General features: G+C 70.3%; 65 protein-coding genes (2 of these 65 running past the window's edge). 54 read left to right on the top strand and 11 right to left on the bottom strand.

Annotated elements, in window-relative coordinates; genetic code table 11:
- The 27 genes from ABD292_RS46325 to ABD292_RS46195 form a co-directional block, all read left to right on the top strand.
- Positions 1-155 carry the end of a ParB N-terminal domain-containing protein gene (locus tag ABD292_RS46325; RefSeq protein WP_344219370.1) on the top strand. The gene continues 478 nt to the left of window position 1, outside the view, so the window shows 155 of its 633 coding nt (coding positions 479-633); the start codon falls outside the window, past its left edge; the stop codon is at positions 153-155.
- Positions 152-1,243 carry a DNA cytosine methyltransferase gene (locus ABD292_RS46320; RefSeq protein ID WP_344219368.1) on the top strand — a complete coding sequence of 364 codons (1,092 nt, stop codon included), beginning with the start codon at positions 152-154 and terminating at the stop codon, positions 1,241-1,243. Before ABD292_RS46325 ends, ABD292_RS46320 begins: the two co-directional genes overlap by 4 nt.
- Complete coding sequence (locus ABD292_RS46315) at positions 1,243-2,658, top strand: asparagine synthetase B family protein (protein ID WP_344219366.1); 1,416 nt, start codon at positions 1,243-1,245, stop codon at positions 2,656-2,658. The genes ABD292_RS46320 and ABD292_RS46315 overlap by 1 nt, the downstream gene beginning before the upstream one ends.
- Positions 2,655-3,404, top strand: a complete 750-nt coding sequence (locus ABD292_RS46310; protein WP_344219364.1) for a class I SAM-dependent methyltransferase — start codon at positions 2,655-2,657, stop codon at positions 3,402-3,404. The genes ABD292_RS46315 and ABD292_RS46310 overlap by 4 nt, the downstream gene beginning before the upstream one ends.
- Before the next feature lie 17 nt (positions 3,405-3,421).
- Positions 3,422-3,814 (top strand): RusA family crossover junction endodeoxyribonuclease, encoded by a 393-nt coding sequence (locus ABD292_RS46305; RefSeq protein WP_344219362.1) that lies wholly within the window; start codon positions 3,422-3,424, stop codon positions 3,812-3,814.
- Between the two features lie 40 nt (positions 3,815-3,854).
- The gene (locus ABD292_RS46300) at positions 3,855-4,331 is read left to right on the top strand and encodes a hypothetical protein (RefSeq protein WP_344219360.1); all 477 of its coding nucleotides are present in this window, start codon (positions 3,855-3,857) and stop codon (positions 4,329-4,331) included.
- Entirely contained in the window at positions 4,328-5,629 is a 1,302-nt protein-coding gene (locus ABD292_RS46295; RefSeq protein WP_344219358.1) for a PBSX family phage terminase large subunit, read from the top strand. Before ABD292_RS46300 ends, ABD292_RS46295 begins: the two co-directional genes overlap by 4 nt.
- Positions 5,630-5,764: 135 nt before the next feature.
- Positions 5,765-6,316, top strand: coding sequence for a hypothetical protein (locus ABD292_RS46290; RefSeq protein WP_344219356.1), 552 nt, complete (start codon positions 5,765-5,767; stop codon positions 6,314-6,316).
- A gap of 38 nt (positions 6,317-6,354) precedes the next feature.
- Positions 6,355-8,568: a hypothetical protein gene (locus ABD292_RS46285; protein WP_344219354.1), complete on the top strand. Its 2,214-nt coding sequence runs from the start codon at positions 6,355-6,357 to the stop codon at positions 8,566-8,568.
- A gap of 10 nt (positions 8,569-8,578) precedes the next feature.
- Positions 8,579-8,872 carry a hypothetical protein gene (locus ABD292_RS46280; RefSeq protein ID WP_344219352.1) on the top strand — a complete coding sequence of 98 codons (294 nt, stop codon included), beginning with the start codon at positions 8,579-8,581 and terminating at the stop codon, positions 8,870-8,872.
- An 18-nt stretch (positions 8,873-8,890) separates the two neighbouring features.
- The gene (locus tag ABD292_RS46275) at positions 8,891-10,462 is read left to right on the top strand and encodes a phage portal protein (RefSeq protein WP_344219350.1); all 1,572 of its coding nucleotides are present in this window, start codon (positions 8,891-8,893) and stop codon (positions 10,460-10,462) included.
- Positions 10,455-12,386 (top strand): phage minor capsid protein, encoded by a 1,932-nt coding sequence (locus tag ABD292_RS46270; RefSeq protein ID WP_344219348.1) that lies wholly within the window; start codon positions 10,455-10,457, stop codon positions 12,384-12,386. Before ABD292_RS46275 ends, ABD292_RS46270 begins: the two co-directional genes overlap by 8 nt.
- A gap of 12 nt (positions 12,387-12,398) precedes the next feature.
- The gene (locus ABD292_RS46265; protein WP_344219346.1) at positions 12,399-12,734 is read left to right on the top strand and encodes a hypothetical protein; all 336 of its coding nucleotides are present in this window, start codon (positions 12,399-12,401) and stop codon (positions 12,732-12,734) included.
- Between the two features lie 163 nt (positions 12,735-12,897).
- On the top strand, positions 12,898-13,674 hold the full coding sequence (locus ABD292_RS46260; protein WP_344219344.1) for a hypothetical protein: 777 nt from the start codon (positions 12,898-12,900) through the stop codon (positions 13,672-13,674).
- A gap of 9 nt (positions 13,675-13,683) precedes the next feature.
- Positions 13,684-14,631 carry a major capsid protein gene (locus ABD292_RS46255; protein ID WP_344219342.1) on the top strand — a complete coding sequence of 316 codons (948 nt, stop codon included), beginning with the start codon at positions 13,684-13,686 and terminating at the stop codon, positions 14,629-14,631.
- Between the two features lie 84 nt (positions 14,632-14,715).
- The gene (locus ABD292_RS46250) at positions 14,716-15,093 is read left to right on the top strand and encodes a hypothetical protein (RefSeq protein WP_344219340.1); all 378 of its coding nucleotides are present in this window, start codon (positions 14,716-14,718) and stop codon (positions 15,091-15,093) included.
- A gap of 6 nt (positions 15,094-15,099) precedes the next feature.
- On the top strand, positions 15,100-15,387 hold the full coding sequence (locus tag ABD292_RS46245) for a hypothetical protein (RefSeq protein WP_344219338.1): 288 nt from the start codon (positions 15,100-15,102) through the stop codon (positions 15,385-15,387).
- Positions 15,387-15,737, top strand: a complete 351-nt coding sequence (locus tag ABD292_RS46240) for a hypothetical protein (RefSeq protein WP_344219336.1) — start codon at positions 15,387-15,389, stop codon at positions 15,735-15,737. The genes ABD292_RS46245 and ABD292_RS46240 overlap by 1 nt, the downstream gene beginning before the upstream one ends.
- Positions 15,738-15,740: 3 nt before the next feature.
- Entirely contained in the window at positions 15,741-16,121 is a 381-nt protein-coding gene (locus tag ABD292_RS46235; RefSeq protein ID WP_344219334.1) for a hypothetical protein, read from the top strand.
- Positions 16,118-16,432 carry a hypothetical protein gene (locus ABD292_RS46230; RefSeq protein WP_344219332.1) on the top strand — a complete coding sequence of 105 codons (315 nt, stop codon included), beginning with the start codon at positions 16,118-16,120 and terminating at the stop codon, positions 16,430-16,432. Before ABD292_RS46235 ends, ABD292_RS46230 begins: the two co-directional genes overlap by 4 nt.
- On the top strand, positions 16,429-16,791 hold the full coding sequence (locus tag ABD292_RS46225) for a hypothetical protein (protein ID WP_344219330.1): 363 nt from the start codon (positions 16,429-16,431) through the stop codon (positions 16,789-16,791). The genes ABD292_RS46230 and ABD292_RS46225 overlap by 4 nt, the downstream gene beginning before the upstream one ends.
- Positions 16,788-17,246, top strand: a complete 459-nt coding sequence (locus ABD292_RS46220) for a minor capsid protein (protein WP_344219328.1) — start codon at positions 16,788-16,790, stop codon at positions 17,244-17,246. Before ABD292_RS46225 ends, ABD292_RS46220 begins: the two co-directional genes overlap by 4 nt.
- A gap of 72 nt (positions 17,247-17,318) precedes the next feature.
- Complete coding sequence (locus tag ABD292_RS46215) at positions 17,319-17,789, top strand: phage tail tube protein (protein ID WP_344219326.1); 471 nt, start codon at positions 17,319-17,321, stop codon at positions 17,787-17,789.
- 3 nt (positions 17,790-17,792) lie between these two features.
- Complete coding sequence (locus ABD292_RS46210; protein WP_344219324.1) at positions 17,793-18,272, top strand: DUF7426 family protein; 480 nt, start codon at positions 17,793-17,795, stop codon at positions 18,270-18,272.
- A gap of 255 nt (positions 18,273-18,527) precedes the next feature.
- On the top strand, positions 18,528-20,519 hold the full coding sequence (locus ABD292_RS46205; RefSeq protein ID WP_344219322.1) for a phage tail protein: 1,992 nt from the start codon (positions 18,528-18,530) through the stop codon (positions 20,517-20,519).
- 41 nt (positions 20,520-20,560) lie between these two features.
- Entirely contained in the window at positions 20,561-22,759 is a 2,199-nt protein-coding gene (locus ABD292_RS46200) for a phage tail protein (RefSeq protein ID WP_344219320.1), read from the top strand.
- Positions 22,759-23,631: a hypothetical protein gene (locus ABD292_RS46195; RefSeq protein WP_344219318.1), complete on the top strand. Its 873-nt coding sequence runs from the start codon at positions 22,759-22,761 to the stop codon at positions 23,629-23,631. The genes ABD292_RS46200 and ABD292_RS46195 overlap by 1 nt, the downstream gene beginning before the upstream one ends.
- Here the strand turns inward: ABD292_RS46195 and ABD292_RS46190 are convergent.
- On the bottom strand, positions 23,600-23,770 hold the full coding sequence (locus ABD292_RS46190; protein WP_344219316.1) for a hypothetical protein: 171 nt from the start codon (positions 23,768-23,770) through the stop codon (positions 23,600-23,602). The two genes, ABD292_RS46195 and ABD292_RS46190, sit on opposite strands and share 32 nt — an antisense overlap.
- A 31-nt stretch (positions 23,771-23,801) precedes the next feature.
- On the opposite strand from ABD292_RS46190, the gene ABD292_RS46185 reads away from it, so the two are divergent.
- From ABD292_RS46185 to ABD292_RS46145, 9 genes are all read left to right on the top strand, one after another.
- Positions 23,802-26,531, top strand: coding sequence for a fibronectin type III domain-containing protein (locus ABD292_RS46185; RefSeq protein WP_344219314.1), 2,730 nt, complete (start codon positions 23,802-23,804; stop codon positions 26,529-26,531).
- Positions 26,532-26,551: 20 nt separating this feature from the next.
- Complete coding sequence (locus ABD292_RS46180; RefSeq protein ID WP_344219312.1) at positions 26,552-26,920, top strand: hypothetical protein; 369 nt, start codon at positions 26,552-26,554, stop codon at positions 26,918-26,920.
- A complete protein-coding gene (locus tag ABD292_RS46175) occupies positions 26,914-27,426 on the top strand; it encodes a hypothetical protein (protein ID WP_344219310.1) in 513 nt (170 codons plus the stop codon). Before ABD292_RS46180 ends, ABD292_RS46175 begins: the two co-directional genes overlap by 7 nt.
- Positions 27,423-30,206 (top strand): hypothetical protein, encoded by a 2,784-nt coding sequence (locus ABD292_RS46170; RefSeq protein ID WP_344219308.1) that lies wholly within the window; start codon positions 27,423-27,425, stop codon positions 30,204-30,206. The genes ABD292_RS46175 and ABD292_RS46170 overlap by 4 nt, the downstream gene beginning before the upstream one ends.
- Positions 30,207-30,231: 25 nt before the next feature.
- The gene (locus ABD292_RS46165; RefSeq protein ID WP_344219306.1) at positions 30,232-30,906 is read left to right on the top strand and encodes a hypothetical protein; all 675 of its coding nucleotides are present in this window, start codon (positions 30,232-30,234) and stop codon (positions 30,904-30,906) included.
- A complete protein-coding gene (locus ABD292_RS46160) occupies positions 30,906-31,250 on the top strand; it encodes a hypothetical protein (RefSeq protein ID WP_344219304.1) in 345 nt (114 codons plus the stop codon). Before ABD292_RS46165 ends, ABD292_RS46160 begins: the two co-directional genes overlap by 1 nt.
- A 31-nt stretch (positions 31,251-31,281) precedes the next feature.
- Positions 31,282-32,094, top strand: a complete 813-nt coding sequence (locus tag ABD292_RS46155) for a peptidoglycan recognition protein family protein (RefSeq protein ID WP_344219302.1) — start codon at positions 31,282-31,284, stop codon at positions 32,092-32,094.
- Positions 32,095-32,134: 40 nt separating this feature from the next.
- Positions 32,135-32,353: a hypothetical protein gene (locus ABD292_RS46150; protein WP_344219300.1), complete on the top strand. Its 219-nt coding sequence runs from the start codon at positions 32,135-32,137 to the stop codon at positions 32,351-32,353.
- Positions 32,354-32,425: 72 nt separating this feature from the next.
- Positions 32,426-32,683 carry a hypothetical protein gene (locus tag ABD292_RS46145; RefSeq protein ID WP_344219298.1) on the top strand — a complete coding sequence of 86 codons (258 nt, stop codon included), beginning with the start codon at positions 32,426-32,428 and terminating at the stop codon, positions 32,681-32,683.
- A 60-nt stretch (positions 32,684-32,743) separates the two neighbouring features.
- Here the strand turns inward: ABD292_RS46145 and ABD292_RS46140 are convergent, their stop codons facing one another.
- The 8 genes from ABD292_RS46140 to ABD292_RS46105 form a co-directional block, all read right to left on the bottom strand.
- Positions 32,744-32,947: a helix-turn-helix domain-containing protein gene (locus ABD292_RS46140; protein WP_344219296.1), complete on the bottom strand. Its 204-nt coding sequence runs from the start codon at positions 32,945-32,947 to the stop codon at positions 32,744-32,746.
- Positions 32,948-33,081: 134 nt separating this feature from the next.
- On the bottom strand, positions 33,082-34,200 hold the full coding sequence (gene tgmC / locus ABD292_RS46135) for an ATP-grasp peptide maturase system methyltransferase (RefSeq protein ID WP_344219294.1): 1,119 nt from the start codon (positions 34,198-34,200) through the stop codon (positions 33,082-33,084).
- On the bottom strand, positions 34,197-35,171 hold the full coding sequence (gene tgmB / locus ABD292_RS46130; protein ID WP_344219292.1) for an ATP-grasp ribosomal peptide maturase: 975 nt from the start codon (positions 35,169-35,171) through the stop codon (positions 34,197-34,199). Before tgmB ends, tgmC begins: the two co-directional genes overlap by 4 nt.
- A gap of 6 nt (positions 35,172-35,177) precedes the next feature.
- A complete protein-coding gene (gene tgmA / locus ABD292_RS46125) occupies positions 35,178-35,441 on the bottom strand; it encodes a putative ATP-grasp-modified RiPP (protein ID WP_344219290.1) in 264 nt (87 codons plus the stop codon).
- 466 nt (positions 35,442-35,907) lie between these two features.
- Positions 35,908-36,228: a hypothetical protein gene (locus tag ABD292_RS46120; protein WP_344219288.1), complete on the bottom strand. Its 321-nt coding sequence runs from the start codon at positions 36,226-36,228 to the stop codon at positions 35,908-35,910.
- Positions 36,229-36,424: 196 nt separating this feature from the next.
- Positions 36,425-37,570: a methyltransferase gene (locus ABD292_RS46115; RefSeq protein WP_344219286.1), complete on the bottom strand. Its 1,146-nt coding sequence runs from the start codon at positions 37,568-37,570 to the stop codon at positions 36,425-36,427.
- Complete coding sequence (locus ABD292_RS46110) at positions 37,567-38,526, bottom strand: ABC transporter substrate-binding protein (RefSeq protein WP_344219285.1); 960 nt, start codon at positions 38,524-38,526, stop codon at positions 37,567-37,569. The genes ABD292_RS46115 and ABD292_RS46110 overlap by 4 nt, the downstream gene beginning before the upstream one ends.
- Before the next feature lie 122 nt (positions 38,527-38,648).
- On the bottom strand, positions 38,649-39,779 hold the full coding sequence (locus ABD292_RS46105; protein WP_344219283.1) for an SAM-dependent methyltransferase: 1,131 nt from the start codon (positions 39,777-39,779) through the stop codon (positions 38,649-38,651).
- A 63-nt stretch (positions 39,780-39,842) separates the two neighbouring features.
- Between ABD292_RS46105 and ABD292_RS46100 the strand changes: the two genes are divergently transcribed.
- Both ABD292_RS46100 and ABD292_RS46095 read left to right on the top strand, forming a co-directional pair.
- Positions 39,843-40,301, top strand: a complete 459-nt coding sequence (locus ABD292_RS46100; RefSeq protein WP_344219281.1) for a hypothetical protein — start codon at positions 39,843-39,845, stop codon at positions 40,299-40,301.
- Positions 40,302-40,327: 26 nt separating this feature from the next.
- Positions 40,328-41,671, top strand: coding sequence for an NsdA family TPR-like regulatory protein (locus ABD292_RS46095; protein ID WP_344219279.1), 1,344 nt, complete (start codon positions 40,328-40,330; stop codon positions 41,669-41,671).
- 59 nt (positions 41,672-41,730) lie between these two features.
- Here ABD292_RS46095 and ABD292_RS46090 read toward each other — a convergent pair whose 3' ends face one another.
- A complete protein-coding gene (locus ABD292_RS46090) occupies positions 41,731-42,486 on the bottom strand; it encodes a GntR family transcriptional regulator (protein ID WP_344219277.1) in 756 nt (251 codons plus the stop codon).
- A gap of 260 nt (positions 42,487-42,746) precedes the next feature.
- On the opposite strand from ABD292_RS46090, the gene ABD292_RS46085 reads away from it, so the two are divergent.
- The 15 genes from ABD292_RS46085 to ABD292_RS46015 all read left to right on the top strand — a co-directional run bounded on the left by ABD292_RS46085 (position 42,747) and on the right by ABD292_RS46015 (position 54,186).
- Entirely contained in the window at positions 42,747-43,112 is a 366-nt protein-coding gene (locus ABD292_RS46085) for a hypothetical protein (RefSeq protein WP_344219274.1), read from the top strand.
- Complete coding sequence (locus tag ABD292_RS46080) at positions 43,109-44,560, top strand: hypothetical protein (RefSeq protein ID WP_344219272.1); 1,452 nt, start codon at positions 43,109-43,111, stop codon at positions 44,558-44,560. The genes ABD292_RS46085 and ABD292_RS46080 overlap by 4 nt, the downstream gene beginning before the upstream one ends.
- A gap of 180 nt (positions 44,561-44,740) precedes the next feature.
- A complete protein-coding gene (locus ABD292_RS46075; RefSeq protein WP_344219270.1) occupies positions 44,741-45,178 on the top strand; it encodes an SsgA family sporulation/cell division regulator in 438 nt (145 codons plus the stop codon).
- 159 nt (positions 45,179-45,337) lie between these two features.
- Positions 45,338-45,604 carry a hypothetical protein gene (locus ABD292_RS46070; protein ID WP_344219268.1) on the top strand — a complete coding sequence of 89 codons (267 nt, stop codon included), beginning with the start codon at positions 45,338-45,340 and terminating at the stop codon, positions 45,602-45,604.
- Positions 45,594-46,046, top strand: coding sequence for a hypothetical protein (locus tag ABD292_RS46065; protein ID WP_344219266.1), 453 nt, complete (start codon positions 45,594-45,596; stop codon positions 46,044-46,046). The genes ABD292_RS46070 and ABD292_RS46065 overlap by 11 nt, the downstream gene beginning before the upstream one ends.
- A gap of 15 nt (positions 46,047-46,061) precedes the next feature.
- Positions 46,062-46,490, top strand: a complete 429-nt coding sequence (locus ABD292_RS46060; RefSeq protein WP_344219264.1) for a hypothetical protein — start codon at positions 46,062-46,064, stop codon at positions 46,488-46,490.
- Positions 46,487-47,275, top strand: a complete 789-nt coding sequence (locus ABD292_RS46055) for a hypothetical protein (protein WP_344219262.1) — start codon at positions 46,487-46,489, stop codon at positions 47,273-47,275. Before ABD292_RS46060 ends, ABD292_RS46055 begins: the two co-directional genes overlap by 4 nt.
- Before the next feature lie 92 nt (positions 47,276-47,367).
- Positions 47,368-49,278 (top strand): hypothetical protein, encoded by a 1,911-nt coding sequence (locus ABD292_RS46050; RefSeq protein ID WP_344219260.1) that lies wholly within the window; start codon positions 47,368-47,370, stop codon positions 49,276-49,278.
- A complete protein-coding gene (locus ABD292_RS46045) occupies positions 49,275-49,613 on the top strand; it encodes a hypothetical protein (RefSeq protein ID WP_344219258.1) in 339 nt (112 codons plus the stop codon). The genes ABD292_RS46050 and ABD292_RS46045 overlap by 4 nt, the downstream gene beginning before the upstream one ends.
- A gap of 175 nt (positions 49,614-49,788) precedes the next feature.
- Positions 49,789-50,055, top strand: a complete 267-nt coding sequence (locus ABD292_RS46040; protein ID WP_344219256.1) for a hypothetical protein — start codon at positions 49,789-49,791, stop codon at positions 50,053-50,055.
- Complete coding sequence (locus ABD292_RS46035; protein WP_344219254.1) at positions 50,052-50,528, top strand: transcriptional regulator; 477 nt, start codon at positions 50,052-50,054, stop codon at positions 50,526-50,528. The genes ABD292_RS46040 and ABD292_RS46035 overlap by 4 nt, the downstream gene beginning before the upstream one ends.
- 499 nt (positions 50,529-51,027) lie before the next feature.
- A complete protein-coding gene (locus tag ABD292_RS46030; protein ID WP_344219390.1) occupies positions 51,028-51,735 on the top strand; it encodes a cytochrome d ubiquinol oxidase subunit II in 708 nt (235 codons plus the stop codon).
- A 78-nt stretch (positions 51,736-51,813) separates the two neighbouring features.
- Entirely contained in the window at positions 51,814-52,650 is an 837-nt protein-coding gene (locus ABD292_RS46025) for a hypothetical protein (RefSeq protein WP_344219252.1), read from the top strand.
- Positions 52,651-52,743: 93 nt separating this feature from the next.
- On the top strand, positions 52,744-53,637 hold the full coding sequence (locus ABD292_RS46020; RefSeq protein WP_344219250.1) for an ABC transporter permease: 894 nt from the start codon (positions 52,744-52,746) through the stop codon (positions 53,635-53,637).
- A 78-nt stretch (positions 53,638-53,715) separates the two neighbouring features.
- Positions 53,716-54,186: a VOC family protein gene (locus ABD292_RS46015; RefSeq protein ID WP_344219248.1), complete on the top strand. Its 471-nt coding sequence runs from the start codon at positions 53,716-53,718 to the stop codon at positions 54,184-54,186.
- 10 nt (positions 54,187-54,196) lie between these two features.
- On the opposite strand, the gene ABD292_RS46010 is transcribed toward ABD292_RS46015, so the two are convergent.
- Positions 54,197-54,778: a helix-turn-helix domain-containing protein gene (locus ABD292_RS46010; protein WP_329576275.1), complete on the bottom strand. Its 582-nt coding sequence runs from the start codon at positions 54,776-54,778 to the stop codon at positions 54,197-54,199.
- Positions 54,779-54,870: 92 nt separating this feature from the next.
- Here ABD292_RS46010 and ABD292_RS46005 point away from each other — a divergent pair, with 92 nt between their 5' ends.
- Positions 54,871-55,154: the 5' portion of an FAD-dependent oxidoreductase gene (locus ABD292_RS46005; protein WP_344219244.1), read on the top strand. 1,375 nt of this gene lie beyond the right edge of the window; only the first 284 of its 1,659 coding nucleotides appear in the window; its start codon is at positions 54,871-54,873; its stop codon lies off the right edge, out of view.

Genomic DNA, 55,154 nt, shown 5'->3' with positions numbered 1-55,154 from the left:
AGGTGACCGACGACGAACGGTACGGCCTCGGCGCAGGCGACGCCGGCGACGGTGAGGGCCCGTCACCGCAGGACTTCCAGGAGTTCGGCGACGACATCGCCACCGACTACCAGTGCCCGCGCTGCGCGTACGAATGGAGCGGCAAGCCCCGATGACGATGCCGCCGTACCGAGTGCCGACCATGGCCGAGGTCCGGGCGGTGCCATGGAACGGCTTCAACGCCATCAGCACCTTCTCCGGCTGCGGCGGTTCGTCGCTCGGCTACCGCATGGCCGGCCTCCGCGTGCTGTGGGCCAGCGAGTTCATCCCGGCCGCCGCCGACACGTACCGGGCCAACGCCGCGCCGTACACCCACCTCGACACCCGCGACATCCGCCAGGTCACCGCGCAGGACATCCTCGACCGGATCGGCCTCAAGGTGGGCGAGCTCGACCTGATGGACGGGTCGCCGCCGTGCGCGGCGTTCTCCAGCTCCGGCAAGCGGGAAGCCGGGTGGGACACCGTCAAGACCTACTCCGACACCCGGCAGAGGGTGGACGACCTGTTCTTCGAGTTCACCCGGCTCCTGGGCGACCTCCGGCCGCGCATGTTCGTCGCGGAGAACGTCGCCGGGCTGGTGCAGGGCACCGCGAAGGGCTACTTCAAGGAGATCCTGGCCGCGCTGCGCAAGCCCGGCTACCGCGTCAAGGCGCGGCTGCTCGACGCGCAGTGGCTCGGCGTGCCGCAGCGCCGACAGCGGCTCATCTTCGTCGGCGTCCGCGACGATCTTGGCGTCGAGCCTGTCCACCCGAAGCCGCTGCCGTACCGGTACACGATCCGCGACGCCCTCGCCGACCTGCCCGGCGCGCACGACGACGTGGAGAACGACCCGGAGACGGGGCAGCCGCTCACCCTGCGCGGCTACTCGGTGGAAAAGTACTGGCACGAGCTGCGCCCCGGCCAGGGCCACCCGGTGCGGACCAGCCTCAAGCGGCTGAGCTGGGACGAGCCGTGCCCGACCATCGTGGCCAGGGCAGGCACGTCGGGCACCGCCGCCATCACCCACCCCGACCACCCGCGCTACCCATCGCTCGCCGAGCTGCGCCGCCTGGGCGGCTTCCCGGACGACTTCGTCCTCACCGGCAACTACTACCGCAGGTGGGAGCGCATCGGCCGCGCGGTGCCGCCCGTGATGATGGCGCGGATCGCCGCCGCCGTCCGCGACGAGGTGCTCGTCCCGCTGCGCGACTCGGGGAGGATCTGATGTGCGGTGTCGTCGCCGGCCTCGGCAAGCTCGACCTCGGCCCGGCCGTGGCCGCGCTCGCCCACCGAGGCCCGGACGCAGCGAACATGGTCACGGTGGCCGGCGTGCACCTCGGGCACACCCGGCTCGCGGTTCAGGACCTCGACCCGCGCTCTGACCAGCCGTTCCGATCCGGGCCGGTCACGGTCGCGTACAACGGCGAGATCTACAACGCCGCCGAGCTGCGCCAAGCCGTCGAGGAGCGCGACCCGGGCCGGGCCTGGGCGACGACCGGCGACACCGAGGTCCTGGCCGCCGCGCTCGCGGTGCTCGGCCCCGACCGTGCGCTGCCCTGCATCAACGGCATGTTCGCCGTGGCGTGGGCCGACGACCGGCGGCCGGGCGTGCTGCACGTCGCCCGCGACCGGCACGGCGAGATCCCGCTGCACCTGCACCTGGCGCAGCCCGTCATGGCCGCGTCGGAGCTGAAGGCGTTCGCCGCGGCGGGCCGCCCCATGGCGTCGCACCTGATCGCGGACGTCCCCGCTGGCCAGTGGGGTGCGCTCCACGGCCGCCGCGCGGAGTGGCACCGGTTCCACACCCAGCGGTGCACGCCGGCGGGCTACTCGCTGGCGCAGGCGTCGACCCGGCTGAAGGACGCGCTCGCCCGCGCGGTGCAGCGGCGGCTCATCGCCGACGTGCCGGTGTGCTCGCTGCTGTCCGGCGGGATCGACTCGGCCGCGATCACGTACGAGCTGGCACAGCACGTGCCCGACCTGGTCGCGTACACCGCCCGCATGGACCCCCGCTCGCGTGACCTTCGGTGCGCGCGCGAGGTCGCCGAACACCTCGGGATCGAGCTGGTCGAGGTTGATATCCCGGCGCCGACCGCGGACGACCTGGCCCGCGTGGTCCAGGTGGTCGAGATGCCGCACAAGGCGCAGGTCGAGATCGGCTGGGCGTGCCTGCTGCTCGCGCAGCGGATCCGCGCGGACGGCTTCAAGGTCACCTACTCCGGCGAAGGCAGCGACGAGCTGTGGGCCAGCTACGGCTTCGCCTTCCACGCCCTGCAGAAGACCGACTGGCACATCTACCGGCGCGACCTGATGGCCGCGCAGAGCAGGAAGAACTTCCCGAGGGTGAACAAGACGTTCATGGCGCACTCGGTGGAGGGGCGGCTGCCGTTCTGCGACCCGGACGTGGTCGACCTCGCCCTGTCGCTGCAGCAGCACGCCGTGGCGGACGGCAAAGCCCACCCGAAGGCCGTGCTGCAGCGGGCGTACGCGGGGCTGCTGCCCGAGTCGGTGGTGCGCCGGCCGAAGGTGGCGTTCCAGGACGGCCTTGGGCTCAAGGACGCGATCACAGCCGTGCTGCCGAACCCGGCCCGCTTCTACAAGGCCGAATACCAGCGCCTCGTCAGAAACAGCAGAGCATGAGCGAAGACACCGACATCGCCGAACGGTTCGACACCGGCGGCTGGCAGTTCACGCCCGACGTCGCCGAGGTGTTCGACGACCACGTACGAGCCAGCGTGCCGCACTACGACGTGATCCAGGACCTCGTGGCCGAGACGACCGACTGGCTCGTCCCGGCCGGCGGCCTGGTCGCCGACCTCGGCGCGTCCACCGGCGCGTCGGCGCGGCGGATCCTGGAGCGGCACCCGGCCCGGGGCATCCGGTTTGCGCTGTACGACGAGCAGCCCGCGATGCTCGACCAGGCCGCCGCCGAGCTGCGCAAGCTCGCCGCCAAGGTGGGCGGCGAGTACGACGCCACGCTGAACGCGACCCGCATCCAGGACGGGCCACTCGTGCATGAGGACGCCGACCTGACGCTGTGCCTGTTCACGTTGCAGTTTCTGCCGCGCCAGGAGCGTGTGAAGGCGCTACGGCTCGCACGCATCAGCGCGGCCGAGAGCGGCGCGCTGATCGTCGCGGAGAAGATTCGCGCCATTGACAGCAGGTGGGCCGAGATCGGCAGCGACGTGGCGCACGACTACAAGGCGGATCGCGGCATCTCCGACGCCGCGATCCGGGCCAAGGCCCGCGCGTTGCGCGGCGTCCTCCGGCCGTACCCGCAGCAGACGACGATGCAGGCCATGGCCGACGCCGGGTGGCACGCGCCGGAGGTCCTGTTCCGGTGGCATTCGTGGGCGGTGATCGGCGCGTTCGCCTCCGCCCAGTAACGAGGGGGTGTCCTTTGATGTGGTTCGACGAGCGCCCGCCCCCGGACTGGTCGATTGAGCTGACTCCCGGCCTGGAGCTGCTGAACTCCAACCAGCGGCTCCACCCCATGGTCAAGGCCCGGATCACGAAGCTGCTGCGCCGCGCCGGTCACACCGCCTCCAAGGCGGCCGGTCTGCCGCGGCTTGAGCGGGTGTACGTCGTCGGCGAGCTCCGGCCCACCGACCGGCGCAAGCGCGACCCCGGCAACTGGTATCCGTCCGCGAAGGCGGCGGTGGACGGTGCGATGACCGACGCCGGCGTGCTGGTCGACGACGACGCCGACCACCTCGTCGGGCCGGACATGCGGCTCGGGCCGGTGGTGAAGGGCGGCCAGCTCGTGCTTCACGTCTGGCGCGGCACCGACACCTGATCTGCCCTCCCTCACCCATACCTCGAACGGGGGTCCCCTCATGGTTTCCAGCAGAAAGCGAGCGCGGGCCACCGTCGTCGCTGAGCGGCGCGCCAAGGCCGTGCAGATGCGGATCGCGGGTATCAGCCCGACGATCATCGCGGAGAACCTCGGCTACTCCAGCTCGGCGGCCGTCACCAAGGACATCACTCGCAGCCTGCAGAAGGCGGCGAAGGCTGAGCAGGTCGCGTCCGAGCACCTGCTGCAGATCGAGATCGACCGGCTGGACCGGCTCATGGCCGCCGTCTGGGCTAAGGCGCTGTCCGGCGACGTTAAGGCCGTCGAGCAGGCTGAGAAGCTGATCGCCCGCCGGTGCGCGCTGCTGGGCCTGGACCTGATCAACCGCAACGGGTCGGAGAACAGCGACATCGCCTCCCTGCTGGGCAGCCTGTTCGCGAACCTTCAGGCCCGGCACGGCCAGGACCAGGTGACGGTCGAGGTCGTGGACGCTCTCGAAGCCGGCGAGGACAGCCTGTGAGCCTGGCGGTTGTCACGCTGTCGCCGATGCAGGAACGCAGCATCGCGGAGTCCACGGCGCGGATCAACCTCTGGACGGGCAGCGTACGGTCAGGGAAGACCATCGCTTCGCTGCTGCGGTTCCTGATCTACGTGGCGCAGGCGCCGCGCGGCGGCCACTTGGTGGTCGTGGGCAAGACGAGCGACACGATCGCGCGGAATGTGTTCGAGCCGTTGATGGACCCGAGCTTGACGGGGCCGGTGGCGCGTCGGATCTTCTACACGCGTGGCGCGGTCACGGCGAACATTCTCGGCCGCCGCGTCGAGATCATCAGCGCGAACGACGTCCGGTCGGAGTCGCGGCTGCGGGGTCTCACCTGCGCCGGGGCGTACGTGGACGAGGCGACGCTGATTCCCGAAGCGTTCTGGGACCAGCTGCTCGCCCGCTGCTCCGTGCCCGGCGCGATGATCTTCGCGACGACGAACCCGGACGCGCCGAACCATTGGCTTCGGAAGAGGTTCCTGCTCCGCTCCCACGAGCTGGACCTGCGCTGGTGGCACTTCACGCTGGACGACAACCCCAGCCTGGACCCGGTGTACGTCGCCAACCTCAAGGCCGAGTACACCGGCCTCTGGTACAGGAGATATGTCCTCGGTGAGTGGTGCATGGCCGAAGGCGCGATCTTCGACATGTGGGACCCGGACCGGCACATCGTGGACGAACTGCCGCTCATGGAGCGGTGGCTCGGCGTGGGCGTGGACTACGGCACGGTCAACCCCTTCGCGGCTCTGCTCGCTGGGGTGTCCGTGCCGGACGCGGACGGGCAGCGGCGCGTCTACCTGGCGTCGGAGTGGCGGTGGGACTCCCGTCTCGAACGGCGTCAGCTGACCGACGCGGAGTACTCGGCGAAGCTCGCCGAGTGGTTGGACACCATGCCGAACACGTACGGGCCCGGCACGATGGGGCTGCGGCCCGACTGGGTCATCGTTGACCCGTCCGCGGCCTCGTTCGTCACGCAGCTCCACCACGACGGGCTGTTGCCGCAGCTCGGCGACAACGCCGTCTTGGACGGCATCCGCACCGTCAGCAACCTGATCGCCGGCGACCTGCTGCGGGTGCACCGCTCCTGCGCGGGCTGGCTCGGCGAGGTCGGCTCCTACTCCTGGGACGACCGGAAAGCGGAGAAAGGCGACGATGCCCCGGTGAAGGTCGATGACCACTCGATCGACGCCAGCCGGTACATCCTGCACACCACGCAGGCCGCCTGGACGCCGCTGATGGAGCGCGTACCCACCGACCACCACTGGCGCAAGCGATAAGGCTGGCGCGTAAAGCCGGTGCGCCCCCGGCCCCCGCCGTTGAGGGGCGGCGCGGGGCCGGGGCCGCACCCCAAACCACGAACGTCAGGGCCATCCGACCGGGTGGCCCTTCTGCATGTCCAGGAGGGGCACACGATGCAGGACAACGCGCGACTGACCGAGGGGAGCCACCTGGCGGCCGGCATGGGCGGCCACGACGCCGCCCAGTGGCGGTGCACGTGGAAGGTGGAGAAGTACCGGGGCGACGACACCGGCCCGCACGCCACACCGTTCGAGACGATCGAGCGCGTGGGCAACGCCCTCATGTACGGCGGCGCGGCTGCGCTGTGGCACCGCCTGACCGGCGGCACCTCCGTCACGGCGTTCGATGCGACCAACGCGCGGATCGGCGTCGGCGACGGCACCGCCGCCGCAGACCCCCTGCAGACCGACCTGCAGGGCACGAACAAGATCCGCAAGGGCATGGACGCCACCTACCCGCAGCACACGGACGGCACCGGTGCCGGAGCCACCACGGTCACGTTCCGGACGACGTTCTCCACCTCGGAAGCCAACTTCGTGTGGGCCGAGTGGGGCATTTTCAACGCCGCCGCCGCCGGCCGGATGCTCAACCGCAAGGTCGAGGCCCTGGGCGAGAAGACGTCCGCGGCCTCCTGGGTGTTCACGGTGCAGCTCTCCCTGGTCTGAGCCACCACGCGACTGCCTGACGAGGAGGAGGGCGCGGCGTGGCGACCATCCTGGAGGACTTCGAGGACGCGACCCTCAACCTCACCATCACCGGAGACTGGGCGCGGACTTCCGGCAGTTCAGCTTTCGGCACCTGGTCGCTGAAAAGCAAGACGATCGGCGCGAACGGCACGACGAGCGCGGAGGTCACCGTCCCGGCCGGGGCGACATCCCTGACCTTCTACTACCGGGTGTCCTCCGAATTGGACTGGGACAAGTTCCTCGTCCTGGTGGACGGCGCGACCGTGCTCACGCAGTCGGGAGAGGTCGCCTGGACCTCGACCACCCTCAACGTGACCGGCAAGTCGAAAGTAATCTTCCGGTACACCAAGGACGATTCGTTCAACCAGGGCGGCGATGCCGCGTGGGTGGACCAGCTCACGTTCACCGTCCCCGACGTCGGCACGCCCAAGGCGGCCACCGACAGCGGCGGGCTGGTCGAGACGACCTCCGTCGCCCAGGTCCCCGAGATTCCCAAGAACGCCGAGGACGCCGGGCACCTGGTTGAGTCGCGCTGGCAGGGCACGCCGCAGGGCGGCACCACGCCGCCGTCGATCCGTTCGTACACCGCCGTGGCGGGAGTGTCGGCGTCCTACACGGTCACCGCGCCTGCCGGGCTCGTGGCCAATGACGTGCTGGTCGCCATCCAGGCGGCCGACCGTGGCGACACGACGAACATGACCGCCCCGACCGGGGGCACCACCTGGGAGCTGCTGGACTCCCTGGACGGGATCGGCCAGGTGGGTATCACTCAGGCCGTCCGGGTGTGGTGGAAGCGCGCGGGCTCCGGCGAACCTGGCTCGTACACGTTCAAGCAGGCGTCCTCCTCGGACGGCGTCTGCGTGATCGTCGCCGTCAAGGACGCGTCGCTGACGGCCGCGCCGATCCTCGCGCGTTCCACGGACGGCGACGGCGAAACCATCACGACGCCGGGCATCACGCCGGCGGGGGACAGCAACCTGGAGCTGCGGCTGATCGCGGCGTACTCGCTCGGCGTCGCCATGACGTTCACCGCCCCGGCGGGCCTGAACCTCTTGGGCAGGGCCCAGTCGCGGGTCTACACCGCCGCGGCGGCGGCGTCTCGCCTGCTGCAGTCCAGCGCAGCCACGGCCCCCGCGGACTTCGTCGCGTCCGTGGAAGATGTGGAATGGCGGTCCGGCTACACGCTGGCTCTCGCTCCGGCCGTCTCCGGCCCTCCGGAAACGCCGAAGGCAGCGTCGGACTCGGTCACGCTGGTCGAGTCGGCCTCGGTGGTCGTCGTTCCGGACGGGATCCCGCACTCCTCGGACGACTCTGCCGCCCTGACGGAACTCGCTATGGCCGAGGCCGACATCGCCAGCTCGGACGCGGCCACCTTGGACGAGGCCCCGGCCATCGACGCGGAGCCGAGCAGCGCCGACACCGGCACGCTGACCGAAGCGGCGTCGCTGGAGCTCGGGTGGAGCGGCACCGATCAGGCGCACCTCACCGACGCCGGCCACGTGGACGTGCAGGCCGTAAGCGCCGACACCGGCATGCTGCTGGAGCTGACCGACGTCGCGAAGACGATCGGCCCGGTCTCCAACGACGCGGCGATGCTGACCGAGACCGCAGGCGTGGAAGCGGTGGCGGCGGCGGCCGACGCGGGCTTGCTGGTGGAGGCGTGGGCGCTGGAGTTCGGCCAGGAGGGCGCCGATCAGGCGCTCTTGGCCGACAACGCTCAGGTGGAGGCCCGGCCCGCCGGCGTCGATGGCGGCGCGCTGGCCGAGGCGGTGGACCTGGCCAAGACGATCGGCCCGGTCTCCAGCGATGGGGGTGTGCTGGCCGAGGCCGCCGCCGTGGATGTACAGGTCGCGACCGTTGACGCGGGCGCGCTGGTCGAAGCGGCTGCGGCGGCAGTCGTCAAGGAAGCCGCCGACGCGGCCGCCCTCGCGGAGACCGTCTCGATCGGGCTGGACGTGTCCGACCAGGTGGCGCTCATCGAGCAGGCGGCCGTCGATGCCGCCATGGGGGCGTCCGACAGCGCGGCCCTGGCCGACGCCGGGTCGCTGGCGATCCCCAAGGCCGCTGCCGACACCGCGGTGCTCGTCGAGCACGCCGAGGTGATCGACATCGGGCGGGCCATCGTCGGCGTCGAGCTCATCCGTCGTGGCTGGTCCGCTCATTCGCCGCGCCGCCGCTGGGCGGCCGGTCGGCCGCGCCGGGCTTGGCGGGCCGAATCACCCCACACGTAGGGAGGTGCCAGTGGAACCGATGTCCTCCCTGTCCAGGGAGTTCCTGTACGTCTTCGTCGAGGGCGCGACCGGCAACGAGGACGTCGAGATGGCGTTCACCGCTCCAGGCGTCAAGCCGGGTGTCGGCGACTGGCGGCCAGCCGAGTGGGAGCCGCCGAAGGCTGACGGCGCTGACGCGAAGATCCTCGTCGGCCCCGGTGAGGGCGCTGTCGCGCTGCCGGAAGGCACCCATCTGGCGTGGGTGCGGGTCACCGCTGTCGATGAGCAGCCCGTGTTGCCTGCCGGGCTGGTCCCCATCACATGAACAACGAGAGGTGGTGTGATGCCGCTCCCCACTCATGACCAGGAGTGGCCGCCCCCGCACATGCGCGCTGAGATGCGCCTCTACCAGCAGCACGGGGCCTGGTACGCCGGCGATCCTGACCGGCTCGCCCAGGTGTACGGCAACGGGGCCGTGACGCCGGGCCTGGGCCTGGACCTGAAGGGCTGGGATAGGCCGCTGCAGTGGGCTGGCGGCGCGGTCGGCCGTGTCGCGCGGTGGTTCTGGGGCTCGCCGATCCCTGCCGGCCAGTCCCGCTCGACGAAGCTGCACGTGCCGTTGGCGGCGGACATCGCGGCGAAGTCCGCGGACCTGCTGTTCAGCGAACCGCCCACCCTGCGCGCGGCCGGGAAGAAGACGCAGAAGCGTCTCGACCAGATCCTCAACGAGGGCTCGGTGTACGCCGGGCTGCTGGAGGCCGGCGAGCTGGACAGCGCATACGGCGGCGTCTACCTGCGGGTCGGCTGGGACACGGAGATGGCCGACTACCCGGTGGTCGACTCGGTCCCGGCCGACTCGGCCGTGCCGGAGTTCCACAGCGGCAGGCTGGCGGCGGTCACGTTCTGGCGGGTCGTCGGCGAGGACCAGAAAGTCGTGTGGCGGCACCTGGAGCGCCATGAGCGGGGCCGCGTCTACCACGGCCTCTACCAGGGCGATGACTCCCGGCTGGGCCACCCGGTGCCGCTGGAGGACCACCCCGCCACCGCCGGTTTCGCAGCCATCGTGGACGCGGACGGCGGGTTCGATTCCGGCTATCCAAAGGGCTTGCTTGTTCACTACGTGCCCAACATGCGGCCGCACAGGACGCTGCGGGGTACGGCGCTGGGCCGCTCCGACTACGCCGGGGTGGAGCCCCTGATGGACGCCTTGGACGAGACGTGGACGTCGTGGATGCGGGACCTGCGGCTCGGTAAGGCCAGGATCATCGTGCCCGAGGTCTACTTGCAGAACACGGGCCGGGGCCGGGGCTCGTTCTGGGACCCCGACCGGGAGATCTACAGCGGGCTCGGGATGCTGCCGCCGGCGAACGGCGGCGGCAACATGATCACCGTCAGCCAGTTCGACATCCGCGTACAGGAGCACCAGCAGACCGCCAAGAGCCTGGTCGCGCAGATCCTCCGGGGCGCCGGGTACAGCGTGCAATCCTTCGGCGAGGCCGGCGAGGGCGTCGAGGCGACCGCGACGGAGATCCACTCCCGAGAGCGGCAGTCCCTCACCACCCGAGGCCGGAAGATCGGCTACTGGACGCCCGCGCTGGCGTGGCTGGGCGACTGCCTGCTGTCGGTTGACCACTACATCTTCAAGACGAAGGTCACCGCCGAACGCCCGCAGATCGAGTGGCCGGACGGCGTGTTCCTGGAAACCGAGTCGGTGGCCCGCACCGTCGAGCTGCTGAACCGGGCGCAGGCCGCGTCGATCGACACGCGGATCCGGCTCGTGCACCCGGACTGGGACGACGACCAGGTGACGGCCGAGATGAAGCGGCTTCGGGACGAAATGGGCCTGAACGTCCGGGACGCCGACACGTTCGACGAGCAGATCATCCCCGACCAGGATGACGACCTCGATGGCTGACCTGCTGGAGCAGGTGGACGAGCGTATAGCGCTCGCTCACGCGATCTCCGCACGGTACGCCGACGCCGAGGAGCACCTGTTCGAGGTCATCGCCAAGTCGCTGGCCAAGGGCGGGGACGGGCCGCAGCAGGCGCAGGCGCGGCTCGCCGAGGTGAAGGCGCTCGGCCTGCAGGCGGAGAAGATCCTCAAGGACCTGGAGGAGCTCGCGGCCGGAGCGGTCGAAGAGGGCGTGACGGCGGCGTGGCAGCAGGGCTTCATGCGCGCCAGCGAGGAGCTGGAGCGGCTGGGCGAGGCTCAGGGCATCAGCCCCGGCAAGGGCCTGGCGCAGCTGCTGAAGGAGGCTCTGGGGCTGCTGCCTGCCCTCACCACGGGCGCGCTGCGGCAGGTGACTGACATCTACCGGCAGGTCATCGCCGAGGCGACGCCGCTGGCGCTGGCTGGCGCGATGACGCGCGAGCAGGCGACGACGAAGGCGCTGCAGAAGTTCGCCGCGAAGGGCATCACGTTCTTCGACGGCAAGGGCCGCACCTGGTCGATTTCCTCGTACGCGGAGATGGCGACCCGCACGGCGATGGCGCGGGCGGCGAACGAGGGCCACCTGGCGACGTTACGGGAGAACGGCCGCGACCTCGTCATGGTGTCGCGAGCGCCGTACACGTGCCCGCTGTGTGATCTGTGGGAAGGCCAGGTGCTTACCCAGTCGGGCGCGGTCGGCGACCGGCAGGAGACGCATGTCCTGACGGGCGACACGATGACCGTGCATGTCGCGGGCACCGTCGCTCAGGCGCGGATCGCTGGTCTGCAGCACCCGAACTGCAAGCACACCTTCTCCGCTTACCTGCCGGGGCTGACGAAGCCGCCGGCGAAGCCGGAAGCGAAGGGCACGTACGGGGACACGCAGAAGCAGCGCTACCTCGAACGGCAGATCCGGGGGTGGAAGCGGCGCGCGGCGGCGGCCCCGCCTGGCAGCGCGGAGAAGAAGGCTGCCGAGGCGCACGCCAAGGCGTTCCAGGCGCAGATGAAGGAGCACCTGGACAAGACGGGGCTGCTGCGGCAGAGGTCTCGTGAGCGGGTGCGGCCCGACGAGACGACGATGCCGGATCTGCACCCGTCGCTGAAGCCCCCGAAGCCGAAACCGGCGCCGAAGGTGACAAAGCCGAAGCTGGTGAAGCCGAAACCGGCGCCGAAGTCGGCGAAGCCCTTGGCGAAGCCGAAGACCGCGCCAGCTCAGCGTCCGGCTGCTCCCACGCCCACCGGGCGTAAGTCGTCGATGCGGGACGCCACCCGTCATCTCACGAACGCGGCGGGGGAGGAGTGGATCAGGACCAGGATGCCCGCCATCCCCCGAAGGTCCTGGGCGCGGGACGAGCTGCAGGCGATCCGGTCCTACACGGGTGACTCCTACACCGCGATGAACAGGGCGTTACGGGGTCCTGCCGGTGCCGGCAGTCCCCACACTCGCAAGCTGATCGCCGATCTCGACAAGGCGATGACTCGGCAGGCGGTGCCTGAGCCGGTCATCGTGCACCGCGGCGTCGACTCCGGGTGGACGAAGGCCAACGGCGTGGACATCTCCTCGCCGGAGGAGATGGAGGGGATGGTCGGCCGCGTCCTGCGGGACAAGGCGTATATGAGTACCAGCGTGGGGCGGAACGCGGCGTTCACGTACACCGCTGTTTCGTTGGCCATTCGTGCGCCCGCTGGCCATAATGCGTTGAATGTGGACGGTCTTACGACACATCCCGGCGAGCGTGAACTTATTTTGCGTCGCGATACAACGTACATCGTTCATTCGGTGTATAAAGTCGACAAGAAATGGTTCGTTGAAGTCGAAATCGTTCCCGACGACTGGTTCGAGAACGGGCCGCCCGCCGACTGGCGGCCGGACCCGCTGGGCGACATCGACACCGGATACACGTACTAGGAGGACGGCGGGATGGCAGAGCAGCAGGAGCCCGTACATCCACGGTTCACCGAGAGCATCACGGTCGTAGGCCAGGCCGCAGGCACCTACAGCAACAAGCCCGCCAACCCGGCCGCCGTACGCCGCGCGCGGCTGAAGGACGACGACGGCATGGTCCTCGGCCACGTGTGGACGGATGACCAGGCGGCGGCCGGATTCGTCAAGGACCCGGACGCGGGCAGGCTCGGCATCGCTGCGGCCTCGCGGGTGTGGAGCATCCTCAAGGACGCCCACGACGCGGGCAGGCCCGCCAGCGATGTCCTCGACCCTGCCCTGTTCGCCCCGGACTTCGAGCTGGTCACCGACTAGCTCGACTGCACCACCACCTGAAAGGCCCGCCCGGCGCGGGCCTTTTTCATTTCCAGGCGCACCCCACCAGGTGCGCCTTTTTCATGCCCGCCCGCAGGCCGGGCGGCCCCGTGCGACAGCCCGCAGGACGGGCGGCACATCACCGATTCCAAGGAGTCAGCTCATGGCAGACGAGCAGATCGAGGTCTCCTCCACCGCCGACCAGGCCGCCGCTCAGGCCGGCCAGGACAGGCCCGCGCCGGAGACGGTGAACCCCACCCCTCCGGAGCAGGCCCCGGCCGCCGACGACGACAAGGGGAAGGCTGACGCGCGGAAGATCGACGACCTTCCCGCGTGGGCGCAGGCCGAGCTGCGGCGGGCCCGGAACGACGCCGTGAAGTACCGCACGCAGCTCCAGGAGAAGGAGAAGGCCGCCGAGCAGCAGGCCGGGCCGTCCCCGGAGGAGGTCGCGGCGCAGGCGAAGGCTGAGCTGGCGCAGCAGATCGGGAAGGCTCTCGGCCTCGTTGCCGAGGAGGAGAAGCCGGTCGACCCGAAGGAGATGGTCGAGCGGCTGACTTCCGAGCGGGACAGCACGGCGAAGGAGCGCGACAAGGAGCGGGAGCTGCACCGCCGGGCGCTCGTCGAGCTGGGGGTGCACCGCACCGCGCTCAAGGCGGGCGCGGACGGCGACGCGCTGCTCGACAGCCGTTCGTTCCTTCGCTCTATCAAGGACCTCGATCCGAACGCTGAGGATTTCAGCACTGCCCTGGCGGAGCGGATTCAGCAGGCGGTCGAGGACAACCCGAAGTTCAAGGCGGCATCCCTGTCGGGGCCGCCCGCGAGGAGCGGAGGGGAGTTCACCGGTGGGCCCGGTGGCCGTAGCTCCGACCCGGACCAGATGACCACCGACGACTTCCGTGCGGCACGCCGCCGCCAGAAGTCCAACCCCAACAAGGAGTAGGGGCCCCACATGGCTAACACCTTTCTGACCCCCAGCGTGATCGCCCGTGCGGCGCTGGCCACCCTGTACGAGACCACGGTCATGGCGATGCTCGTTCACCGCGACTACGAGGAGGAGTTCGCGGCGCGCATCGGCGACACCGTGAACGTCCGCAAGCCGGCGGTTTTCCAGGCGAACGAGTATGTCCGCGCGAACGGGATCCAGATCCAGAACGCGCAGGAGACCAGCATCCCGGTCACCCTGAACCACTTCGCCGACGTGTCCTTCGCGGTCACGACGGAGGAGCTGACGCTGAAGATCGAAGACTTCGGGGTTCAGCTGCTCAACCCGGCGATGGAGGCCATCGCCCAGAAGATCGACAGGGACATCCTCGCCCTGCGGGACGACGTTCTGCAGGAGGTCGGCGTCACCGCTGAGGGCGGCGTGCAGTTCCCCGCGAACCCGCCCGGTAAGAACATGTTCGACTACAGCAACCCGCGGGTCGCGATCGACGCGCGCCGGGTGCTCAACCAGCGCAACGTGCCCAGCGCTGACCGCTACCTGGTGGTCGGCCCGGAGATCGAGGCGCAGTGGCTCGGCGACGACCTGTTCAACAGGGCCGACGCGAGGGGCGACACCGACGGTCTGCGCGAGGCTTCCCTGGGTCGTCGCGTTTTCGGTTTCGATCCGTACCAGACCCAGAACATCAAGGTCCCGGCGCAGACCACCGGCAACTCGACGACCGAGGTCGGCGTGTCTTTTCATAGGACCGCGTTCGCTCTCGTGACCCGTCCCCTGGTGCTTCCGCAGGGCGCTGCCAACGCCGCTGTCGCAAGCTATAAGGGTTTCGGCCTGCGAGTCGTCATGGACTACGACATCGACAAGAAGCAGGACGTGGTCAGCATCGACTGCCTGTACGGCACCAAGACGCTCGACCCGCAGCGCGCCGTCCTGATCAAGGGCGCCGACGTCGCCTGAGCAAGCGTTACTGCTTGCATGTCCACTGGGCCCGCCCGCTCGCCGGGCGGGCCTTCCATCTCCCAGCCTCAGAAGGGGGCAGCGATGGGCCACAAGGTCAACAGCGTGGACGGCAAGGCGGGCGACGTCGACCTGTCGAGCGTCCGCACCTTCACCAAGGAGTACCGCGTCGCCAAGGGCGCGGCCGGCACCTACATGGTGACCCGGCTGCCGGTCGCCTGCACGGCCATCGCCGTGCGCGCCTACCGGGCGGGCGGCACGGACGGCACCGTGAACGCGCAGCGTAACGGCGGCGACCTGCTCGCGGAGCCCCTGGCCACCGCCACGGACGCGTGGACGGGCTGGACGCACCTGCAGAACGCGGTGTTCGCCGCGGGCGACACCCTGTCGGTGGCCACCGCCGCCCCGGCCGGAAGCCCGTCCGAGGTGATCGTCCAGGTCGACTTCCGAGTCAACCCGTAGGCGGCGGTGCGCATGTACGTGTACCGCAACAGCAACAACGGCGGCATCTTCGAGTCGCCGCAGCGTTCGGCACGGCTGGAGGCCCTGCCGAACTGGCTGCTGATCTCCGCGCCGGACGAGCAGCCGGTCGGGCCGGTGGCCACGCCCACGGCCAGACCGTCGCGCCCGCTCGACACCGACAACCGGGCTGCGTGGGTCGCGTACGCGATCTCCCGAGGCATGTCCGCGAAGGACGCTCGCGCGCTCAGCAAGGCATCGCTGGTGAAGGAGTTCGGCCGAGAGGAGGAAGACTGATGGCGAGGACTGACCTGCCGGTCACGAAGATCATGCGTGCCGGTCACGACCTATCGGCGGCGCTGCCGACGCCCGCCATCGCGGACGGGCACGCGTTCGTCAACAACGGCCGCCGCATGATCCGCATCAAGAACGCCAACGCCGCCGCGCGGACGGTCACGGTGCAGATCCCCGGCGAAGTCGAGGGGCAGCCGCTCCCCGACGTGCCGTACACGATCCCGGCCGACGACGGCGACGTGCTGATCCCGCCGCTGCCCGCGATCTACAACCAGGCCGGCGGCAAGGTGTTCCTGGACTACTCGGACCCGGCCGGGCTGACGGTCCAGGTCCTCGAACTGCCTGCGGGGTAGCCGATGCCGACGTACGCCACGGCGGAGGACTACACCGACTACACCGGCAAGCCGGGCCCGGACGACATCGGCAGGCGGCTCGCGCGCGCGTCGGAGCGGGTGGACGAACTGCTGTCCCACGCCATCTACGAGACGACCGCCGAGGGGTTCGCCGTGGACCCGGTGCTGGCGGACGCCATCAGCCGGGCGACGTGCGCGCAGGCGGCGTGGACGCTCGCGGTCGGCGACGAGTTCGGCACCGCGTCTGCGTTCAAGGACGTGTCGATGGGGTCCGTGCGCCTCTCGCGGGTGGACACCAAGACCGGTGAGGCTCCCCGGTACGCGCAGGACGCGGTGTCGATCCTGCTGTCGGCCGGGTTCCTGATCGCGGTGATGACCTGGTGACCGCCATCCCCGATTGGATGTTCCGCCACTCGGCGGTCGTCGAGCCACTGGTCGGCGAAGGCGCGTACGGGCCGGTGTACGGCCCGCCGACGACGGAGCCGTGCCTGGCCGACGACAAGCGGCAGCTCGTCCGCGACGCTAACGGCCTGGAGGTCGTCTCCGACACGACCGTGTACTTCAAGCCCGGCGTCGTCTGCCCGCCCGGCAGCCGCGTCACCGTCAACGGCCGGTCCAGCACGGCCATCACGAGCCTCATCCGTGACGGCGGCGGCCTGCCCACACCTGATCACGTGGAGGTGGCGCTGAAATGAGAGACGGCATCGACGTCGACCTGGACCTGCATCTCAACGCGGCGGCCTTCCACGAGCAGACCAAGACGGCCGCGGCCCGCGTGCTCAAGGACGCGGCGCTGCACATCCTGCAAACCGCGAACACCAGGGTTCCGATCCAGGAGGGCCACCTGCAGAACTCGGGCGACACGGCCGTTGACCGGAACGAGATGCGGGCCTACGTCACCTACAACCAACCGTACGCCGTCGCCCAGCACGAGAACCTGGACTGGAAGCACGCGCCAGGCCGTGAAGCGAAGTACCTGGAAACGGCGCTGGAAGAGGAAGCCCCAGCGGTGCGAGCGCTGATCGCGCAGCAGCTCAAGGAGCTGTTCCGGTGACGCCGCCGCCGCAGGGATGGACTCGCCTCCTCCTCGCGGGCCTCGGGCAACTGCTGGAGGACGCGGGCGCGGGCGACTGGAACCCCGAGGGCATCTACACCGCCGGCCAGACCGCCATCACACTCGGCGGCCTGCCGACGGCGCCGGACCTGGCCATCTCGCTCGCGACGTACGGTCTCGGCCAGGCCGGCGACGACGTTGAGCAGACTGACAGCTCCGTGCTGGTGCAGTTCCGGGTGCGGGGCGGCCCCGACCCGCGCGTGGCCGACGATCTGGCCGACGCCGTGTTCAACGCGGTCCACGGCCTGGCCGAGCGTCGCCTGTCCACCGGCGTGATGGTGCTTCTGGCCCAGCGGCGGATCGTCGCCCCGCACACGCGAGACGGCTCGGGCCGGGTGGAGCGCGCCGACAGCTACGAGCTGCTGTGCGTCCGCCCCTCCACCTACCGGGACTGACCCTCCCCCTCTTTCATCTGCTGCCAGCACTACTGCTGGCGGCTTCGGCATGCGCTCACAAGGAGAGATGAGATGACGCTGCGCAGCCTGCTCGCCAAGGACTGGGTTGTCGAGGTCAACACCGGCCCGTTCGCCGCGCCGACCTGGACCCAGGTCAAGGGCCTCACGGAGTTCGCCGAGGAGATCAACACGGAGACGGAGGACGACTCGGACTTCGACGGCGACGGCTGGGCGTCCAGCGTGGTCACCCAGCGCGGCTGGACCCTGACCCTCAACGGCAACCGCAAGCGGGACGCTGACGCGGTCGCGTTCGTCCCCGACCCGGGGCAGGAGTTCCTGCGCCAGGCCGGTCACGTCGTCGGGCCCGGCGCGAACATCCACGTCCGCTGGTACCGGCGCGACGGCTCGCCCGACGCGTACGAGGGCCGCGCCGCCGTGGACTACAAGGGCGCCGGCGGCGAGACCACGGATTTGGAACCTTTCGAGGTCGAGCTGCTGGGCCAGGGCAAGCCCGAGGAAATCGACAACCCGGTGGCGGCGTAACCCATGGCGAAGCTCAAGGCCCTCGACGAGTTCTTCGACGACACCCTCGGCCTGCCGATCGGCGGCAAGGAGTACGTCATCCCCGCGCCGGACGCGGAAACCGGCCTGCTGTGCCAGCGGCTCATGCAGGCCGGGGTCGCCGCAGCGGCCGGCCAGGAGACGGACCTGTCCGACCTGGCCGACCTGGACGACGACCAGGAGACCGACCTCTACCGGCGGTGCCTCGGCCCCGTCTATGACCAGCTGCTCGCCGACAAGGTGACGTGGCCGCGCATCAAGCACGCCGGCGTCACTGCGTTCCTGTGGATCGCGGTCGATCTCGACGCCGCGATGAAGTACTGGGAGTCCGGTGGCGACCCGGAAGCCCTCGCCCCGAACCGGGCCGCCTCCGAGGCGGCGGCGAGTACGACCCGGTCACGGGGCTCTACGAGTGGTACGAGCCGGTCCCGGCAGGGCCAGCGCTCACGTGGGAAAAGCTCCTGAGCCACTGGGACCTCATCGAGGCCGACCTCCACAGCGAGTACGGGATCGACCTCGACGAGCCCGGCCTGATGACGGGCCGCTCCTGGCGGTGGCTCCGCACCCGGATTCTCGGCCTGCTGGCGGCTGATACCCGGCTCGCTCGCCAGCTCGCCCCACCCCCGGACAAGGCGGCTGGCCGCGCTCGTGGCCGCGCACTCGACTGACGACGTTCACGCAAGCGCTAACGCTCGCGGCTGTGACCTGGGGAGGTGAACCGTGGCTCTGTCGATCGGCGACTTGTACGCGACCCTGAGCTTGCGCGACAAGATGTCGGGGCCGCTGGCCAAGGCCGAAGCCGGGATCAAGGTTCACGCCACCGGCATCCAGGCCGCGATGGTCGCCGCAGGCATCGCGGCCACGCGCGCGGCGGGCACCGTCGCCAAGTCGGGGCAGGCCCTCGCCTCGGCCGGGATCAAGAGCAGCGCCCTGCTGGCCGGGGTGGGCGCGGCCGGCGTCGCGGTTGGCGGCGGCCTGGCGGCGGTGTTCGCTGGCGCGACGCTCGCCATCGCCAAGATCGGCATCACCGCGGCCGCCGCCGCTCCGGCCGTGAAGGCGGCCTTCGCCGACCTGGGCGCGTCGGTGAAGGGGGATCTCGCGGACGCCGCGAGCGTCTTCCAAGGGCCGCTGATCGCGGCTGCGGGCCAGCTCAAGGGCATGTTCTCCTCGCAGATCGCTCCGGCGCTGCAGGGGATGTTCACGCAGCTCGCGCCGCTGATCGGCCAGTTCACGTCCGGGCTGGGGCAGATGCTCACGCCTCTGCTGCCCGCGATTCAGGGGATCGTGGGCGCGGTCGCGCCGATGCTCGGCCAACTCGCCGGGAGTCTCGGCCAGTTCGGCGGTCAACTCGCCGGCTTCCTGCAGCCGGTGTCGGCCGCCCTGTCGCAGAACTCCGGCCTTCTGTCGACTCTGGTCACGGGGATCGGTGGCCTGCTCCAGGCGCTCGCGCCGCTGCTGGCCGCCTTCGTGCAGCTCGCCGGGACCGTGGCCGGGCCGCTGATGTCCGGGCTCGCGCTGATCGCGTCCACCCTGTCCGCGCAGCTCGGCCCCGTCCTCGTGCAGATGGCTCCGCTGATCGGTCAGCTCGTCACGGGCCTGGCCGGGATCGTGGCCGCGCTGATCCCCTTGCTCCCGCCGATTCTTCAGCTCGCTGGCACTCTGGCGAGCGCGTTGATGCCAGTGCTGACGCAGGTGGCGCAGACGATCGTCGCTGCCCTGCAGCCGGTGCTCGTCCAGCTGACCCCGGTGGTCGGGCAGATCGCGACCGCTTTCGGACAGCTGATCATCGCCGTGCTGCCGCTGCTGCCGCCCATCGCGGAGCTCGTCGGCACGCTGGCGTCTCAGCTTCTCCCCGCGATCACGCCCATCATTCCGCTGGTCGGGCAGGTCGCAGCGGCCCTGGGCGGGGCGCTGCTGTCGGCGTTCTCCGCGCTCTTTCCCGCGATCACGCCGCTGCTGCCGGTGGTCGCGCAGCTGGCCCAAGCCCTGCTGCCGCCGCTGGTGCAGCTCATCAACGCCTTGTCGCCGATCCTGACCGGGCTGGCGACGATCTTCGCCAAGGTCGTCGGCGCGGTGACTCCTTTCCTGCCGCCCCTGATCCAGCTCTCGACGTCGATCCTGCCGCTGCTGATCAGCATCGTGACCGCCTTCGCCAAGCTGCTGACCGGCGACTTCGAGGGCGCCTTCACAACGATCAAGAACGCGGTCATCACCTTCGGCAACACCATCAAGAGCGCCTTCGAGAAGCTGATGACCCTCGGCCGCGACCTGGTCAACGGCATCAAGAACGGCTTCATGACGGCGTGGGACGCCTTCATCGACACGATCAAGAAACTAGCCAAGGGCGCGGTCGACGTGATGAAGGGGATTTTCGGCATCTCCAGCCCGTCAAAGGTTTTCGCCGAGATAGGTCGCCAGAACGTACAGGGCTTGATCAACGGCATGGCAGGCAAGCAGAAGGGCTTGCAGTCCATGGCGGCACGGCTGTCCACCACGCTCCAGCGGGCCGCACCCGGGCCGCTGACGTACGCCTCCGCGATCAGCCCGCCGCTCCCGCCGCCCGTGACGGTCCCGGCCGGCCCCGAAGGCGGAGGTGGTGACGGCCGCCAGATCTACATGACGATCAACAACCACTACCCGCAGGCCGAACCCACCTCGAAGTCGATGAACCGGGGCCTGCAGTACGCCGCGGCGGTCGGCCTCCTGTCCTGACCTCCCCACCCGCCAACGGAACGAGTTCGGGGAGGTGAGACGTGGCGCTCAACGTCGGCGACCTGTTCGCCACCATCAGCCTCCGGGACAACCTCACCCCCGGCCTGGGCCGGGCGGTCGTCGCGCTGCGCACCATGGCGGGCCGGTTCGACGACAGCGCCGCCCAGGTCGCGAAGACCGGCGCGGCGATCACCCTCGTGACCACCGTGGCCAGCACCGCCCTGGCCGGGCTCGGCGTGGCCGCGTCCGCCGTCGCGGTCGGGGCGGCCGGCGCGTTCGTCGGCCTGGTCGGCGGGATCGCAGCGCTCGGAATCGCGGCGGCGGCGACCGCCGACAGCGTCCAAGGGGCGTTCACCTCGATGGCGGGCACCGTCACCGCGCAGATGAAGGCCGCGGCCGCCACGTTCGAGCAGCCGCTGATCCAGCTCGCGGGCAACCTGCAAACGATCTTCACGCAGATGATCGCCCCGCAGCTCGCGGCCATGTTCCAGCAGCTCAGCCCGCTCATCGGGCAGTTCACCACGGCGCTGGTGCACGTGCTCGTGCCGATCCTCCCAGCGGTGCGGCAGATCATCGGCGCGATCGTCCCGATGCTGTCGCAGCTCGCCGGCGCGATGGGCACCTTCGCCAGCCAGGTCGCCGCGTTCCTCGCCCCGATCACGGCGGCGTTCGCCGCGAACTCTGGCCTGCTCGCGCAGTTCGTGCTCGGCGTCGGCGGGCTCCTGCAGATCCTCGGCCCGTTCATCGCCGGGCTGGTGCAGGTCGCCGGGCAGCTCATGGGCCCGGTCATGGGCGCTCTGCAGATGATCGTGCAGGCCCTCGCCGGATCGCTGCTGTCGGCCATCGTGGACGTCACTCCCGCGCTGTCCATGCTGCTGGGCAGCGTCGGCCAGCTCGCCGCTGCCGTGCTGCCGCTGCTGTCTCCGCTGCTGCAACTGGCGGCGGTGCTCGCCACGACTCTGATGCCGGTGATCGTGCAGGTCGTGTCGGTCATCTCCGGGGTGCTGTCCTCGGCGCTGATCCGGCTGCAGCCGGTCGTCGGCCAGGTCGCGGCGGCCTTCGGTCAGTTCCTCCTGGCTGTGGTGCCGCTGGTCGGGCCGCTGGCGGACCTGGTGACGCAGCTCGCGTCGGCGTTGGTGCCCGCGCTGGCTCCGCTTCTGCCGCTGGTCGGGCAGGTCGCGGCGCTCCTCGGCGGCGTCCTGGTGAAGGCCCTCAGCGTGGTCGTCGGCGCGATCACGCCGATCCTGCCGTTGCTGTCGCAGGCCGTGGTGCTGTTCGGCGCGCACCTCATGCGGGCGCTGGTCGACCTGACGCCGGTGCTGCTGCAGCTCGTCACCACGTTTTCGACGCTGCTGCCGGCCGTGGCGCCGCTCCTGCCGACGCTGGTGCAGTTCAGCGCGCAGATCTTGCCGCAAGCGGTTCAGCTCGCGGCGGCGCTGGCTCCGGTGCTGATGCAGCTCGCGGGCGGGTTCATCCAGATTTTCCAGTCCGTGATGCCGCTGCTGCCGCCGCTGATGCAGTTGTCCAGCGTGGTGCTGCCGGGGGTTGTCGCCCTGGTGTCGCTGCTCGCGCAGGGCTTGTCGTCGCTGCTGGGGCCGGCGGTTCAGGCGGTCACGACCGTCGTGGCCACGATGGTGCAGAGCGTCGCCCAGCTGTTCGGCTGGCTGTACGACGTGCTGATCGGTCACTCCATCATCCCGGACCTGGTGACGGGGATCGGCCGGTGGATCGGCGGGACGCTGGTCGGCTTCTTCTCCGACTTGCCCGGCCAGCTCGTGCGCGCGGTCGGCGACATCGGCGCGGTGATGTCCGGCGTCGGCCAGGCCGTCATGACCGGCGTTTGGAACGGCGTCGTGTCCATGTACGACTGGCTGAAGAACGCCCTGTACGGCTTCTTCTCCAGCATCATGCCGGACTGGGTGCGGCAGGCCCTCGGCATCTCCAGCCCGTCGAAGGTGTTCGCCGCGATCGGCGGCTACACGATGCTCGGCATGGCGAAGGGCATGCAGGCGTCGGCCGGCGAGGTGATGCGCACCGCCCGAGGCATCGCCGGGCAGCTCAGCGCCGCGTTCAACCCGGACCTGTCGGCGTCGGTCGCTCCTGGCGAGGCCGCGGCCGCCGGGCCGGGCCGGGGCGGGGGAGTGGTCATCAACCTGACCTCGATCAACCCGGTCGCCGAGCCGAGGTCGCAGACGATCAACCGTGGCCTGCAGATGGCCAGCGCTATGGGGGTGGTGTGATGGGCGCGACGTACTTCCTGGACGGGGTGCCGCTGGATCACCCGGCGGGGTGCTGGCGGCTGAAGAAGGGCACGAAGCGGCGCCCTCTGCCGGGGGTGCGGTCGGTGGCCTTGTCCGTCCCCGGCCGGGCGGGTGACCTGCCCGTGCTCGGCCTGGATCATGAGGCGACGGCGCTCGGGCTGGCGCTCACCGTCTACTCGTCCACGCCGTCCGGCGCGGACGGCGGCGCGGAGCAGATGGAGCACAACCTGGAGGCGCTCGGCGCGCTGCTGGGGACGCGGCACCGGCTCATGACGCTCAAGTGGGTGACGGGGACGATTGTCCGCGTCGCCGGGGTGACCGTGGAGGCGGTGTCGGAGCCGGAGTACTTTCCGGGCGCGGCCCTGGCCAAGCTGACCGCCGTGGTGAAGGTGCCCGGCGTGTATTGGCGGGATGAGGCCGACTCGACCTGGGCGGGCACGCTGCCGGGCGCGGGCCAGATCGTCACTCCGCTGGCGGGCAGCACCGGCCCGATCGTGGACGCGCTGCTGCGAGTCACCGGCCCGGCCGTTCAGCCGTCCGTGCGTGACGTGGCCACGGGCGGGACGGTGGCCTACACGGGCACGGTGCAGGCGGGGGAGCATCTGCTGATCGACTGCGGGACGCTGACGGCGGCGGTCGTCGCGACGGACACGTGGGACCAGGCTGGCGGGACGGACGTGACCGGCCAGATCCAGGCGACCGGCCCCGGCAGTGCGTTCCGGTGGCTGCACCTGACCCCAGCGATGGCGGTAGGAGATCCGCACTCGCGGGCCGTCCTGGTCGACGCCACAGCGTTGGGCACATCGGGGGCGTCGGCCCTCATGATTCGGGGACGTCGCTCCTATCTGTGACCGGCGCCTCCTCGTCTTCCGAGCTGAGCAGGTCGCCCGGCTTCATGCCCGCGGTAATGCTGCCGGACGCGAGGTAGGAAGCCTCGATCCCACCAGGGCCGAAGAAGACCTGACTGGCCGTGATCTGGTCGTCGCTCATAAGACCATTCCAGCACGGGGAGGGAGGCGCCATGTACGAACTCCGTTTGGTCGCCTACGCCCCCAACGGTCCCAAGCTGGGCCTGCTGCCGCACCCGCTGACGTTCGAGGTCGGCCAGCCGCTGAACGACGTCCCGTCGATGACGTTGCGGTACAGCCGTCACGCCCTCGGCGCGGACCTGCTCGCGCACCCGTGCGAGGTCGCGGTGGAGTGGTCGGAAGACGGGCAGACCTGGGTCGAGCCGCCGGACGCGCGACTCCTTCGGATCCGGCGCGGCACCGCCGTCACCGACGAGGCCGGCGTCGGGATGTTCGAGCTGCCCGGCTACGGCTGGCAACTCCGCAAGGTCGTGCTGTTTCCGGGGCCTACGCCGCTCGTTGACGGCAAGCGGGCGTTCACGTCGGCGACGCCCGGCACCATCCTGCAGACGTTCCTCGCCGAGGCGCAGACTCGCGGCGCGCTGCCCGCGCTCGACTGGACGTTCACGACGACCCACGACAGCGCTGGCCAGCCGTGGGCGAAGATCCTGACCATCTACTACCAGCCGGGCCTGGACGCGCTCACGACGCTGATCAACCTCGCTGAGCAGTCCGTCATCGACTGGCGCATGGAAGGCCGGACGCTCCGCGTCTTCAACGCCGACACCGTGCTCGCCCGCGACCGGACGGCCGCGCCGCGCGTGGACCTCCGGCTCGGCCGCGACGTGCTCGACGCTCCCGACACGGGCACGCTGGAGGACGCCGCGAACGCCGTCCTCGTCGTCGGCGACGAAGGGTTCCGCCGCTCGTACGGCTCCAGCGCAGTCCTGCCGTGGGGCCGGTGGGAGAACTACATCGGGCAGGGCGGCGTCTCCGACGAGGGGACGGCGTTCCTGCTCGCCGAGGGGTCGCTGCTGCGCGCCGCCCGCGAGCGGGTGCAGCACACACGAGAGATCACGCCCTACTCGGCGCGGTGGCTGCCCTGGCGGGACTACCAGCCCGGAGACAAAATCATCGCCCCGGCGGACGGCGGCACGCTCGCGCCGCTGCGGGTCCGGCAGATCACCCTCACCAAGGACGACAAGGGCACGGTCGGCGGAAACGTCGTGCTCAACGACCGTTTCCTTGAGCAGTCGATCAGGTTCGCGCGCCGCACGGCCGGCATCGTCGGCGGCTCCACCGCGTCCGGCGGGTCCGGCGCGCAGCCCGCGCCGCCGTCCCCGCGTGGCCGCACCGCCGCGAAGCCCGCTGGCCTGATCGTGGACTCCATCGCGTACGTGGACGCGACCGGGCACGCGCAGGGCCAGATCACCGCGACGTGGGGGCCGGTGCTCCTGGACGTGACCGGCGAGGCGATCGACATCGACTCCTACGAGCTGTTCATGCGGGATAACGTCGTCGGCGCGCCGTGGTTCCTCGTGGCCACCACCGAGCCGGGCGACACCACGGCGACCTACTCGCCGCTGCTCGTCGGCCAGGAGTACGCATTCAAGGTCCGCGCCACGTCGCAGGGCGTCAAGGGCGTGTTCTCCGACGAATACGCCGTGCTCATCGAGGAGGACACCACCCCGCCGCCGGTGCCGACCGCGCCCACGCTGTCGGCCCGGCTCGGCGTGATCCACGTCGGATGGGACGGGCTCGGCGTCGGTGGGGCGCAGATGCCGTCCGACTTCCACCGGGTGCGAGTATGGATGCAAGATCCGCTCGACCCCGGCGCGGCCGAGGTTGGCTACCTCCAGGCGGCCGGGTCGATCGTCGTCACTGGCCAGCCGTACGGCGCGCTGCGCGAGTTCTGGCTGACCTCCGTCGACCACGCCGGGAACGAGTCCGCCCCGTCCGCGAGCGCGGTCATCGCCGCGGTGCAGCTCGTCGAGGGCGACGCCGCAGACGAGTCGATCACGACGGGCGCCATCGCGGCCAACGCCGTCACGGCCGACAAGATCCAGGCCGGGGCGATCGAGGCCGGGCACATCGCCGCCAGCGCGGTCACGGCCGACAAGCTCGCGGCGGTCCTGGCCCTGGTCACGCGGATCGTCGCCGGGAATCCGCTCGCGGCGCGAGTGGAGCTCAACGCGGCCGGCCTGGCCGCGTACGACGCGGGCGGCGTGCAGACGGTGGACGTGTCCTCGTCCGGCGCGGTGAGCATCGTCGGTCAGCTCGCGACCGGCCTGACCGGCAACCGGCTCGTCATCAACCCAACCGGCGCGACGCAGCCGGAAATCCGGTTCCTGCCGGGCACCGGCACGAACCCGGCCCGGATGTACGTAGACGGGTCGCTGTACCCAGGTGAGGCGACCATCGTCACCGTGTCGGGCGTGAGCGGGTCGGGCACCGCGCAGGCCCGCGTGGTTCACGCGGCCACCGACTACCGGATCGCGATCGTCAACCCGACCAGCGGCCTCGCCGGCGGTGGCTACCTGTTCGCGAAACCAGCCGAGCTGGAGGTCGGCTACAACGACGCCAGCGCGAACCTGCAGCGCTTCAAGTTCAACGCCGCGTCAACAGAGTTCGCCGGGAAGTGGTCGTTCTCCGGCAGCGAGGCCGGGCTGCTGATGCGGTCGGTGTCGCTGTCGGGCGGTGCCAGCTATTCGGTGTTCTGGACGTTCACGATGGTGACGATCCCCCGCGTCGTCTTCACCGCGGACAACCCGATCCCGGACCGGCTGTCCTTCCACATGCGGAACCCGACGACCGGCCAGTTCACGTTGCGCAGCTCGGAGAGCAGCCTGGGCACACCAACCCAGTTCACCGTGCAACTCAACTTCTGGGCCTGGCGGATGTGATCAAGGAGCGAAGGAGAACCATGTTTTGGATCGACGGTGATTCCGAGGCCCCCGACGTTGCCGCGCTCGACGTGGTGGCTGTCGAAGCGCTCAAGAACCCAGGGATGGCGTGGGAGGTCGTGCTGCCGGACGGGTCGCGGGTGTTCCGCCCCGGCGAGCAGTGGTACGTGGCGTTCCGCGTTGCGGTCTCCGCGACGACGTACCGGTGGGCGGTGGAGCACTTCATCCAGCCGCCCAAGGGCGCTACGAGCGCTTCCACCCCTGCGCAGGACGCCGCGCAGGCGCTCGTCGAGGGGGGCAACACGGTCGTGGTCCGCCGCTACACGAACTACCAGGCGACGACCACGGTCACCTACGACGGCGCGACGGTCACGCCGGCCGAGTGGTGACGATGCCGGTCCAGCAGTGGCGCATCGCTGAGGTGCGCGAGGTGGTCAACCCGGATGAGAACGCATGGCTGATCACGTACGAGCCGGTCGGCGGCGAACCGAACGCCGGGTTCGTCGCCTACGTGCCGAAGGAAGCGGTAGAGGTGCGGGCCGCTGAGTACGGGCTGACCACCGTGGATGAGGCGTTGGACGTGATCTTGCACGCGCCGCTGCTCGCGTCCGCGCACGCGGCCGGGGAGCTGGACATGCCGTCCCCGGCGCTGCTCGACGTCGAGACCGCCCGCGCGCAGGTGGCCGAGCAGCTGGCGGTGTGCAAGGCGAAGTGCGGCGTCGTCACCACGGCGGCGGCTGGGGCCGGCCGCGCGGCCAAGGCCGCTGCGGACCCGCTGCAGGTCATCCGGGAGCAGACCCGGATCGACCCCGTCAGGTCGGCGACGATCCGCATGGAGATGGACCGATACCGGCTCGCCCACGAGGCCGAGCAGGAGAAGGGAGGCGGCCGGTGAGCGTGATCCTGCCTGCTGATCTGCCCCGGTACGGGCTTCGGCTGGTGGCGTACCAGCCGAACGGGCCTCGGCTGGGGCTGCTGCCCTCGCCGCTGAGCTTCGAGGCCGCGGCCCCGCTGAACGACGTGTCGTCGCTGCGGCTGGACTACTCGACGCACGCGGCAGGCGCGGACCTGCTCGCTCAGCCGTGCGAAGTCGCGGTCGAGTACCTGAGCGGCGGGGAATGGGTGGAGCCGCCGGACGGCCGGTTCCTGCGGATCAAGCGCGTCTCCGACGTCACCGACCAGGCGGGGAAGCGGGCCTACACCTGCCCCGGCTACGCCTGGCAGTTCAAGAAGGCCGTGCTGTACCCGACAGCCGGGATGGTCGATGGGAAGCGGCAGTTCAACGCCGTCCCCGTGGGCGCGGTGCTGCGGACCCTCATCGACGAGGCGAAGGCGCGCGGCGCGCTGGCCGGCATGACCGCCGACTTCACTTCCAGCGCCGACAGCGACGGCCAGGAGTGGGCGGCGACGCTGACGCTCGCGCTGGAGCCCGGCGTGGACCTGCTGACGCTGCTGCTCAACCTGTCCGATCAGGGCGTGATCGACTGGCGGATGAACGGCCGCACGTTAGAGGTGTTCAACGAGGGCACCGTGATGGCGCGCGATCGGTCGTCCGGGCCTGGTCTGGTGGATCTGCGGCTGGGCCGGGACGTGGATCAGGCCCCGGATGACGCCACCCTGGAGGACGTCTCTACCGCAATCCTTATTGCTGGCGAGGACGGCTTCACACACGAGATCACCAATGCCCCCTCCGCGTCGCCGTGGGGCCGCTGGGAGACCTACCAGCAGCAGGGCGGGGTGAGCGACGAGGGGACGGCTATCGCGCTCGGACAGGCCGCTCTGAGCCGCGCGTCGGGGGAGCGGGTCCAGATCACCCGCGCCGTGGTGTTCGACGGCGCGCGGCGGCTGCCGTGGGCCGACTACGCGCCCGGCGACCTGGTGCTCGCGCCGGGCGACGGCGGCCGGATGGAGCCGCTCCGGATCCGGCAGATCACGGTGTCCCGTGGCGGCGACGGCAAGCTCAGCGGGAACCTCGTGCTCAACGACCGGTTCTTGGAAGACGACATCAAGCTTGCCCGCCGCACCGCGGGCATCCTCGCAGGCGGCGTGTCGTCGGGCGGAACGGGCGCGACGCCGGCGCCGGACTCGTCCGGGCGCGTCCCGGCCGCGCCGCCGGGCCTGATCGTGGAGCCCGTCGCGTATCTCGACGCGGCCGGGTACGCGCAGGGCCTCGCGGTGGTGACGTGGGGGCCGGTCACGCAGGACGTGAACGGGGTCGCGCTCGACGTCGACGGCTACGAGGTGTACGCGCGGCCGAACGCCGAGGGCGAGCTGTGGTACCTGGTGGCGCAGACCGCGTCCGGCGACGTGTCGGCCAGCGTGTCGCCGCTGAACGTGGCCGCCGAGTACGCGTTCAAGGTGCGTGCCGTCGGCAACGACGGCACGAAGGGCCAGTTCAGCGCGCCGGTGGCGGTGCTCGTCCCGAACGACGCGACCCCGCCGCCGGTGCCGTCCGCGCCGACGCTGACGACCAGGCTGGGCGTCATCCACGTCGCGTGGGACGGGCTCGGCGCGGGCGGCGCGCCGATGCCGATCGACTTCGACCGGGTGCGGGTGTGGATGCAGGACCCGCTCGATGCGGGCACGCCTGCGGCCGAGGTCGGCTATCTGACGGCGGCCGGCGTCGTGGTCATCCCGGACCAGCCGTACAACGCACCTCGCCAGGTGTGGCTGACCGCAATCGACCGGTCGGGAAACGAGTCAGCGCCGACAGCGGCCGGGGTGATCGCCACGGTGCCGCTGGTGGACGCGGACCTGATCGGGCAGTTGATCGACGGGGCCGAGCACATCATTGACGGGACGATCCCCGGCGACGCGAAGATCACCGCCAACACGATCACCGGCAATTTGATCCAGGCGTTGGCGATCTCGGCCGACAAGATCGCTGCCAACGCGGTCACGGCGGACAAGATCGCGGCGGGCACGATCCAGGCCGGGCACATCGCCGCGAACGCGATCGAAGCGGACAAGATCGCCGCGAACGCCATCACGGCCGCGAAGATCGCCGCTGACGCGATCAGCGGCAAGACCATCACGGGTTCGATCATCCGGACGGCCGCGACCGGGCGACGGATCGTGCTCGACCCGACGACCCTGGACCTGAGGTTCTACCCGGCCAACAACAACAACTACTCGCGCTTCTACGCCGTGGACGGGCTGTATCCAGGCGAGACGACCACTTTCATCACGTCCGGCACCAACAGCGGCGGCACCGCGCGGGCCGAGCTGCAGGTCGCCGCCGGCCTCGTCCGGCTCGGCATCCGAGACGCATCGTTCTCCGACCGGCAGGGCGGCAACCTCGACGTCGCCGAAGGCTACGGCCGGTTCGGCTACGACGACGGCTTCTCCAGCACGCAGTCCTACATCCACTGCAACTCCACTGGCCGCTGGTACCTGCGTGGCCGGGTGTGGGACACCAACACCGCCGACCCGTACGACACCGTGCACGCCGGCAGCGGCACGGTCCCGTCTGGGAACGCAGGCGTCACCATCAGCTACGGGCCCACCATGGCGTCGAACATGGGGCCCGTCTCGGTGGTCCGTGACGGCGCGGCCAACCCGAACTTCTACTGGGCGCTCGACGCCTCCTCACAGTCCAGCTTCAGTTTCGGCTGGTCACAGGGCGGCGGCGTCTACTCCGGCAAGGCGTTCTACTGGTGGAGCCACCGCCACTAACGATCATGAGAGGGGGCCGCTGATCATGGCGGAGACATGGACGATCTGGGATGCCGAGCTGGGCTACTCGACGACCAGCCTGCTGCAGGCCGGGGGAGAGCAGGCCAGCCAGGTCACCCCGCATGACGGCGCTGAGCCGATCTGGGGGATCAGCCGCGTACGGCCGGACGGCCAGGCGCACATGCACCTCATCCCGCACTCGACCTGGGAGTGGAGGTGCGCCGAGTACGGTATCGACCCCGACGACCTGGACACGCTGCTGGACGTCGTGCTGCACGAGCCGTGGATCCCGGACCCGGCTGACGTGCTGGCGCTGGGGCAGCCGGGCGTGGCCGAGGTGCTGCAGGAGACGCATGGCCTGCCGACGTGCTGGACGCCTGGCGTGCCGGACGCTGACCGGCTGGCCGCGCACCTGGCCAGGATCGAGGCGGTCAAGACTCACCGCGTCGTCATGGTGCCGGAGAACCGGCAGTTCCGGCAGGGCGTGGTCGACTTTGCGGGGCTGGCGATGACCGTGCCGGAGGACCCGCTGGAGCCGGTCAAGACGCTCACGCGGCTCGACCCGGCACGGGTCGCGGCCCGCCGCCTGACGGTGGAGTACTACCGCGCGGGCCGCAGCAGGCCGGTGGTCATGCCGTCCTACGGCCTGAAGCCGCCGAACACGTGGGCGGGGCGTCAGCCGTGGGCGGCGGTGGCCTGATGAGCGAGGAGGAGGCGTCGCCCAACCTCGCGTTGGCGCTGGCGGAGCTGCGCAGCGCCGTCGAGCTGGGGTTCGAGCGCACCAACGGGTCCACTGCGTTGATCCTGCAGCGTCTCGAATGGGTGGACGACCGGCACGCCGAGTTGGTCAAGCGGGTCGAGCAGGACCGCGCCGCTGCCGAGCTCCGTCACGCAGCGCTGGAGTCCCGCCTGGACGCGGTGGAGCGGGAGGCCGTGACGCGGTCCCAGCTCACCGACCGGACCAGGCAGATCATTGCCGTCGTCACCGTCCTGGTCGCCGTGGCGGGCACGGTGATCGCGCTGATCCAGCTCACCAAAGGCTGACCGGAGACATCAACAAGGAAGGGCGGTACCCGTGAGCATCAAGCTCGTCAGCCGCCGCACGTGGGGAGCGAAGACCCCCACGGCGGCCTACACCAGAATCCCCGGCGCGGAGGGCGTGAAGGTCCACTACACCGGCGGCCACGTCGACCCGAAGATCGTGAACAACCACGAGCTGTGCGGCAAGCTCGTCAGGGAGATCCAGGCTCAGCACATGGCGGGCGCGCGCGAGCAGCCCTATCTGGACATCGGTTACACGATGGTGGCCTGCCCGCATCGGCGGGTGTTCGTCGGCCGCGGCCCGCACGCGCTGCCGGCCGCGAACGGCGCCGGCCTGAACACCGCGCACTACGCGGTCCTCGCCCTGATCGGGTCGTCGGGCTTCACCGAGCCGAACGACCTGCTGCTGCACGGCATCCGCGACGCGATCGAGTACCTGCGCGACAAGGGCAACGCGGGCAACGAGATCAAGGGGCACAGGGACGGGTTCGCCACCTCCTGCCCTGGCGGCCCGCTGTACGCCTGGGTGCGGAAGGGCGCTCCGAGGCCGCCGTCTGCAACTCCGACGCCTGTCCAGCATGTCCAGCCCACCCCGAGAACCACGGAGGCCCTGGTGAAGAACCTGCCCGTCCTGAAGCCCGGCGACTCACACCGGCACGTCAAGACCATGCGCGGTCTGCTGTTCGCGCGCGGCTACGAGCCGACGAACCTGCACAACATGACCTACGACCCGGACGACACCGACCTGGTGCAGAAGGTCAAGCAGTTCAAGTCGGAGAAGAAGATCCCGACCGGCACCGACCCGCTGGTGTGGGACGCCGCCTGCTGGGAGGCCGCTCTCACCTGACGCCAGCGATACCGCTGGCCGGTCCCCCGAAGGAGAGTTTATGAACGTGCGCGGACGCCACCCCTCGACGGTGGCCATCGCCCGCTACTTCGAGTACGACCATCTGCCGCCGTTCCTGCAGGCGGTGTCCAAGCCGTCCGCGGATCTCGCCCAGACGATGATCGACGCGCTGCCGGACGGGACGGAGCTGACCGTGGGGCTGCGCAAGCTTCTGGAGGCCAAGGACTGCTTCGTTCGGGCCGCCCTGCCGCCGACGTAATCCCGCAAGCAATACCGATGACTGATTCGATCGCCCGCCGCCGTGGCGGGCCTGTCCCTTGAGGAGGGGCGTATGCACGCTGACCCGGAGCCGACGTACTCCCGCCCGGTCGAGACCAAGGTCAAGGCGATGACGCTGACCGCCTACCTGTCCGGCGTGGCCGGCATGGCGGTGCTGCAGGCGGTCTCCGCCGACCCGTCGATGATCTCGTTCCTGCCGGACTGGGTGGAGGCCATCCTGCTGCCGCTCGTGCCGACCGCGCTGGCGGCCGTCGCCGGGTGGCAGGCCCGGCACACCCCGCGGCCGGACCTGCCGGATTCGCAGCGCTGATCACACGGAACGCCCCGCTTCTCCTCCGGGAGAAGCGGGGCGTTTTCCGCGTTTCTGCAGCTAGTTGCTGTCCGCTTCGGCTGCGGTGTTCCGCTTCCGCGCGCCGCCGCGCGGCCGGAGGGTGACGTCGGCGTCGGTCAGGACTCGGTGGACGAAGCCGTAGCTCTTGCCGACCGCCTCGGCGATGGTGCGGATGCTCAGGCGCTCGTCGCAGTACTTGCGGACGATGGCGGCCTGGAGGTCGTCTGGTGTGCTCTGCGTCACGGCATCTCCCTAGTGGACGGTGATCGCACTATATTCACGCAAGCACTACTGCTGGCGCGAATAGTGACCGTGCCAATGGCAGAGCCCCGCTCCTCCCCTGAGGGAGCGGGGCTCTGTCAGCGTTGCGCCTGTGCTCACATGGGGAGGTCCCAGCTCGCGCCGGCGGCCACCAGCGTCACCGTTTGCCGCTCCGGGGACACCGCGAGCGTGAACCCGGACCGATCGGGTTTGCCCACGTCCAGCCACGTCTCCAGCGCCTGCTCCACTTCGTCCCACAGCCGGTCCGGGCCGTACTGATGGACGACCCAGCCGCCGTCCGTCGACGGCCGGACGTCGGCGTGTGACCCGCTGATCGGGTCGTGCAGCGTCAGGATGTCCTCCGCCCATGCGTGCTGCGCCTGCGGCGCGCCGAGTTGCGCCACGAACAGGCCCATGTCGCTGGTCAGGAGTGCCGGGTCCATGCTGGTGCGGGTGACGTCGCCGCCGCCGAGCTGCATGCTGTCCAGGCGTGGCGCGGCGTGCGCGCGGGCCGGCATGAAGAACACCGGCTCGCCGAACCCGCCGGATGCGGTGCCGTCGGCGGCCACGCGCAGGTGCGCGAGCCCGGCCCCGCCGGTCCAGCCGAGCATCGGCGTGGTGATCGTCCCGCCTGGCCGTACCTGACGCAGCCACGCGGGCGGGATGGACCGGACGGCGCAGGTGGCGATCAGCCGGTCATAGGGGGCTCGTTCCTCGTACCCGTCGAGGCCGTCGCCGACCACCAGCGTGGGCGTGTAACCGGCGACCGTGAGCGAGGTCTTGGCTCTTGCGGCGACGGCCGGGTCCACTTCGACGCTGGTGACCGCGCGGCTGCCGATCCGGTGGCACAGCAGCGCCGTGGAGTAGCCGGTGCCGGTCCCGATCTCCAGCACCCGGTCTCCGCCGACGATGCCCGCATAATTCAGCATCCGCACTACCAGGCTGGGCTGCGTGGACGACGACGTGGGCCGCAGCACTCCGCTGGTGTCGCCGTCGTCGTCAGCCATGACGCCGGCGACCTGCGTGACGAGCGGCTGGTCGGAGTAGACGAGGGTGAGCCATTCCTCGCTGCTCATCTCGCTACTGCGGACGCGGACCCATCCGGACGGGCCGTGACGGAAGATCGTGTCGCCGACGAAAAGCTCCCGTGGCACCATCCTGACGGCGAGCTTCCAGGCGGGGATGCCGATCTCCTCGGCGAGGTGGCGCCGCAGCGTAGCGGCCAAGGGATTCACGTAGTCGATCCTTCCAGCAGCGTGTCAGCGAACGCGGCAGCGATGGCGGGCGCGTCGGGCAGCCATCCCCACTGCCCGTTGGGGTTGCATTCGAGGAACGTCCACCGGACGGAGCCGGGCGTCTCCTGGAGAGCGAAGTCGAAACAGCCGAACACCAGGCCGAGCCTGTCGAGGTAGGCGCGGGCCGCAGCCGCGACGGCCGCGGGGACGTCGATCGGGGTGTGGCAGAGGTGGTCCCAGTCGCCGCGCCGCCAGTCGAGTGCCCCGTCCGGGGTCGTGATCTTCTGCGCGAACACCTGGCCGGCGACGACCGTCACCCGAGCGTCAGCGGTTTTCGGGACCTCGGCTTGGAACAGGTGCGCGGTGACGGCGAGAGAGTCGTCCACGTCGGCGGGGTCGATGCGCTGCGCCCAGATCGCGCCGACCTGGCCGCCGGGAGCGGCCGGGACGCCGCGCATCGACTTGTAGACGATGGGGCCGTGCTCGGCGGCGAACACGGCGACCGCCGTCCGGTCGTTCGTGATCAGCGTGGCGGGCACCTCGAACCCGACGTCGGCGGCGATCTGCAACTGGACCGGTTTCACTTCCGCCCGGTCGACGGAGTGGGGGTGGTTGACGTACCGGCAGACGGGCAGCGCGGCCAGCATCCCCTTCAGGCCGTGCCGGGCCTCAGCTCGGGCGAACTCGGCTGCTTGCGGGTCCAGGTGGTTGAACCGCCACAGCGACGGGCGGCGGTAGTAGACCGACCGCACGTCCTCGATCGGGATGTGGCGGCTCGGCGTGCGCAGCCAGCCCGCCCAGGCCGGCATGCCGGCCCCGGCGTGAGCGGCGAAGCTCAGGCCGGGGCCGATGTCTGCCGTGTCCACCCGGGCCATCCTCGCGCCGCGCGCGTTGAGCTCGGCGATGACCAGGTTGGCGGTGGCGTCTTCTTCGCAGGTGAGCACCAGCACGATGCCCGGTGTGGACGGCATGGTGTGTCAGTCCGTGTCGGTGTCGGTGTTCGAGTCGTCGGGCAGTTCGGGGCCCCTGCCGTCGCCGTCCTGCGCCTTGGACTTGCTGACAGTGGCGTAGGTGCGGCTTGAGCCGTCCATGATGTCGACCAGGCCGCCGTCCTCGTCCAGGAACTCGGTGAGCTGGGTTTCGGGGTTGAGCCTGGTGTAGGTGTACGGGGCGGCAGCCGAGGGCAGGTTCGGGGTTGCCCTGGTCAGGCCCCAGGGCCGCGTCGGCGTCGTGGTGGTCATGGTGAGCCTCCTCGTCGTAGGAACGAGCAGCGGTGCTGCTCGGCCAGATGGGTGTAGAGGGCGGCGGCGTGCGCGTACGTTCCCCGCCCTGTTTCCTCGTGTCCGTCCCCGGCGGGGCGGAGCACGAAGTATTGGCCCCCCTCGGAAGCGAGTTCGTATTCGCCGCAGCAGGAGGTGGCCCGGATCTTCGGCGGTGCCGGGGTGCGGGGGGCGTAGAGAATCCATGTGAGGTCCTGGTCGGTGCTCATGCTGCGCCCTTGTCGTTGTGCTGCGGAGTTCGGCCGGCCGGGGGCGGCGCTGGTGGGGAGCGCCGCCCCCGGGTGGCCCCGCCCCTCTCTTGGCGGCTGAGGGGCGGGAAGACGCCGCCGGGGCCCCACGCGCCCATGGGGGTGGCCCGGCGGCGGGCGAAGGGATGGTGCGCGGCTCACGGCAGCGGGGCCCTCTGTCGTGAGCCGCGGCTTCATCGTCACCGCCCCCTCGACGCGGAGGGGGGCGGGGACGGCAGCATGCGAGGTGAGGCGGCGAGCTGCGCGGGCGACCCCCAGAGCTCGTGGGCCCGCCGGTTGATCTCCGCCAGCAGGTCCTCCGGCTGGTCCGCCTCGACGACGAGACCGGGCGACGGGCAGGGGCCGAGGTAGAACGCCACCAGGCAGTCCCGGTGGGGGGAGTACATCAGCAACCAGTACGTCAGCCGCTTTTGCCAGCAGCGGATGAACCGCTCCATGATCTTGGGGCGGGAGGGCGCGGGAGCGCCGGGGGCGGCGGCGTCGGCGCTCACGGTGCTCATCGTTTCTCCTTCCGGGAATCGACGGGTGGGGGTGGGGGTGGTGGGCGCAGGCCAGGCGGTATGCGGGTAGGGCGGCCTGGCCTGCGCCCCGGTCACGCGGGGCGGCGGCGACGACACCAGCGGGCCGCCCGCGTGAGGGCGTGGCCGGTGCGGCCGGTCTCGCCGCGTCGAGATGAGGCCACGCCACGGTCATGGCTCAGCTGCCGATGAGGGCCGGCGCGTGCTGGGCGATGAGGAGAGTCTGGTCGTCGGGCAGCATCAGGCTTCTGACCGCGCGGAGTCCGGCGTGCTCCAGGAGGCGGCGGTGCTCGTCCTCCGAGCGCACTCGGCCGTCCGGGAACATCGCCATCATCCGGGCGTCGATGTCGTACCAGCGGCTGGGTCTGCCGGGTGCCGAGGGCAGCATGCCCTCGGCTATCAGCAGGTCGGCGTGGTCGTTGGCGGCCATCGCCTGGCTGAGCTGAGTGAGCAGGCTGAGGTAGTTCACGTCCCCCAGGTTGTGTGCCACGCTTGACAGCAGGTACCGGTCGGCTGCGGGGATGCCGTCGAACATGTCGCCGGCGATGACCTTGACCCTGCCGTCCAGGTCTTGGAGGCTGAAATAGGTGTGGGCGTCTGCGGCGACTTCTGGCCGCTCCAGCAGCACACCGGTCACGTGCGGGTGGGCGTGCAGGATCTTGGCCAGGATTCCGCCGAGGCCGCCGCCGATGTCGCAGACGGTGCGCACGTGGGCGTAGTCGTCGAGGTTGGCGATCTTGACGCCGATCGCGTGGCTGCGCGAGAGCATGAACCGGTTGAAGTGATAGCTGAGTTCGTCGTCGTCGGCCAGGTGGGAGTAGGGGAACAGCCCGTCCTCCGGGAGGGGGTACCCGCGCACGAACGTCTGATCCAGGTCGCCGATGGCTCTCAGCCAGTAGGGGTGGCCGGTGACCAGCACTGCGTCCCGCTGGGAGCGTTCGGCGGCTGCGGTGAGCCCCCTGCCGAGGTCGGTCAGCCGGTAGCGGTCGTCGCGGAGGGCGACGAAGCTGTTGGCGTGCAGCCAGTTCATCACGCGCCACAGGTAGCTCGGCTTGGCGTTGCAGGCCGCCGCGAGTTCGTCGGCGGTCAGCTCCTCGTTGGAGAGGAGTTCGAATATGCCCCGTTTGACTGCGGCGTGCAGGAGCCCGAAGGCCGCCACCGCGTCCATCATGCTCTGAACGTAGTCGTACGGAGTGATCCCCCAGGCGCGAGGGAAGTAGGTGCGGTCACGCTCCCGGACGGGCAGAGCTGACCCGGTTTCCGGCTGGTCGGCGGTCTGGTCGGCGGGGTCCGGCGTGGGCTGGCCGGTCTGACGGGCGGTCATGATGTGGGCTCCGCAGGGGTCGGGACGGGGACGGGCAACTGCTCCAGGAAGCTGCGAACATCGACGGGCTTCTTGATGTCGCGGAACTCGTACATGAGGTCGGCCACCCGCTGGATGCGCGCCGCGTTCAGGCTCGTCGGGTAGACGCCGAGCGTGATGGTGGCGGCCGTCCGGGGCTCGATCTTCGTGTACGAGCGGAGGATGCGCCGAACCGCCATGCCGTCGCTGGCGGCGTCACGCTGGGCGCGGGCCATCGCCCGGTTCCAGCGGCGGATGATGTCGGGGTTCTTCTCGATGTACTTGCTGGAGGCGGCCCACCCGGCGACGGGCCAGTCTGCCGTCCGGTTCGACATCGGGTCGTAGAGACCCTTCGCGCCTATCGTTTCGCCGGCGAGCGTGACGTAGGGCTCGGCCATCCACGCGGCGTCGATGATGCCGCTCTTCAGCTTCTGCAGCATGTCGGGGAGGGGCGCCTGGGACACTTCGACGTCGTCGATGGTGAGGCCGGCGACGGCCAGAGCGTTCTTGAGGGTGAGGGTGCCGACGCTGGCCAGGGTGATGACCGAGATGTGCTTGCCCTTGAGCTGCTGCAGGCTCGTGATGGGCGAACCGGCGGCGACCATGATCTTGAAAGAGTTGGGCGTCGACTGGTAGCAGTCCGCCACGATTTTCAGCTCGCCCGGCTTGGCGGCCTCCGCGTACACGGCGGACGTGTAGTTCATGATCGAGAACTGCAGGGTGCCAGCTTCGAGCAGATCCGCGCCGGGGCCGCCGCCCTGCACCATGATGGGTTCGACGTCCAGGCCCTCCAGCCGGAAGTAACCGGCCTCGCGGGCGATGAAGAGGGGCGCGACGTCGGGGATCGGCATGTAGCCGACCTGGATCTTCGTCAGCGGTTTGGCCAGGCCAGCGGCGCTCGTGGTCTCGGGTGCGCTGCTGCAGGCGACCGCTGCCACCGGCAGCAGTAGCGCCAATATGACTGCGAGTAGTCGTCTCATGAGTCGATAGGTCCTGTTGAGGGGGTTGAAGGGGGTGGATTACGCGCCCCGCACCCGCGGGCGGGCTGGGCGCGCTGGTGCTACGACGGCCGCTTGGCCATGAACATCAAGAAGTGCGGCGCTTCGACCGGCGCCGGTCCTTCCGGATCGGGCAGGAAGTCGGGCGTGCGGACCACGCCCGGCGGCTGGAGGTCGAACCGGCCTGCCAGCCGCGTGACCTCCGTCTTGGAGCGGACGTGGATCGGCACGTGGTTGTGGGCCTCGTACAGGCCCGCCCACCGCGTCACGGTCTCCTCGTCTAGACCGTCGCTGGTCACGTGCGTGACTAGCGCGAGGCTGTCTGCGGGCAGCACGTCGTACAGCGCCCACATCAGATGATCGGCCTCGGCGTCGTCGAGGAAGTGCAGCACCGCGCCGAGGATGACCACGGTCGGCTGGTCAAGGCCGAGCTGCTCGTGCAGTGCCTTCATCAGCCGCTTGGTGTCGCGCAGGTCCAGCGGGTCGGCCACTTCGACGCCGGGGAGCCGGCCGATGGTGGCCCGCCCGTGCATGATCGCCACCACATCCGAGTCGATCAGCAGCCACCGCCGGTCAGGCGCATGTCCGGCGGCCACGACAGCCAGGTCCGGCAGGCGGGTCGCGTCGTGACTGGACGCCGGCATGCCGCCGCCCAGGTCGGCGAAGCGCGTGTAGCCGATCTTGGTAGTGTGCCGGACCGCCCGTACCAGCGCGGACGCGTTCTCGCGAACGATCTCGCGTAGATGCTGAATGTCACTGGCGAGCGTGTCGGCCGAGTCCCTGGCCGCCCGTAGCACGTCCTTGGAGTCTCGCAGCGCGGCGTACGTGCTGGCTGGGGTGGCGCGGTTCGGATCAAAGCTGCTGCCGGGGGCGGTGCTGTCGGGTGGCAGGTCATTTCCGCTGTTAGATGCCATGATGGGCCTCAAAGGGGGTGCGTCGGCCGGCTGCGTCGCGGTCACCGTGGGTGCCGAGAGCAGGAAGGCGAGCCGAGTGGCGGTCGCGAGCTCGTCGCCCTGCTCGCCGAGCTCGTATCCGTAGTCCGTCAGATAGCGGCCATTGGCGGTTATCACCACCGCGTTGATCCGCCCATGCAGGGGATTCCCCACGACCACCGCGCCGCCGTCCCCTCGTGTCACAGATAGCCCGCGCGCTCGGAGAAGCTCCTGCAGAATGGCCGTGGGATTCGCGTCCATGCTTTGATCTCACCGCCACGGTCAGCCGAGCGGGATATGACAACCTATGACACGGAGATGATCATGCCTCTGGTCGCCACCATCACGGGGACGCGAGCCACGGAACATCGCGATCTCACCTGGTACGGGGAAACGTTCGCCGCCTACCTAGCGCCGTTCGCTATGGAGGACGCGCACTTCTACATCGGAGGCGCGCGTGGCATCGACAGCTTGGCCCTGCTATGGCTCGCAGGCAGCACGAGGTCTCGTATCACGGTCGTTGTGCCGCGCACGGTGCAGGACCAGCCTGCCGAGGCGCGCCAGGCTATCGCCCAGTGCCGCGATCGGATTGCGGAGATCGTCGAGCTGCGCGCTGCGGAACTCGGGACTCCCGCCTACCATGCCCGTAACCGGTGGATGGTCGATCGCGGTCACATGGTGATCGGATTCCCCCGCGAGGGGGGCGACCTGACGTCAGGTACGTGGCAGACGCTCAACTACGGAGCTTCGCAGGGAAAACCTCGACTGATCGTGCCCGTGTGACGCCGAGTAGTGGGCATCATGTGCACATGAGCGCGGACGAACGGTTCAGCGGCGCCGCCTTACTGAAGCGGCTACGCCGCTCCCGTGGCTGGTCTCTCGCCGACACCGCACGGGCCCTTATCGACGTGGCGGCCCAGCTCGGGCAGCCGTTCGATATCACCGTAGGCAGCGTCCAACGGACCGTGGCGCGGTGGGAGAGCAGCACCGGACCGGTCCAGCCCAGCGATCGGTACCAACTGCTCCTCGCCCATCTGTATGGGCGCGACAGTGGCGGCAGAGCATCTTTCGGGCCGGGCAGCGATTTCGCCGTCCTGCTGGAAGCCCTTGCCCACTTCGGTGTGAGCACCCAGCGTATGGACGAGCTGCGGGCGCTCCTCGTACGGACGGTAACCGACAGCGGGGTAGAACTGCTCGCGCTCCTGGGCCCGTCCACTCAGGCATCCTTGTCGGCCGCTCTGGCTGACCCGTCACGCCTCGATGAGGAGTTGCTAGTTGACATGGGCGCGTCCGTCGCGCACGTCAACGGGCAAGTCGGTAGCGTCCCCTTCGTGCGGCTGCAACTCCTGCTCGCGCCAGTCGTGGAGTCCTGCCGGCGGCTGCTCAACATGCCCATTCCGGACGCGCTGATCCCCAACTTGCAGCTCATCTCGACACAGGCGTACACGCTCGCGGGCCGGATCGCCTTCGAAACCCGCGACGATGTCACCTCGCGAGCGCTGTACCTGGCGGCGACCGACGTGGCTGGCAATTTGGGTGTCCCATGGCGGAGGGCAGTCGTGCACATGAGCCATGCGCTCGTCACCCTCTATTCGAAGCCGGGTCTGGAGGCCGCCAAGGCGCTCATCGACGCCGCAGTGCGCGATGCACGTCTTGGTGAGAGCATCACTGTCCGGGCCCGAGCCCATGCGTTACAAGCGGAGGTCGCGGCCCGTACGGGCGCGGTCAAGCAAGCAAGAGCGGCGCTCGCGCTCGCCTGGTACGACCTCGACCAAGACCGCACCGATGACCCCGCCTTGAGCTCGTTCTCACCGGCTCACCTGCGCGGCTTCGAGGGTGTCACGTCACTGTTCGTAGGTGACGCCTCCGAGGCGCACGACTACTTCGCCCACTCGGCGCAGGCGCTGAACGCGCCGCGGGAGCAGGTCCAACGGGCGATCGTGGCGGCGGACCAAGCACTTGCCCGTATCCGCCTCGGCGATCCCCGGTCCGCCGCCGAACTGCTCCACGGCTGCATCGATGCCGCATCCCAGACCGGCGGCCGAGTCGCCCTGATCCGCCTACGCCGTGCCCGCCAGGACCTGCGGCCATGGCGACGAGAGGCATTCGTCGCGGACTTGGACGACCACCTGATTGACTCGCTCGGCAGGTGACGAGAGTGTCGCGCTGCTCTCTTTCCCCTTCAGGGGGCCATCTGGGCGAGTGATCAACGTCAAAGGGTCTTCAGCCGTAGGTCGTCGGTCTGGAACCGGATGCGCCGCGGGTTCGCTGTCCGGCGTAGTAGCTCGACGGGCTGGGCTTCCCCGTCCAGGGTGACGCGCTCGGCGGTCAGGACGAACACGCCGGGCCGGATCCGCAGCACGCCAGCCTCGTCCTTCGTCGCGGCGCGGGCTCCGACGAGTTCGCGGACCCGCGCCGTGGCGGGGTTGAGCACGCCGGCGGCGATGAGCGCGGCCAGGACGCCGCCGTCGACTTTGCCGCTGCCGGCCACGGGGGTGTCGTCGACCAGGGCGAGCGGATAGTACGCGCTGTCGAGCATGACGACCTGGCCGTCGACGAGGGCGTGCCGGTCGCGGCGGACGACGGTCGCGCCGACGCTGAGCTGCAGGGCGCGGGCGATTTCGAGCTCGGCCGGGCCGCGTTCGACGGAGATGAGGCGCATGGTGCCGTCGCGGCCGGCCTGGTGGCAGGCAGTCTCCCAGGGACCGCGCCCGCCGCTGGGCGGGGTGGCCGTGCTGAGGTCGATGTAGAGGGGCCGCAGGTCTTGGACGATGAGGCCGCGGTTGGCGACGCGCCAGACGAGTCCTTCGTCGCGGAGGACTTTGGTGGCGGCGCTGATGGTGGCTGTTGAGGTGTTGTAGGTAGTCATCAGCGTGGTTCGGCTGGGCAGGGCGTCGCCGGGCGCGTAGGTGCCGTTGGTGATGAGTTCGCGAAGGTGGTTCGCGATCTCGTCGCGCCTGGTCGTCACGGTGCGCCCCTCCTGCTGCTGTGCATTCTGATCACAGGATGTTGCCACAAGAGCGTTTGACAACTGATCGAGTTGTGATTCATCATGCTCTCAGTTCGCTCTGTTGTCTAAACAACAGAGCGTTGAGAACGCAAACGAAAGCGGCCCCCGGAAAGCTACGGGTTCCCATCCCGCCCGGAGGCCGCTCAACCACTTCCCAACCAACCCAATTCAGTCAGGAGAACACGACCAGTGAAAGGTCATGAGGTGGTGAGAAGAGTATGACACGCCCCCTGTCTCTCGCGTTCGATCTTCCCCGGCTTCGCTCCCTGCGCAACTGGATCATGGAGGCGGGCCTGTGCACCAGGCCCGGCGCAGATCCCAGCCAGTGGTCCCCGGAGAAGGAGCCCGCCCGCAACGCCGAGCGTCAGCGCAGGCTATACGAGCAGGCCGCCGCCGCCCTCTGCCACGGATGCAAGGCCCTCACCTCCTGCCGGATGACGGCCGAGGTCGAGGAACACCAGCTCCTCCTGCAGCAGGGCTACACCCCGCACGGCATCCGCGGCGGCGAAGCCCCCTGGGTGCGCCATGACCGCCTTCTCGCAAGCATTAACGCTCGCGCTAACTCCGAAGAGGAGGCCGCGTGACCCTCTCCACGCTGGCCGACTACGCCGCCGGCCTGGTCGGCTACGTCACCGCCAACCCGATCAGCTCGGCCGTCATCGCGGCCGCCGCGCTGGCCGCGCTGGCGCTGGCGTTCCTGCTGCTGCGCCTGCTGTCGCGGGCGGTCGCCTGGCTGGTCGCCCGGTACATCGCGCCGCGCCCCGTCGAGGACGTGCTGACCGTCGTGTCCGCGTCCATCGCGACCGGCGTGTCCGCGCAGGGCATGTGGCGCTTCTCCGGCGACGTGCTCGGGTTTGACGGCCCGCTGCGGCTGTTGCTGTTCGCGTTCATCGAGGTCGCGATGGTGACCTCGGCGGTGCGGGCGCGCCGCAACATGAGGGTGACCCACAAGGCGGGCATCGACGGCCTGGCCGTGTGGGCGCTGACCGGCCTGTCCGCAGTCCTGTCGGCGATGGACTCGCGCAGCTTCCCCGAGGCGGTGTTCCGCCTGGCCGCGCCGATCGTCGCCGCTTGGCTGTGGGAGCGCGGCATGGCGATCGAGCGGCAGAAGCTCACCGGCCGGACCCGGATCAACTGGCGGCTCACCCCTGAGCGGATGCTCGTCCGCGTCGGCCTGGCCGAGTCGAGCGACCGCACCGCGACCGAAGTCGACACCCACCGCCGCCTCACCCGCGTCGCGCTGGCCGCGAAGAAGGCCAAGGCACTGCGCGAGGCCGGCGCCCCCGCCCGCAAACAGGCTCGCGCGCTGGCCAAGCTGGACAAGGCGATGGACCGCGCGGTCGAGTACACCGGCCTGGTGCAGGACCCGGACAAGCAGGAGCGGATGCTTGCGCAGATCGGGGCGCTCTACAACACGGCGAAGCTGACCGAAGTCCAGCCGCGCCCGTTCTGGCAGCAGCTCGCCGACGACAAGTCGGCGAAAGAGGAACGGGACCGTGTCGCGGCGGACGCCATGGCGCAGCTGCAGGGCTTCAGCGACCGTCACGCCCTCCTGCCTCCCACTGACGCAAGCAATGTTGCTAGCGACAGTGACACGTCCGGGAACGCCCCCCGTGTCACGCCTGGTGGCACAGGCGGTGACGCGCCTCGTGACACGGCTGGTGGCACGCCCGGCGGCGCGACACCGGCCCCTGTGACACGTCCCCGCCCGCCCGCGTCACGGCCTCCGAAGCCTGTGACACGCAAGCCGAATGGCACGCGTCATGGCACACCGGCGCAGCCAAGCAGAGAGGAGCTTGAGCGGCGCATCTCGTGGCTGCACGACCTGGCCAAGACCGACCCCAGCTTGGGTGTCACGGCCCTGCGTGACAAGGCGGTCGAGGAGTACGGCGTCAGCCCGCGCACCGCGTACCGGTACATCGAGCAGGCCGGCCTCGCGGCCAGTGACACGGCGAACCGTGACACGCCCGGTGACACACCCCGTAACACGCCTGGTGACACGGCATCCGAGACCCCGCCCGACGCGGCGTGACACGACCCAGGAGGACCCATGAGAACGCCACCGCGACGCCCAACCGGCCCCAACGCGATCCGCTTCATCGTGATCTACCTGCTGGTGCAGGGAGCCGCCATCGCGGCCGCTCTCATCGCCGTGTCGCTGATCAAGTAGCTCACCCGAACACCCGGCCAACCCGACCCCGAAGGACACGACATGGACCCCGTCTCGAACCTCGTCAAGCTCAGCATGGTCCTGCCGATGTGGCAGGCCGACACCCCCGACAACTTCCTCATGGCGTGGATGCACTTCCACCCGGCCGACCCGTGGTTCGTGCAGGTGTACGTCTCCGGCGGCGTCGTAACCCTGGACGTGCCCCGCGACGTCCTGCTCAAGGGCCCGGACGAGCTGGCGATCTGCGACGACCTGCAAGTTCAGCCGTCCGGAGAGCCGATGTGGACCCTGTTCACCCTGCGCTGGAACCCGGACGAGCCGCTGACGTTCCGCGTGCCGACCGCGAACCTCCGCGGCTTCCTGGCCGAGACGGCGAAGCTCGTGCCGCCCGGCACCGAGGAGTCCCGGATCGACTGGGACACCGAGATCTTCGGGCTGTTCGAGGAGGCCGAGGAGCCCCAGGAAGGTGACGGTCAGTGACCGGGATACGGGGCCGGTTCGTCGCCCGCCCGGCGCTGACCGGCAGCGGCGCGGACGGCCCAACGCGCGCCCGCGCTGCGCAGCGCGCACGCCCGCGCATGCACGCGCGCGAGGCGCAGCCTACCAAAGATCACCGACCGTAAGCAGGAGGAGTAGCACGTGGCCAAGGACCGCACCGGCCCGAAGGAGCGGAAGGCGTTCCACGCCAACCGCATCGACGGTGAGCGGAACGGCATTAGCCGCTTCTGGTGGGCAGCGTGCTGGGTCGCCTCCGAGTTGCGGCAGCTCGCCAAGCGGGACCCCGCCAAGGCCCACGCGGACGGCCTCCACCTGGCCAAGCAGATGCGCGACATCGCCGCCGACCTGAACACCAAGCACCAGAAGCACCTCGAAGCCCAGAAGGGAGGGACCAGCCGTGCCGTATGAGCTGAGCCTGCCCAACGACGACAGCGACGAGCAGCAGGACAACGTGGTCGTCGGCCCGTTCCCGGCGCCGGCCGCCGACAACGCGCCCGTCCCCGCCGAGCAGGACGAGCCCGAGAACGCGGTGTCGGTCTGGTCGGCGGCGGCGGCCGAGCTGATGCCCCGCGCGGAGCAGCTGCTCGACGCCGTGGTGGTGGGGGACGGCCTGGTTGGTCAGCGGCCCGCGAGCATCGCGGCGCTGGCCCGGCAGTACTGGATCTCGCCGCCGCCGTTCGTCCGCGAAGCTCTCGCGCTGCGGATCGCGTACGGCCTGTACGGGGTGCCGGTCGTCGCGGTGAACGTCGTCCTGCAGCCTCTCCTCCTGATCATCCGTTATCCGGCGCTGCTGACCGCCGTGGTGGTCGTCGGCGCGGTGGTCTACCTCTTCACAGTCGTTCTCGCCTGAAAGGCAGCCCCCATCATGGAAATCTCCCTCGGCCTGGTCGTCGGCGGCGTCGTGGTCGCCGCGGTGTTCGTGGGCCCCGCCGTCGCGGTCATGAAGCACAGCAAGTTGTTCCGGAAGTTCCACTTCGTTGTCGCCCTCGCCATGCTCCTCGGCGGGGTTGGCCTCATCGGCATCGCCGCGTGGCTGGTCGCTGTCGGCATGAGCTGGGGGCTGGCCGTGTGGATCGGCGTCCCAGGCTTCTACGCTCTGGTGATTGTGCTGATCGGCGTCGGTGTCGGCGCGTCCGATGGGGACATCGGCAGGCCCTCGCAGTGGGGCATCTTCGCGTTGCCCGCGCTGATCACGGTCGTCGTGATGACGGCCGGGCCCACCTGGGACTACATCAGCGGCCAGTTCAGCTCCAACGCCGAAACGCTCAAGGCGCAGGTGGAGGGGTCGCGATGACCATGCTGCTCCTCGCGCTGGTGCTGGCCGCGCTCATCACGGGCGTCATCCTGTGGCGGCGGCCCGACGCCCGCACCAAGGCGAAGGCCCTCACCTCCGACGCGAGGACCGTCGCCGCCGGCGCGTGGAAGGCGGGCCGTACCCAGGCCGCGACCGAGTTCCGGCAGGGCTACAAGGCGACCCGCGACGCCTACGACCGGGCGCAGAAAGCGCTGCAGGGGCGCGGCACCAAGCGAGCCCGCTTCACGTCGGGCCTGCTGGAGCTGCTGGGCGTCACCGTGGTCACGGCCGGCGGCACGGTGTACGGCGCGGCCAAGACGCTCGGCGCGGCCCGGCGGATCCTCATCGAAGCCGCGCGGGGCGGCCACGCCGCGTACAAGACGATCGAAGTCGAAGCCGTGGTCGTGGGCGAGGTCGAAGAGACCTCCCCTGACGCCGTGCCGCCCCCGGCCGTCCCCGCAGACACCAACACGCAAGCAAAACCGCACGCAGTAAGAGAAAACCCCGACGCCGAGCAGGCGCCGCAACCGGAAGGAACCCCCGACATGTCCGTCGCTCAGGAAGCCACCGGCCTCACCAGCTACGCGCTCGCGCACGAGCAGATAGCTGCGGAGCTGAACAATCTCCACGCCGCCAGCCACCTCCTGGTCACGAGCATGGGCGACCTGCTCGCCCAGCACTCCCACCTGATCGGCAACGCCAGCACTTTGCAGGACCTGATCAACCAGGCCGCCACCATCGCGGCGCAGATCGCGAAGGACGCGTCGGCCGCTGCCACTTCGTGACCGCTGAGGTTGCGGGTCCCGCCACGGCCTGGTCGTGGCGGGTGCCCGGAGCAGAGCGATCACCCCGGAACGCTCGGAAGGGAGCGCACTCCATGGCCACCACCATCAAGAAGACCGACCCCGGCACCGACAAGCCCCAGCCGCGCAGGGTGCGCCGCGCCTTCCGCCGCCTCAAGCACCGGCAGCGCAGCCGCGCCGCGTACGCGCGGCCGGTGGCGTGGCTGGCCGGCATCCAAACCGCCGCCGTCTTCGCCGACTTCACCGGCCTGGGCCTGGAAGTCACCGGGCCCGCCGTCGTGCTCGCCGTGGGCACGACCTTGGTCAGGGCGCGGCGGCGCGGCGAGAAGCCCACCCTGAAGCGCGCCGTGGCGGGCAGCTTGTGGCTGCTGGTGGCAACGTTCGTCGGCCCGTACGGGCTGATCGCGCTCGTGCTGTGGGTCGTCGGCGTGGCCATGGCGGTGCCGTACTGGTACGAGCTGCACCGGGCAGCTCAGCGGCCCGCGGACCGGCCGAAGGCCCTGCCGAAGAGCAGCGTGTCCGGCGTCGAGACCTGGTGGCAGGAGAGGGTCGTCCCGAACCATCGCGCGTTCACCAACACGCGCCTCACCCAGCCGGAGCCGGTGCCGGGCGGGTTCACCGCCGTCGTCGTCGGCGAGCCCGGCAAAACCGACTTCGACTTGATGGACAAGGCCAAGGGCACCATCGCGTCGGCTCGCCGCGTCGCCAAGGACCAGGTGGAGTTCGGCCCCGCGCCGGGTGGCGACTTCTCCGGCGCGCGGGTCACCGTGATCGAGCGGGGCGACAACCTGCGCAAGGTCCGGTACGTGGAGGACGACGCCGCGGCGATCGACCCGGAGACCGGGATCGCCCGCGTCGGCTACTTCTTCGACCTCAAGCCCACCCACTGGTCGTTCTGGACCACGAGCGCGGGCGCGCAGATGGGCACCAACGCCGGCGCGACCGGCGCAGGCAAGTCCGGGTTCGGCGCGACCAAACTGGGGCTGGTGCACCAGTGCGAGCTGGCCGTGGCCGTGCTGCTCGACGCGCAGGACGGCAGCTCCCAGCCGGACTGGAACGGCCGCACCGCGATCAGCCGCGAAGGTGTGCGGGCATGCTGGGAGGAGCTGCAGGCGCTCGACTACGTGATGGGCCGCCGCGCCCACTTCGTCGCGCACGTCCCCTGGGTCGACGACCAGAACCGGGAGCGGCACGGCAAGCCATTCTTCCTGCCGGGCGACCCGGACATGCTGGGCCTCAAGCTGATGTACATCGCGATCGAAGAACTGCCGATGCTCCTGGGCGACGACGAACTCGGCGGCCAAGCGACGGAGCTGCTGGCCGGGGCCGCGAAGACGTGGCGCAAGCCCGGCGGCGCGCTCGACGTCTACACGCAGAACCTCGGCCTGGAGAACTTCGGCGGCAAGCCCATCTCCAACACGCTCCGCTCGAACCTCGCGGGCGGCGGCAGCGTGGCCGCGTTCCGTACCGGCTCCAGCCAGGACTGGCACATGGTCGGCCTGGCCGCAGACCCGTCGACGCTGCCCGAGTACTGGGAAGGCACGAAGGACAAGACCCACGGCCTCGGCTACATGAAGGGCATCGACAACCGGCCCGGCGGCAAGTGGCGGGCGTCGATCTCGCGTGACCTGTACGCCATCGCGACCAGCCCGGCCGCCGGACAGCTCGACGAGATGACCCTCAGCTTCTACGAGGAGTTTCACGGCATGCGCCGCCGCGGCGTCGACCCGCGTGACCCGGGCGCAGTGACGCCGGCCGTGCCGGTGGCCAAGCCGCAGTGGTCGTCGGGCGACGTCGAGGCCGTGGTCGAGCACGCACTGATCAGCGGCCCGCGAGAGCTGGGCGCGATCTGCGTGGCGGCGCGGCGGCGGCTCGGGGACATGCCGCTGAGCGAGGTCCCGGCCGCGCTGCGGGCGCTGGAGAAGGCAGGCCGGGTCCGAAAGACCGGCAACGACTCGTACCAGCTCGTGAAGGAGGACCAGTGAGCGTTGTACCTGCGCCGACCGGCGGCCGGGTCGGCATCGTGCTGCGCGCGGCGGCGGTGACACTGGCGTGGCTGGCCACCGTGCTGGTGACCGCGATCATGTGCCGCCCGTGGCCGGGGACGGAGCTGCTGCCGGTGATCGTCGCCGTGGCGATGGCGGTGGTGATGCTCGTCGGCCGGCCGGTCGGCGGCGCGCTGGTGCTGTTCACCGTGACGGTGCTGGCGCAGACCTTGTGGGGGCCGGCGGGCGGCGCGGTCCTGGTCGCGGCCACCATCGCCGCTCTGGCGCTGCTGCCCGTCCACGCTGTCCAACCGACCCCTGGGAGGGACCAGTGAAGACGACCGAGGACCTGCGTGACCTGCCAGGGGAGTGGCTGACCAGCCTGTCCGACCCGTGCTCTCACGACCGCTGCGCTGGCTGCCGGTACGACCGGTGCGGCCACAGATGTCACACCACCCATCCCGCGAGCAAAAGCGCTCGCCAGTAATGTCACACCGCAAGGAGGCGGACATGTCCAAGAAGATGACCGGCCCGGAGCACGCGCAGGCGGCTTTGGACCACCTCGCAGAGGCGCGGGCGCTCGTGGCGCTCGCGGAAAAGGCCACCAGCCGCGAGTGGAAGGAGACGCACTCCCAGCAGGCTGCGGTGCGCGCCCAACTCGCGTCAGCGGAGATGCGGACCGCTCAGCTGGCCTTCCTGGTCGCCACGACGTCCACGGACGGCCTCGACCCCCGTGAAGCCAAGGAGTGGCGCAACATCCTGGGCGTGAGCCTGTGAGCGGCCGTAGCGCGCGGTTCGCCGTCGCGCTGGCCGCGCTGTACGCCGCTCACGAGGTCGGCGACCAGTGGGTGCAGACCCACCACCAGGCGCTCACGAAGGGCGGCCGCGGGCAGCAGCAGCGCGCCGGCCAGGCCGCGTGCGCCCGGCACGTCGCGACCATGACGGCGACGAAGGCGTTGATGCTGGGCGTGACCAGCGCAGTGACGAGGACCAGGTTGCCGCTCGGCCGGGTGGCGGCCGCGCTGGCCGTGGACGCGGCGTCGCACTACTGGGCCGATCGGCGCTACACCCTCGCGGCCCTGGCCGACCGGCTCGGCAAGGGCGAGTACTACCGGCTCGGCGCGCCGCGTGAGGGCCGCGACGACAATCCCACGATCGGCACCGGCGCGTACGCGCTCGACCAGGCGTGGCACATGGCCTGGCTCTGGGTGGCGGCGCTGATCGTCGCAGGTGGCGACGAGGTGATGTGAAGCCCTGCCGTTACTGGATGAGCGCTGAGGAGCGGTACTGCGGCGCCACCCCTGCGAGGCCGTACTTGCAGGGGTGGCGCTGCGCTGATCACACACCGTCCGCGCTGGCCGGGCGGCCGGAGCCGGGCGGCGGGTACTGCGCTCCCGCCCGCTGTTACTGCGGGGCCTGCCCGGCAACACAAAGGCCCGAATCCTGATCGACGGATTCGGGCCTTTGGAAAGCAGAAGTGCTTGCGTCAAGCGGCTGCGGCGGAGCTCGCGGCACGCGCCCGCTCCCGCTGCGCACGGATCGCAGCTTCCAGATCTTCCAGGGATGCGTTCCCCGGCCGGTGTGCGCGCCGTGCGGCTTCGGCGGGGGAGAGGGCGTCACGTTCGGCGCGAGCGCGGGCAAGGAGACGGCCAGCAGTGGCCAGCGCTTTTGCTTGCGTGACCGGGAGCGAGTGGATCTCGGGAAGGGAAGAAGGAGTCACATGCTGATGATAGATCGCGAACATTAGCGCTGGTACCGAGGTGTCGCAGGTATGGAGATCTGGCCTGCTGTCATCGGCAGGGCGGCCCGAGGGGGGCGTGGCATGGGGCAAAAAAATTTGTTAGCCAATTAGGCGCAACCCCTTGGGGCGTCGCCTTCGCCAACATGGTGCGGGGCGTGCCGCTCGACGCCGACCACGAGTACACCGGCACGCTGTTCACCCTGCTCAACCCGTTCGCGCTGCTCGGCGGCCTGGCCATGCTGCTGCTCTGCACCCAGCACGGCGCGGTCTTCCTCGCCCTGCGCACCACCGGCGAGCTGCGCAAGGGCGCGGCCAGGATCGCGACCGCGCTCGCGCCGATCACCGTCGCCGTGGTCCTCGCCTTCCTCCTCATGGCGCGGGCCGGCGTCCTGTCCTGGGCCGCGGTCGCCGTGGCCGCGATCGGGCTCGCCGTCGCGCTGATCGCCACGCTGCGCGGGCGCGACGGCTGGGCCTTCACCGGCAGCGCCCTGGCCATCGCCGCGTTCGTGGCCACCCTGTTCACCAGCATGTGGCCGAACGTGCTGCCCGCACTCGACCCGGCCAACAGCCTCACCGTGACGAACGCGGCCTCCTCGCCGTACACGCTGACCGTGATGACCTGGGTGGCGGCCGTCTTCACGCCCGTGGTGCTGGGGTACCAGGCGTGGACGTACTGGGTGTTCCGCCGCCGGCTGACGGGCGCGTATTCGGCCTGAAGTCCCGGGTGGGGCTTCAGGCCGGCAGGGTAGGACCCCCGACGGCAGGCGTGAACCCCCACCCCCAGGAGGCATGACATGACAGCACGTACCGGGCGCGCCGTGGTCCTGCTGGTCGCGCTGGGGGCGGCCGCGGCGGGCTGCGGGGGCGAACCGGGCCGCACCCCGTCCCCGTCCGTCCCGTCCACCTCCGTCCCGTCCACCGCCCCGCCCGCCGAGACCTCCCCGCCCGCCGAGACCTCCCCGCCGCCGTCGACCCCCGGGTCGCCGGAGAGCGCCTCGCCCACGAGGTCCCGTGACCTCGTGGCCGGGCGCTACCAGCCGCTGTGGCCGTTCGCCGACGCCGCGGCCGCGGAGGCGTGGCGGAGCCGCCACCGTGAGGACGGCGCCGACGCCTGGCACCTCGACCCGGCGCGCACCGCGGTCCGCTTCGCCCGTGACCACCTCGGCTTCAGGGAGATCGACCGCGCCGTGAAGACCGACCTCGACGGCGCCCACGCCCGCGTGCACGTCGGCCTCACCGCCGAGGAGGGTCCCCGCCCGATGGTCGCCGCCGTCGTCCACCTGGTCCGCTACGGGAAGGGCGCGGACGCCCCCTGGGAGGTCGTCGGCACCGACGACACCACCTTCTCCCTCACCACCCCCGAGTACGGCGCCTCCGTCGGCTCCCCGATGACCGTCGGCGGCCGGATCACCGGCGTGGACGAGAGCATCCGCGTCCAGGTGCGCCGCCCCGGCGGCGGCAAGGCGCTCGGCGAGCACTGCTGCGTGGGCGCGGGGGGCGAGAAGTCCCCCTGGTCGGCCGAGGTCACCTTCAAGCCGGCGCCCGGCACGACGCTGACCGTCGTGGCCTCCACCGGCGGTCACGTCGCCGAGGTGGAGCGCTTCGCCGTCACCGGCGTGACCGTCCCCTGACGCCGCGCCGCCCGTCCACGGCCATAAGCAGGGAAGACACGCGGGTCCCTTGCTAGCATCCCCCGTTGTCGGACCGTCGCGACCGAGGTGCCCATGAGCCAACTGGAAGAGACCGCGCCCGAGAGCGGGTCGCTCGCCGAGCTCGCCAGGAAGCACGGGCTGCGCCCCGCCATCGCGCGCCCCCGCTTCCCCGCCTACCTGCGCCAGCTCTGGGAACGGCGCCACTTCATCCTGACCTACGCCACCTCCCGCAACGTCTCGAAGTACTCGGGGTCGGCGCTGGGACAGTTGTGGCAGGTCCTCACGCCGCTGCTGAACGCGGCGATCTACTACGTGATGTTCGGCCTCATCCTGGGCGGCAGCAAGAACATCCCGAACTACCCGGCGTTCCTGCTGACCGGCATGTTCGTGTTCACCTACACGCAGCGCACGGTCACCGCGGGGGCGAAGTCCATCTCCGGGAACCTGTCCCTCATCCGGGCGCTGCACTTCCCGCGGGCCTCGCTGCCGCTGGCGTACACGATCCAGGAGCTCCAGCAGCTCGCCGTCTCCATGGGCGTGCTGCTGGTCATCGTGCTGATCACCGGGGAGCCGATCAGCTGGTTCTGGCTGATGGTCCCGGTGGTCCTGCTGCTGCAGACGATGTTCAACATCGGGGCGGGGCTGATCATGGCCAGGCTGGGGGCGTCCCTGCGGGACCTCGGCCAGCTCCTGCCGTTCATCATGCGCACCTGGCTGTACGCCTCGGGCGTGTTCTTCGCCATCCACGACAAGGTCGTCGGCTCGGCGGGGCTGCCCGAGTGGGTCGCCACCGCGATGTACCTCAATCCGGCGGCCTCGTTCATCGAGTTCATGCGCGACCTGCTCCTCACCCGCCACACGCCGCCGTCCATGGTGTGGCTGTCGTGCCTGTGCTGGGCGGTGGTCACGCTGGTCGGCGGGTTCTGGTACTTCTGGCGGGCCGAGGACCGCTACGGGCGCGGCTGACCGGCCCGCCCGGGATGATCGTGCGGCCCGCGCGGGTTGCGGAGAGGGAAGCATCCGCGCAGCACTGAGGAGCACGCATTGAGCACGAACGCCGAGGGCCGCGGCCCGGTCCGCCAGCTTCGCCTGGTGGTCGAGGCCGAGGACTACGAGGCCGCGCTGGCCTTCTACCGGGACGTCCTGGGGCTGCCCGAGGAGGCGGCCTTCTCCACTGGTGACGGCGCCCGGGTGGCGATCCTCGACGCCGGCCGGGCCACCTTGGAGATCGCCAACCCGGCGCAGAAGAAGATGATCGACGAGGTCGAGGTGGGGCGGCAAGTCGCGCCCAAGCTCCGGGTGGCGTTCGAGGTGGACGACTCGCGCGGCACGACCGAGCGGCTGGTGGCGGCCGGCGCGAGCGAGGTGGCGCCGCCGACCGTCACCCCGTGGCAGTCGCTGAACGCCCGGCTCGACGCGCCGGGCGGCCTGCACATCACCGTCTTCCAGGAGTTGCAGACCGCCGAGGAGCGCCAGGCGCTGGACGGCTTCGGCACCGACGACACCCGCGGCTGACCGTCCGAGGCTATTTCGGAGCAGGACGGGCGCGTACGTGCATGCGCTCGCCCTGCGGCCCGAACAGGGCCAGCACCTCGGCCGGCTCGTCGCCCACGTTCTGAAAGGCGTGCGGGGTGCGGGTGTCGAACTCGGCCGCCTCGCCCGCCTTCAGCACCACCTCGTGCGGGCCGAGCAGCAGCCGCAGCCGCCCCGAGAGCACGTACAGCCAGTCGTAGCCCTCGTGGACCTTCTGCTCGGGCACGAAGCCCGGCCAGCCGGGCGGGTAGATCAGCTTGACCGCCTGCAGCCCGCCGGGGCTCCGGCTCAGCGGGATCCAGGTCACGCCGTTGCGCTTGACCGGCCGCATGGTCACCCGCGGATCGCCGGTGACGGGCGCGCCCACCAGCTCGTCGAGCTGCACCTGGTGGGCGCGGGCCAGCGGCAGCAGCAGCTCCAGGGTGGGCTTGCGGTGCCCGGACTCCAGCCGCGACAGCGTGCTGACCGAGATGCCGGTGCTCTTCGACAGCTCCGCCAGCGTCACGTCGCGCTCCTGGCGCAGGGCGCGCAGCCGCGGCCCCACCGACTGCAGTGTCTCGTCGAGGTCCTCCACCTTTCGATTTTGCCATTCCGGCAACGAAGTTTGTCAATTCGGCCGCTGATCGCGGACAGTTGACCTCACAAGGCGACGCGGAAGGAGCCGAAGTGGTGAACACGAAGTACGACGTGGTGATCGTGGGCGGCGGGGCCGCCGGGCTGAGCGGGGCACTGACCCTGGGCCGGGCGCGGCGCAAGGTGCTGGTCGTGGACGCGGGCCGGCCGCGCAACGCCCCCGCCGAGGGCGTGCACACCTTCCTGACCAGGGAGGGCGTGCCGCCGCACGAGTTGCTGGCCGCCGGCCGCGAGGAGGTCGCCGGGTACGGAGGCGAGATCGTCACCGGGACCGTCGTCGCGGCCGAGCACCTGGGCGGCGACGAGCCGGGCCCGTT

Source organism: Nonomuraea bangladeshensis, from assembly GCF_039529455.1.
Taxonomy (GTDB): domain Bacteria; phylum Actinomycetota; class Actinomycetes; order Streptosporangiales; family Streptosporangiaceae; genus Nonomuraea; species Nonomuraea bangladeshensis.
This window is presented reverse-complemented; position numbering and strand designations above follow the sequence as displayed.

Excerpts from the sequence above, each read along its gene's own strand:
- ABD292_RS46320 (WP_344219368.1), top strand. The coding sequence starts at position 152 with ATGACGATGCCGCCGTACCGAGTGCCGACCATGGCCGAGGTCCGGGCG.
- ABD292_RS46315 (WP_344219366.1), top strand. The coding sequence starts at position 1,243 with ATGTGCGGTGTCGTCGCCGGCCTCGGCAAGCTCGACCTCGGCCCGGCC.
- ABD292_RS46310 (WP_344219364.1), top strand. The coding sequence starts at position 2,655 with ATGAGCGAAGACACCGACATCGCCGAACGGTTCGACACCGGCGGCTGG.
- ABD292_RS46305 (WP_344219362.1), top strand. The coding sequence starts at position 3,422 with ATGTGGTTCGACGAGCGCCCGCCCCCGGACTGGTCGATTGAGCTGACT.
- ABD292_RS46300 (WP_344219360.1), top strand. The coding sequence starts at position 3,855 with ATGGTTTCCAGCAGAAAGCGAGCGCGGGCCACCGTCGTCGCTGAGCGG.
- ABD292_RS46290 (WP_344219356.1), top strand. The coding sequence starts at position 5,765 with ATGCAGGACAACGCGCGACTGACCGAGGGGAGCCACCTGGCGGCCGGC.
- ABD292_RS46275 (WP_344219350.1), top strand. The coding sequence starts at position 8,891 with ATGCCGCTCCCCACTCATGACCAGGAGTGGCCGCCCCCGCACATGCGC.
- ABD292_RS46270 (WP_344219348.1), top strand. The coding sequence starts at position 10,455 with ATGGCTGACCTGCTGGAGCAGGTGGACGAGCGTATAGCGCTCGCTCAC.
- ABD292_RS46265 (WP_344219346.1), top strand. The coding sequence starts at position 12,399 with ATGGCAGAGCAGCAGGAGCCCGTACATCCACGGTTCACCGAGAGCATC.
- ABD292_RS46260 (WP_344219344.1), top strand. The coding sequence starts at position 12,898 with ATGGCAGACGAGCAGATCGAGGTCTCCTCCACCGCCGACCAGGCCGCC.
- ABD292_RS46255 (WP_344219342.1), top strand. The coding sequence starts at position 13,684 with ATGGCTAACACCTTTCTGACCCCCAGCGTGATCGCCCGTGCGGCGCTG.
- ABD292_RS46250 (WP_344219340.1), top strand. The coding sequence starts at position 14,716 with ATGGGCCACAAGGTCAACAGCGTGGACGGCAAGGCGGGCGACGTCGAC.
- ABD292_RS46240 (WP_344219336.1), top strand. The coding sequence starts at position 15,387 with ATGGCGAGGACTGACCTGCCGGTCACGAAGATCATGCGTGCCGGTCAC.
- ABD292_RS46235 (WP_344219334.1), top strand. The coding sequence starts at position 15,741 with ATGCCGACGTACGCCACGGCGGAGGACTACACCGACTACACCGGCAAG.
- ABD292_RS46225 (WP_344219330.1), top strand. The coding sequence starts at position 16,429 with ATGAGAGACGGCATCGACGTCGACCTGGACCTGCATCTCAACGCGGCG.
- ABD292_RS46215 (WP_344219326.1), top strand. The coding sequence starts at position 17,319 with ATGACGCTGCGCAGCCTGCTCGCCAAGGACTGGGTTGTCGAGGTCAAC.
- ABD292_RS46210 (WP_344219324.1), top strand. The coding sequence starts at position 17,793 with ATGGCGAAGCTCAAGGCCCTCGACGAGTTCTTCGACGACACCCTCGGC.
- ABD292_RS46195 (WP_344219318.1), top strand. The coding sequence starts at position 22,759 with ATGGGCGCGACGTACTTCCTGGACGGGGTGCCGCTGGATCACCCGGCG.
- ABD292_RS46190 (WP_344219316.1), bottom strand. The coding sequence starts at position 23,770 with ATGAGCGACGACCAGATCACGGCCAGTCAGGTCTTCTTCGGCCCTGGT.
- ABD292_RS46185 (WP_344219314.1), top strand. The coding sequence starts at position 23,802 with ATGTACGAACTCCGTTTGGTCGCCTACGCCCCCAACGGTCCCAAGCTG.
- ABD292_RS46180 (WP_344219312.1), top strand. The coding sequence starts at position 26,552 with ATGTTTTGGATCGACGGTGATTCCGAGGCCCCCGACGTTGCCGCGCTC.
- ABD292_RS46165 (WP_344219306.1), top strand. The coding sequence starts at position 30,232 with ATGGCGGAGACATGGACGATCTGGGATGCCGAGCTGGGCTACTCGACG.
- ABD292_RS46160 (WP_344219304.1), top strand. The coding sequence starts at position 30,906 with ATGAGCGAGGAGGAGGCGTCGCCCAACCTCGCGTTGGCGCTGGCGGAG.
- ABD292_RS46150 (WP_344219300.1), top strand. The coding sequence starts at position 32,135 with ATGAACGTGCGCGGACGCCACCCCTCGACGGTGGCCATCGCCCGCTAC.
- ABD292_RS46145 (WP_344219298.1), top strand. The coding sequence starts at position 32,426 with ATGCACGCTGACCCGGAGCCGACGTACTCCCGCCCGGTCGAGACCAAG.
- tgmB (WP_344219292.1), bottom strand. The coding sequence starts at position 35,171 with ATGCCGTCCACACCGGGCATCGTGCTGGTGCTCACCTGCGAAGAAGAC.
- tgmA (WP_344219290.1), bottom strand. The coding sequence starts at position 35,441 with ATGACCACCACGACGCCGACGCGGCCCTGGGGCCTGACCAGGGCAACC.
- ABD292_RS46120 (WP_344219288.1), bottom strand. The coding sequence starts at position 36,228 with ATGAGCACCGTGAGCGCCGACGCCGCCGCCCCCGGCGCTCCCGCGCCC.
- ABD292_RS46115 (WP_344219286.1), bottom strand. The coding sequence starts at position 37,570 with ATGACCGCCCGTCAGACCGGCCAGCCCACGCCGGACCCCGCCGACCAG.
- ABD292_RS46105 (WP_344219283.1), bottom strand. The coding sequence starts at position 39,779 with ATGGACGCGAATCCCACGGCCATTCTGCAGGAGCTTCTCCGAGCGCGC.
- ABD292_RS46100 (WP_344219281.1), top strand. The coding sequence starts at position 39,843 with ATGCCTCTGGTCGCCACCATCACGGGGACGCGAGCCACGGAACATCGC.
- ABD292_RS46095 (WP_344219279.1), top strand. The coding sequence starts at position 40,328 with ATGAGCGCGGACGAACGGTTCAGCGGCGCCGCCTTACTGAAGCGGCTA.
- ABD292_RS46085 (WP_344219274.1), top strand. The coding sequence starts at position 42,747 with ATGACACGCCCCCTGTCTCTCGCGTTCGATCTTCCCCGGCTTCGCTCC.
- ABD292_RS46075 (WP_344219270.1), top strand. The coding sequence starts at position 44,741 with ATGGACCCCGTCTCGAACCTCGTCAAGCTCAGCATGGTCCTGCCGATG.
- ABD292_RS46060 (WP_344219264.1), top strand. The coding sequence starts at position 46,062 with ATGGAAATCTCCCTCGGCCTGGTCGTCGGCGGCGTCGTGGTCGCCGCG.
- ABD292_RS46055 (WP_344219262.1), top strand. The coding sequence starts at position 46,487 with ATGACCATGCTGCTCCTCGCGCTGGTGCTGGCCGCGCTCATCACGGGC.
- ABD292_RS46050 (WP_344219260.1), top strand. The coding sequence starts at position 47,368 with ATGGCCACCACCATCAAGAAGACCGACCCCGGCACCGACAAGCCCCAG.
- ABD292_RS46040 (WP_344219256.1), top strand. The coding sequence starts at position 49,789 with ATGTCCAAGAAGATGACCGGCCCGGAGCACGCGCAGGCGGCTTTGGAC.
- ABD292_RS46025 (WP_344219252.1), top strand. The coding sequence starts at position 51,814 with ATGACAGCACGTACCGGGCGCGCCGTGGTCCTGCTGGTCGCGCTGGGG.
- ABD292_RS46020 (WP_344219250.1), top strand. The coding sequence starts at position 52,744 with ATGAGCCAACTGGAAGAGACCGCGCCCGAGAGCGGGTCGCTCGCCGAG.